Below are 54,934 nucleotides of genomic sequence, written 5' to 3'. Positions count from 1 at the left end.
CTCCGTACGGATGCGGCCGGACGTGGTGCTCGTGGAGGTCAAGACACGCGGCGGGCTGACCGCGACGGAGCGTCGGCTGCACGGGCACGGCCTGCGCGAGGTGGGTTTCAGCAAGTACGCGGCGGCGCTGGCCGCCCTCGAACCGGGGCTGCGGGGGAACCGGTGGCGCCGCGCGATGCGCGCCTGCCTGGAGCCCGCCGCCGGCGCGCCGGAGCGGCCCGAGGCCGGGTGACGGCGCCACGGCGCCACGGCGCCCGAACACGGGCCGAAGCGAAGCGGCAGGCCCAGAACGAACACAGCGAGGTTTCACGTGAAACCCCCACCCGCCGGACCGTCGCGACGGCCGCGCCCGTCACACGGAGTAGCCGACCACCCCCATCATCCCGGCCTCCCCGTGGTACACGTTGTGGCAGTGCGTCATCCATAGCCCGGGGTTGTCGGCGTCGAAGTCGCACGACAGCGTCTGACCGGGCAGCAGGATCACCGTGTCCTTGCGCGGACCGTCCTCCCCCACCTGGAAGTGGTGCCCGTGCAGGTGCATGGGGTGCCACATGTCCGTCGCGTTGGTGAACGTCAGCCGGACCCGCTGGCCCTCCACCACCCGGAAGGCGTTCCCGGTGGGGTCCTCCGGGTCGTGGCGGCGGCCGTTCAGTCCCCAGTCGAAGTCCGCCATCCCGCCGGTCAGCTCGATCCGGTGCTCGACGTCGGGGGCGGCGTCGGGCAGGCGGGCCCCCTCCTCGGCGGTGAGGTCGGTCGCCACGATGACACGCCCCTCCAGCTCCTCGGGGCGCGTGTCGGGCTCCGGAGCCGACCCGCCGCCGGTGCGTACGACGGCGAAGGCGGCCCGCCCCTTGCCCTCGGCCAGCGCCACCAGGGGGAACGCGCCGTCCTCCAGGGTGAGGAGCACGTCGAAGCGCTCACCCATGCCGATCAGCAGCGCGTCGGCCTCCCGGTGGTGGACCGGGTACCCGTCGGTGTGGGTGACGGTCATCGCGTGACCTCCGAGCGCGACCCGGAAGGCGGTGTCGCCGCCCGCGTTGACGAACCGGACGCGCACCCGCGCGCCCGGAGCCGCCGCGAAGGTGCGCGGGTCCCCCGCCGGACGCCCGTTGACCAGGTACTCCGGGTAGTAGACGTCCCCGGCGTCCCCGCCCAGGTAATCGCTGGTGGCACCCATCAGCGTGCGCCCCATGCGCATCGGGCCGTCCCCGTCGCCCGAACCGTGGCCGCCGTGGCCCGAACCCCCGTCCATGCCGCCGCCCATGCCCTGGAGCAGCTCGTCCAGGACGTCGTCCGGGGTGCCGTCGACACCGTCGAGCCAGTCGTCGAGGACGATCACCCACTCCTCGTCGTAGGAGAGGGGTTCGTCGGGGTCCTCGACGACGAACGGCACGTACAGCCCCCGGTCGAGCTGGGTGCCGACGTGCGGGTGGAACCAGTGGGTGCCGGGGTTGGCGGCGACGAAACGGTAGGTGAACCGCTCCCCGGGGGCGACGGCGTCCTGGGTCAGGCCGGGGACGCCGTCCATGTCGTTGCGCAGGGCCGGGCCGTGCCAGTGCACGCTGGTGGGGTCGGGCAGGTCGTTGACGAGCTCGGCGACCACGGTGTCACCCGCGCTGACCCGCAGTTCTTCCCCGGGCACGGACGTGCCGTAGGCCCAGGTGGCGACGGTCGCGCCCGCGAGGTCGAGGGTGGTGGGGGCGGCGGTGAGGGTGACCCGGTGCTCGCGCCCGGTGGCGGAGCGCCCGTCCTCGACGGCGCCGACGCGGGCGTCGTCCGGGGTGATGAGCGAGGCGCGGGAATCCCCGCCCCCGCCCGAACAGGCGCCGAGGAGGACGGCGCCGCCGAGGGCGGTACCCCCTCCGACGAAGGCGCGGCGGCTGATTCCGGGCACGCGGAAGGCGGATGCGGACATGGTGGAACGACCTTTCGGTTGACGGATCCGGAGAACGCCTGGGGGGCAGGCGGCTGCTAGATCCGCAGAACCGAGAGCTCGGCGAGATCGGGGGCGCGGGGCAGTGCGGCCGACCACCGGTCGGCGCGGGGGACCGCGCGGGTGGGCGGCGGAGGCAGCACGGCGTCGGGTACCGGTGCGGGCGCGGGCAGGTCGGGGTCGGGGTGCACGGTCCAGCAGGCGGGCGCGTCGGCCGAGCAGTCGGCCGGGCCCGCGAAAAACGTGTCCACGTGGGCGGGGGCCGCCTGCGCCGCGACCACCGGGACCAGGGCCGTGCCGCCGTGCAGCGGATCGTCGTGGACGACGGCGGGCGCCACGGGCCCGACCGGTACCGCGGGGACGGCCGGAACCGCGTGCGCGACCGGCGCACCGGTACCGTCCGGGCCGGGCGGGTCCCACTCGCCGGCCCCGTGGCGGGCCAGGACCAACACCACCACGACCGCCGCGAGCAGGGCGAACGCCCAGCGCATCGTCGCGCGCACGGTGTCCCCTCCCCCCGGTGGCCGGGCACTGTCGGCCCGCTTTCCCGCGAACATACCACCGAGGGGTATGGGCGCGGTGCCGGGTCGGGGAATGGGAGGGAACACCGTCCCGTGTCCGACCGGGACGGTGTCCCGTACGGGGGATTCCTCAGGGCGTGACGATCGCGAAGTTCGGGTCGGGGGCGTCGAGCACGTCCACGAGCCGCCGGAGCGTGCCGAGGTCGCCGGTGTGGTCGACGTCGCCCAGCTCCTCACCGGAGATCAGGCCCAGCAGCTTCCTCCTGGTGAGGCGGAGGGTCAGGTCGGCGTTCCCGTCGTCCGCGCCGTCGGTCCTCCAGTGCACGAACGCCCCGTTGGACAGCTGGGTGCGGTAGCGCTCCCCGAGGTCGGTGAACTCCCAGTCGACGGTGAGCGGGTTCCGGGCCGCCTTGGGCCCGTCGACGCGGATGCCGATGAGGTCGAAGACCTGGGTGACGGTGAGCGCGGCCGTCATGCCGGCGAAGGCGAGCGCCGTCGGTGTCACGCCCCGGCGCAGCTCCAGGGCGCCCATCAGGTAGCAGTTGCGCCAGGTGGCGTTCTGCGCACCGAAGCCGAGCCGCTCGAAGACGGACGCCAGGAGCTCCCGGGCACCCTCGTGCCCGGGGTCGGCGAACACCGCGTGCCGGAGGAGCTGGGCGGCGAAGCGGTCGTCGCCGTCGTCGGCGTAACCGCGCGCCTTGTCCAGCACGGCGTCGACCCCGCCGATCGTGTCCACGTACCGCTTGGCGGTCTCCTGCGGAGGGTGCTCCCACAGCGATGCGGGGTGCCCGTCGTACCAGCCCAGGTAGCGCTGGTAGACCGCCTTGACGTTGTGGGAGAGCGAGCCGTAGTAGCCGCGGGTGCTCCAGACCCGGTCCAGGTCGGGCGGCAGCGTCAGCTCCTCGGCGATCTCGGCTCCGGTCAGGCCCCGGTTGAGCAGGCGCAGCGTCTGGTCGTGCAGGTAGCAGTACACGTCGCGCTGCCGCGTCAGGTACTCCACGGCCCGGTCCCGGCCCCACGTGGGCCAGTGGTGGGAGGCGAACAGGACGTCGGTGTCGTCGGCGAAGAGCTGGATCGCCTCGTTGAGGTAGCGCGACCACACCCGGGCGTCGCGGACCACGGCCCCGCGCAGGGTGAGGATGTTGTGCATGGTGTGGGTGGCGTTCTCTGCCATGCACAGGGCGCGGCGGTCGGGCAGCAGGAAGTTCATCTCCGAGGGCGCCTCGGTGCCCGGGGTCAGCTGGAACACCAGGCGCACCCCGTCGACGGTCTCCTCCTGACCGGTGCGGGTGACGTCCACCGTCGGCGGGACCAGGGCCGGTTCGCCGTGGGAGGCGCCCTGCCCCAGGCCCATGCCGACCATCCCCCGGGCACCGACGTCCAGGAACGCTCCGGAGTAGTACATGCCGCGCCGCAGCATGGCCGGTCCCGCGTAGACGTTCTCCTGCACGGCGTGCGCGGTGAAGCCCTCCGGGGCGAGGATCGGTACGTCGTCCCGGTCGGGGTCGATCACGCCGAGGACGCCGCCGAAGTGGTCGATGTGGGAGTGCGTGTAGATGACGCCGGTGACCGGTCGCTCGCCCCGGTGCTCGCGGTACAGGCCCAGGGCGGCCGCGGCCGTCTCCCGCGACACCAGCGGGTCGACCACGACGACCCCGCGGTCGCCCTCGACGAGCGTCATGTTCGACAGGTCCAGGCCCCGGACCTGGTAGACGCCGTCGGTGACCTCGTACAGCCCCTGGCGCGCGCAGAGCTGGCTCTGCCGCCACAGGCTCGGGTCGACGGTGTCGGCACACTCCCCGTCGAGGAAGGCGAAGGCGTCGTTGTCCCAGACCACGGCGCCCTCGTCGTCGCGGACGACGCCGGGGGCGAGGGCGGCCACGAACCCGCGGTCGGCGTCCTCGAAGTCGCTTCGGTCCTCGAATCTGAGCTCGGTCACGTTCTCCCCTTCACAGGTCGTCCGGGACCGCGGACACGGGCCCGGCCCCTCCCCATGCTGGTTCGGGGCGGCCCACGGCCTCCTCAGCCGACACCCAAGAGGACGGCAAGACCCGGTCGGGAACGGTACGGGGATTCAGCCCTGGTATGAGGAGTGGAGGGCGCTGAGCAACGCCGACCACTCGGCGATCTGCTGGCTGACACCCGTAGAGTTCGAGAACAAGAAACCGAGCATCGTGGCCTGAGAATCAAGAAACTCGCCTCCACCGAACCCAGTACATGCCAAGGTGGGTCGGTCGGCCATGACAGCCTTCCCAGATCAGATGACTCACCTCCAGGCCACTGTCCTGACCCCTTTCAGACACCCTCCACACCACTACCGTTCAAGGTCAGGGTCCTTCTGCAAACCCCGGTTCGGTCGACCACCGTCGGGGGGTGACTTCCTGGTCTTCGGGGGAGCCAGCTTCTGCTGGGGGCTTTGCGCGGTCTTGGTGTCTTTCATCGCTTCCAGATAGTTCCTGCGTTCTTCTGGAGTGGCGGAGAAGTACTCCTGTGGACTCGATGGTAGTTTGGTGTTGTCCACACCTCGCCGACCCGCCATGAACACCTGCTTTTGTAGCTTCTGGCACCAGGTGTGTTGGGAGAGCTGCTTGGCCTGTCCCTCATACGCCACCGGCGCGATCTGGTCAGCGTCGGCGTACAATGCCAGCATTGTCGGGGCCGTGTGCCCGTTCAACTCACCGCGACGTATAATCTCGCCCGCGTGGCTCCAGTAATCAGAAATCCATTCCCGCGCCTCTTGCTGTGCGAACGGGAGGCCACGGTGCTCTTTCAGAAAATTTGCCGCTTCGGGGGTGCGAATCCATCTTCCGTCGACCCCGCGTTCGTTCACATATAGATCAACACCCGACCTATCCGTGACAACAATGCGGGAAATGTCCGCCGACCCCTCAAGGGCCTCGACAGTTTTTGGGACATTATCATACGCTTCGTCATGGGATTGCAAGGAGGTCCATCGCCCCTCGCCAGAGTACAGGTAGCGCCCAACAGAGTCTAGTCGACTGCGCTTACCGTTGACCGCCAGCGCAGAAACTTCAACCGTGTAGCCCGCACCTTCTCTGTTTGCGAAACTCTTGGCATTGTTTACCACCATCTCGGTGTTCCGAAAGGTGCCCTCAAGGAGGATGCTGTACCCTTTTTTCCTGGCGCAGTCCAGGCTCATGCCGATCCACCGACCCGATGCCTGCGCCGTGACTTCGGGCATGACCCCAGGGTTCTCTTCCATGACTCGGTCAAAGTCAGGGTGGTACTGCCTCAGCTCATCTCCGATGAGATTAATTACGTTCGGATACCGACGAGTCAGCGAACTTGCGGCCTTCGTTTTTCCCGCTGCCGGCTGAGCTCCGACAAGCGCAAGAACGATCCTTTATTTCGCTGGCTCATGGCCAGAGAAAACGTGCCTCGTTACATATTTTTTGAACCTATGTTCCAGTTCTTCTTTTTCAAGGGTGTAGCGGTATTCATTTTCCACTCAAATACCTTTCAATTTCTTGAGCTCACCCTCAAGTTCGCGAATCTGAGCGACCATCTCCTTGCGACTGTCATAGCTAAAGTTTTTTTGTTTTTCCCTGACTCCGAAGGCTTTCTCGAGGAAAGCTTCACTTTCTTCTGCCGAGGGGGCGGTTTCGGACAGATGGATGTATTTTCCACTGAGTCGCGTGGCCGTTTCGTTCAGTACGTCAGCGACGATGCTGATGGGGGTTGCGGGATCCAGCATCCTGTCAGAATAATTGGTCATGAAATTCTCCTTCTTTGAAGCTTGATGAAAAGCGTGCCTAGTGTATCCTTGGCAGAGATCGATTGCTAGGGCGTACTGCACAGAACCCGCTCCTCCGTGATCCCGGCCCGAATGGTGAACCTTCCCGGGGCGTTTGGAGTTTCTCGATCTGCGCTGTGAACTGCGGTTCTAGAGGGTGTCTGAAAACGGCCAGGACGGCGCGGACTGGAGGTGAGTCATCCGATCTGGGAAGGCTGTCATGGCCGGTCGACCCGCCTATCCACGAACCTGTCGGATACCGAGTGGGAGCTGATCGCCCCTCTCGTCCCCGCCCAAGTCCGACGGGCGCCCCGCCCTGCACGAGCGGCACGAGATCGTCAACGCCCTGACCTACTGGGTGCGGGCCGGGTGCGCCTGGCGGCTGCTGCCCCACGACTTCCCGCCCTGGCAGCCGGTCTACCACTATTGGCGGCAGTGGCGCGTTGGGGGCCGCTGGGAGCAGATCCTCCAGCTGCGTGAACGCGAACGTAAAAAGGATCGGACGCCACCCACAACCCAGCGCGGGCGCCATCGACTCCCAGAGCCCGAGGACGACCGATGGCGGGGGCCTGCACGGCTATGACGGCGCCAAGAAGGTCCGCGGTATCAAGCGTCGACCTGCTGGTCGACACCCTCGGCACCGTCCGGGCCCGCGGGCACGGGCCCGGCCCCTCCCCATGCTGGTTCGGGGCGGCCCACGGCCTCCTCAGCCGACACCCAAGAGGACGGCAAGACCCGGTCGGGAACGGTACGGGGATTCAGCCCTGGTGTGAGGAGTGGAGGGCGCTGAGCAACGCCGACCACTCGGATGCGGGCACGTGAAGTCGCCGCACCTGACCGGAGCGGGTTCCGAAACGCCCACCGGGTTCGTGCGTGACGCACAGGTGCGCGCCGGTACCGGTGCCTAACCTCTGAGGGCGTCCGTCAGCGCGGTGGCGCTGGGGTGTCCGCCGAGATCCGCCACGAGGCTGAACAAGCGCGATCGGGTGTTCGCGCGCAGCGACCCGGGCGGGACGGTCTCCAGGACGGACATCCCCAAGGCGGTCGCGCTCTCGGCGTCTTGTCCGGCCGCGTGGGCACGGGCGAGGATCGCCGTGGCCGCCGCCCACCCCGGAGAGCCCACCCGCTTCAACCGGATCGAAGTCTCGGCGTGCCGCTCGGCCTCCGCCGGATCGTGGCCGACGAGGGACTCGGCCAGGTGCTGGTGGAACTCGGCCCGGTCGAACCCGAACCGTCCCGGCTCCTCGCGGTCGGCGGCGTCCATGTGCCGCCGGGCCTGGGTGATGGCTTCGTCGAGCCGAGGTCGGTCGCCGAGGGCCGCCAGCGGACGCAGTCGGCACCAGGCGGTGATCTGGGCGCGCCGGAGTTCGTCGTCGGCGAACTCCGCGGCCTGGTCCGCGAGTTCCAGGGCCTCGGTGTGGCGGTCCTGGGCCATGGTCACCATGGACTGGGCGCCGAGCGCCCACCCGGCCAGTCGGCGTTCGCCGAGGTCTTCTCCCACCCTGGCCGCGGTGCCGAAGTGGATGAGTGAGGCGGGAACGTCGCCGGTGTGGTGGGCGAGGCTGCCCAGGAGGCCGGACAGCCAGCCGACGACGCGGCGCACGTCCGTGGAGGTGGCGCTGCCATCGATGAGCAGGGAGCGGCAGCGGGCGACCTCTGCGGCGAGCACCCGCGGCGGGTAGTCGCTGTAGCGGGCGGCGTAGAACTCCACGGCGCGCTCGGCGAGATCCACCGCACCGGCGCCGGGGCCGTTCAAGGCGATGCTGTCGGCGACCGCGGTGAGGTCTGGGTAGGCATCGGGCTGCATGGGGCCCTCCTGTCGCGGGTGCGGTGTGAGGTGACCGTACCAACCCGAGGGGCCGCCGGGCAGTGCGAAGCCCAGGTGCGTCAGGGGAACACCGTAGATCCTCGTCAGCGCGTGCGCGTACTCCGCGCTGGGGCGCGCGGAGCCGTGTTCCCACCGGCAGAGCATGGCGGTGGTCAGGCCGGGCACGGCCAGCTCGTCGGAGCGGTACAGCTCGCCGACGGCCTCGACGACGTGGGGGCGCGACCACCCGTAGGCGAGACGCCACGCCTCCAAAGGCGAGATGGGCAGGTGCCGGGTGATCTCGGCGGCGATGGCCGCCACGGGCACGCCGCGGCGTTGGAGGTCAGCGCGGATGCGGGAGGCGTCGCGGGCGAGTTGGGCGCGGATCTGGCGGCTGATGGTGACCAATCCGGCTCCCGAGGGTCGGAACGAGGGTCAGGGACCGCACGGTAACCCGGGGTGAGGTGTCCGGGCCATTGCCGCGCGAGGCAATGTTCGCTCACCCATGACGGCATTGATGCGCTCACGTGTGCGGGCGTCTCCTGGAAACAACCCCCGGGACACCGCCCGGGGGTTGGGAAGGAGAACGGCATGACGGCAACGGACGCGGCCCCGACCATGACCCGTGACCCCCGACAGTTCGTCGAGCCCGAGGTGTGGGACCGGCAGATCGCCCTGCTCACCCGGGACCACCCCTGGGACAGCGTGATGGCCAACCGGTGCTTCGGGCAGGCGGTCGCCTACCTGGTCACCGCGATGGAGAAGTGGGGCCAGGGCCTGGAGATCGGGTGCGGTCCGCTCGTGGACATCGCCGTGCACGGGTTCATCCTCGACACCGTGAACTACCGCGAGTTCTGCGCGAGGTGGTTCGAAGGCCGGTTCCTGGAGCACGTCCCCGAGATCGCGTTCAAGTACGACGGGACGGTGGAGCGCACCGCCCGCGTCATCGAGGCCAACGGGTTCGCGGTGGACTGGCCACTGTGGGACCGGGACGCCGCCAAGTGCAGCCCGTGCGCCCCGGGGAGCGACTGTCACTGATGCCCTGAGGTGGCCGGAACCGGGCAGAGGCCGGAGTCTCGCAGGCTCCGGCCTCTTGTGCTTGCACTGTTCCCCTGCCGCACCGGGCGTGACACGACTACCGTGAGACGGGTCCTGACCTCCTGTCACAGAGGACCCTCACATGGCCACGACCACCACCGACCTCGTCGGATACTGGGACCGGTACGGGGCTGGGATGAAGCCCCAGACCTCGGAGGACGCGCTCAAGTCCGCGTTCGGGTGGACCCAGTACGACGACCACGGGCCCGGCGAGGAACTGCTCGGCGATCCCGCCACCACGTTGGAGCTCGGATTCGGTCGAGGCAACGCCGTCGCCGCGCTCGCTACCAAGGGCATCCAGGCCGCGGGAGTGGACCTGTCCCCTGTCCAGGTCGAGCAGGCCCGGAGCCAGTGGGGTCACCTGTCCGCGGCCAAGTTCCACCAGGGCGACGTCGTCGAGATGCTCACCCACACCGAATGCCGATGGGAAGCTATTTACTCGATCTGGGGAGGGCTCTGGTTCACCGACCCGGAGGCACTGCTTCCGTTGGTGCGTGAGCGACTGGAGAAAGGTGGGCGTTTGGTGTTCTCCCACGCCCCTGCGGTCCCCGGCTCCTACGGCGTGCAGGGTATGTACGGCCAGGGGTTCCTCGGGCGGCAGGTGTGGGTGTACCGGTGGGCCTACGAACCGCACGTGTGGGAGGACATCCTGGTCGAACACGGGTTCACGAACGTGCGGGTGTGGGTCGAGCCCGCGCCGGAGCCGGAGCACGTGGGTACGTTGATCGGGACCGCGTCGCGTTAGGTGACGGAGGGCCCCGGTTCATTTCTGGGGCCCTCCGTTTTGATCTGACTACTGGTCGATGCGCAGACCGGTGAGCAGCGCTGCCCACTCGGCGCGCGAAAGCTCCAGGGCGCCCAGGTCCCGGTGCTTGTTGTCACGGATCGAGGCCCCTCCACCAGGGAGGTCAGCGACCTCGACGCAGTCCTGGCCACGGCCGGTGCTGTAGCTGGACTTGCGATAGGTCAGGTGGGAACGCTCAGGCATCGGCTTCTCTGCTTCTAGTCGGTGTGCACCATCCGCTCCAAGAATGCCGCTGACGTGTCGCCGGTCAGTGCGACCTCCTGGACGGCGGAGAACAGCGCCTCGTAGTGCACCAACTCGGGCTCGTCCTCCAGGAACATGCCACTCTGCGACTGTTCCAGGTACACGACTGGCGGATCGTGGGGAAACGTCATCAGCACGAACGCTCCGCTCATCGCGGCATGCGGCCCTGCCAGGTCAGGGACGATGCGGATGTCGATCCCTGGGCGTCGCATGGCGATCAGGTGACGTGCCTGTTCTGCCCGTAGAGGAGCGCGCGGTCCAGGTCCAGGGCCGCTGGGTGGCGCTGCGGATCGCCTGGGAGGAGGGGCTCCGCGCCCGGGGCGAGCCGGTTCCGGGCCCCTTCGAGAACGTCGAGTGGGGCGACTGACGCAAGACCCCCGGTCAGTCCGCCGGGCGCAGGTCCACCCGCCGCAGGAGTTGGGCGTTGAGCGCCACGATGATCGTGGACAGGCTCATCAGCACGGCGCCGACGGCGGGCGCCAGCACGAACCCGATCGGCGCCAGCACCCCGGCGGCCAGCGGCACGGCCACGACGTTGTACCCGGCCGCCCACACCAGGTTCTCCAGCATCTTGCGGTACCCGGCCTCCGACAGCCGCCGGACCGACAGCACCCCGCGCGGATCGTCCGAGGCCAGGACGACCCCGGCGGACTCGATCGCCACGTCGGTGCCGGCGCCGATCGCGATCCCCACGTCCGCCCTGGCCAGCGCGGGAGCGTCGTTGACCCCGTCGCCGACCATCGCCACCCGGTGCCCCCGGTCCTGGAGGTCGCGCACCACGGCGTCCTTCTGGTCGGGCAGGACCTGCGCGAACACCTCGTCGAGCCCGAGCCGTCCGGCGACCGCGTCGGCCACGTTCTGGGCGTCACCCGTCACCATCGCCACCCGCACCCCGGCCGCGCGGAGCTCCCGCACCGCCTCCTCCGACTCCGGGCGCACCTCGTCGGCCAGCGCGACCGCGCCGACGACCCGGCCGTCGGCGACCACGTGCAGCACGGAGTCCCCCCGCTCCCGCCACGGCCGGGTGCGTTCCGCCAGCGCGTCGGGGACGGTCAGCTCCAGCTCCTCCAACAGGGACGGTCCGCCGACGTGGACGGTGCTCCCCCCGACCTCGGCCCGGACCCCGCGTCCGGTGAGGGAGCGGAAGTCGGTCGCGGAGGGGACGTCCCCCTCCTCCTCGGCGGCACGGACGATCGCCCGTGCCAGCGGGTGCTCGGAGTCGGACTCGGTCGCCGCCGCCAGGGAGAGCACCCGCTGGGCGGACTCCCCCGCCACGGCCGCGACATCCTGCACCGCGTGCGTCCCGCTGGTGAGCGTGCCGGTCTTGTCGAACAGGACGGTGTCCACCAACCGGGTGCGTTCCAGGGCCAGACGATCCTTGACCAGGATCCCGCTGCGCGCCGACATGGTGGTGGAGATCGCGATGACCAGTGGGATGGCCAGGCCCAGGGCGTGCGGGCAGGCGATGACGAGCACGGTGACGGTGCGCTCGACCGCCTCGTTGGCCAGTCCGAGGCCGACCCACACGACCGCCGTGACCACCGCGGCCCCGAGCGCGAACCAGAACAGCAGGGCGGCGGCCCGGTCGGCGAGCGTCTGCGCCCGCGAACGTGACGACTGCGCCTCACCGACCAGCCGCTGGATCCCGGCCAGGGTGGTGTCCTCACCGACGGCGTCGATCCGGACGCGCACCGAGGTGTCGGTCACGACGGTCCCGGCGACCACCCGGTCGCCCTCGGACCGCGTGACGGTGCGGGACTCCCCGGTGATCATGGACTCGTCCACGGCGGCGGTGCCCTCGGCCACCGTCCCGTCGGCGGGTACCCGGCCGCCGGAGCGGACCAGGACGGTGTCCCCCTCGCGCAGGTCGGCGGTGGCCACCTCCTCCGTCCGGCCGTCGGCGTCGATCCGCTCGGCCGTGTCGGGCAGGAGCGCGGCCAGGGCCTCCAGCGCTCCGGACGCCTGCCCGAGCGCCCGCATCTCCAGCCAGTGGCCGAGCAGCATGACCACGATGAGCAGGACGAGTTCCCACCAGAAGTCGAGTCCGCGCCCGACGACGCCCAGCATGGCGAGCAGGCTGGACACGAACCCGACGGTGATGGCCGTGGCGACCAGCGTCATCATGCCGGGGCTGCGGTCGCGGAGCTCGGTGACGACACCGGAGAGGAACGGCCACCCGCCGTAGAGGTAGACGACGCTGCCCAGCACCGGCGCGACCCAGCCGAGCCAGTCGGGGACGTGGTAGCCGAACCAGCCGGAGATCATGTGGCTGGTGAGCACCACGGGGAGGCTGAGCAGCAGACTCCACCAGAAGCGGACCCGGAAGACCGCCGCGTGGTCCCCGTGCCCCCCGTGCCCCGACCCGTGTTCACCTGCGGACATGTCGACCTCCCCGGGCCAACCTACGGACCGGGGCCGGTCGGGCCGGGCTCCCACGCCGGGGCAGCCGTCGGACACTCCGACCACCCGCGTTCGCCGGGGCCGCCGTCGTGGAGCCCGGCTACCCCGCGTCGGCCGGGTCGGCGTCCAACAGGCCGTTGAGCACCCCCAGCGCCATCGTCCGCAGTTCCTCCTCCTCCAGCGGCGACGCCGCTCCCACCCCGACCAGCGAGTCGAACAGCACCCCCTCGATCCAGCCGAGGAAGGCGCGGGTGTGCCGTCGCGGAGCGGGGGACCCGAGGGCGCTCATCAGCTCGTCGAGCATGCCGCGGAACCGCTGGCCCAACCGGTCGTAGACCTCCCGCAGCTCCGGGTTGCGCGCCGCCTCCAGCGCCAGCTCGTAGCGGGCCAGTGCCCGCTTCCGGTCCCGTGTGACGGCCGTCCGCAGGAACCAGGCGGCCATCCGCGCCGTCGCCTCCCGGTCCACCTCCGCCAACCGCAGGAGCGGGACCGTGTCCCTCTCCTCCTGGTCGACCAACCAGGTCAGCGCGGTCTCGATCAACCGCAGCCGGGTGCGCGCGTGGTACGAGGTCGACCCCGGCGGCAACCCCGCGGCCTCGTCCACGGCCCGGTGCGTGAGCCCGCGCAGCCCCCGGTCGGCGATCAGCTCCAGCGCGGTGGCGGCGATCAACTCCACGCGCTCGGTCGGGTTCGGCACGCGCCGCTCCCCCTTTCCTCCGTCGTCTCTACACCTGTAGAGTAATGGCTCTACAGGTGTAGAGGACGGGCGAGACGAAGGGAAGCGCCATGAGAAGAGCCGTGGTCATCGGGGGCGGCATCGGCGGCCTGACCGCCGCACGCGCACTGCTGGCACGGGGGTGGGACGTCGAGGTCCTGGAGAGGAACGATCTCGCGCCCGTCGGCGCGGGCCTGGCGGTCGCCCCCAACGCCCTGCGCGCTCTGGACAGCATCGGCCTCGGCGACGCCGTGCGGGGCCGGGCGGCGATCGGATCGGGGGGTATCCGCACCTGGCGCGGCCGGTGGCTCATGCCGACCAACGTCGACGAGGTGCGCGAACGCTTCGGCGACACCATCGCGGTGGTGTCCCGTGCGGAGCTGCTGGACCTGCTGTCCCGGGGGGACGGCGCCCCGGTGGTCCACACGCGCACCCACGCCGCACTCACCGACACGGGCGGGCCCGACCGCCCGGCCCGCCTCACCTCCGACGACGGCCGCGAGTGGACGGCCGACCTGGTCGTGGCCGCCGACGGCATCCGGTCGGCCACCCGCGCGACGCTCTTTCCCGCCCACCCCGGCGCCGTCTACTCCGGCACCACCACCTGGCGCCTGATCACCGAGGGCACCGGCGTCTCGGTGTCCGCCGAGTCGTGGGGACCGGGCGGAGCGGTCGGAGTGATGCCGCTCGCCGACGGCCGCGTGTACCTGTACGCGATGAGCCGGGCGCTGCCGGACACGCACGTTGCCGACGAGCGCGCCGAACTCCTCCGGCGCTTCAGCCACTGGCACGACCCGATCCCGGCCGTCCTCCACCGGGCGGCCCCCGGAGCGGTGCTGCGCAACGACGTCCGGCACCTGGCCACCCCGCCACCCGCCTACCACCGGGGCCGGGTCGCCCTGCTCGGCGACGCCGCGCACGCCATGACCCCGAACCTGGGCCAGGGCGCCTGTCAGGCGATCGAGGACGCCGTCGTCCTGGCCCACGCGGTCGGCGGGGGTACCGCCGTCCCCGACGACCTGACCGCCTACACCTCCGCCCGCCTCCCCCGCGCCTCGGGCATGGTCCGCCGTTCCGCCGCCGTCGGCCGGATGTCGATGATCGGCGACCCGGTGTCCCGGACGCTGCGCGACAACGGGATCGCCCTCACCAGCCGGTTCCTGCCCCGCCTGTTCTTCGGCCCCCTGGAGGAGACCTTCGGTTGGCGGCCCCCGGCCGACGGAGCCCGCCCCGCGCGATCCGGGGGCTGACACCCCGCACACGGCAGACGGCGCCCGTCGGACCCTCTCCGACGGGCGCCGTCCACGATCCGCGGGAGGCGGGGCGCTCACGCACCGGTCTCGATCGGCGCCTTCCTCCCGTACCAGGGCCACCACTCGACCGTGCGGCCGTGCGGGAACATCCGGTCCAGCCGGATGGTCACCCGGAGCGCGAAACCACCCGCGACCATCCCCGCCAGCAGGTCCGTGAACCAGTGGAAGTGCAGGTAGACGGAGACGGTCGACTGCAACAGGGCGATACCGACGATGCAGTAGGCCAGCCGCCGGATGACGTGTGGCCGTGCCGCCGCGAACCGGATGATGAGGAACAGCACCAGCCCGTAGATGAGGATGGCGTTGGCCCCGTGCCCGGAGGGGAAGGCCACGTTGCCCATCCCCTGGAAGAAGTCCGGGTCGAAGTCCTTGGCGTGGCCCCGGTTGAACCCCAGCTTCATCACCGACACCAGGGACATCATGCCCACGACCCCGACCGCGCCCAGCACGATCGGCCGCCAACTGCGGTGCCAGTACGCGAGCTGGATCGCGGTCACGGCGAGCACCGGAAGCGCGACCGCACGCGAGGCGACGGTGTCGGGCCAGTAGATGAGCGGTTCGCGCAGTAAGTCCCAGTAGGGGCGCGGCAACTCGTTGAGGAAGACGTCGACCGGGTGCATCGGCCCCGCGGCCAGCATCGTCATCACGATGAGCGCCACCGCGAGCATGATCGCGATCCGGTCCGAGGCCAGCCCCCACGCGATCTCGCTCACACTCGGCCAGGTGACCGCGCGCACGACCGGCACCCCCGGGGCGGTGCCCGAGGTGCGCACCACCGGTATGGGGCCGCTGTACGGCCCCGGTGCGGGGGACCGCTGCTGCCTGTCATGTGCTTTGGTCACGTGGATGGACCGTGCGTGCCGGGTCCGCGAAGAGTGCGTCATGTGCTCAGTGCTGTCTCTCGGGGGCTCGCCTTGGCGCTCCACGAGCGCGGGGGACGGGCTAGCCGCGGTTGCTGGTACTGATCCTGACGTCCTCAGGGCCGACTCGGGGCTCGTCGCTCAGGACGGGGCATACCCCGCCACCCCGTTCGACGGCCGAACCTTGGAACCGGTTCACGGTGTCGTGTCCGGTCTCGGGCAGGTCCGGCGTCCAAGGAACAAACTGGACGACTGTGGCGCCTGTGGTTGCGCTACGCCTCTCGAACATGGTCATCAGCGCAGGTCAAGGCGCTATCATCGGTTCCTTTGCCCAGGCGCGGGGCGCTCCCCGCCCGGGACGTGTGTGCATGTTGCCGACAGACGAGCCTACCTGGACACTTCCACCCAAGAGTGCCCCGGTCGGCCGACCACACCCCCCTCCACCACGGACTTTGCCCGACGCCCCACCAACGGCCGGGTGTGGTTCACTCCCGAGAGATGCGTTCGTGATGTTTCCGTTAGGCGTTCGATGCCCGTGGTCCGGTTGACCCGTGCCGGTGTGGCACCCTTCAAGGAGCTTGTACGACGTCGAGCGGACGGGCCCGCGTGCACGGAGCGCGCGGACCGAGGAACGGAAGGGTCCTGGATGGTCGACCTCCCGCAGTTGCCGGATGATCCCTCGAAGCTGGCCCGCGAGCCGCTCCGCGAGCAGATCCGGCAGGTACTGGTCGAGGGACTGCTGTCCGGCCGGTGGAAGCCCGGTGAGCGGATCGTGGAGCGCCGGATCGCCACGGAGCTCAAGGTGAGCCAGGCACCGGTCCGCGAGGCCCTGCGCGAACTGGAGACCCTGCGCCTGATCGAGACCGTGCCGAACAAGGGCGCCCGCGTACGCGCGTTCGGGGTTCAGGACATGGCGGAGATCTACCCCGTCCGCGCCGGCCTGGAGCTCGTCGCCGCACGTCTCGCCGCGCCCCGCCTGGCCGCGGACCCCTCACCGCTGGAGCGGGAGGTGGAGGCGCTCAAGCGGGCCACCGCCCAGGGCGACGTCTCCGAGCAGATCCGGCACAGCGTGGAGTTCCACCGCGAGATCGTGCGCGCCGCCGACAACAGTGTGCTCCTGCACACGTGGGAGTCGCTCGGCGTGGAGGTGTGGACCGCCCTGTCCGTGCGCTGGCTGGACATGGAACTGCACGCCAAGGCGGCCGACCACGACCAGATCACGCGCGCCTTCCGTGAGGGCGACCCGGCGGTGGGCGAGATGGTGAGCGACCACGTCCTCAACTACGTGGAGGCGGCCCTCAAGACCCACGGTGACGCCGTGGGGCGCTAGGGGCGTGACGCGCGGACACGTACCCGCCGCGCGTGTCCAGCGGCAGCCACGGAACGCACCCTGACCGCCCCGGGCGAACCTCCAGACCGATCCGGACTGACCTGCCCTTTCGCACCAAAGTTCGGAGATCTACCGTAAAGTCGTATTGATCGATCATCGATCAGTCCGTAGAGTGTGCGCGACGCACGTCACACGCACGTGTCCCACGGGCGCACGGTGTCGTTCATCCGGCCGGTGGACGAACCCGGGTGACCGAGACCGCCGAGCCGACCGTCGGAGGATGCATAGGGCACCCCAGACCGGGAAGCAATGCGGTCGAGGGTCCGGGCGACAACTGCACACGAGACCCCACCATCGCTTCGCGTCCGGGGAGGACGAGCCACGGTCCCCGGGACGCACCCCGCGACAGCCACAAGAGCGCCGCCGCCGAATGAGCCCGGCGGCGGCGCACGCCACGGCCACGCCCGACAGCGGGCCACGGCGGGCCTCGCGCTCCGGCCCACAGGCCCGGGCGACAGGCCTTCTCGTACGTAGAAAGGCACACCATGGCTGACACGGCCAAGCCGAAGGGCGGCGCCGCCAGGTCCTCCGGGTCCCGGCGGCGGGCCCGCAAGGACACCTCCCCGAGCCTCTCCAACGAGAGCCCCGACACCCTCCTCGACTACTACCGGCGCATGGTCTTCGTCCGACGGTTCGAGGAGCGGACCGCCCAGGCGTACACCCAGGCCAGGATCGGCGGTTACTGCCACCTGAACCTGGGCGAGGAGGCCACGGTCGTCGGCCTGATGACCGCCCTGAAGGAGAGCGACTACCTCTTCACGAACTACCGCGACCACGGGTACGCGATCGAGAAGGGGATGGACCCCAAGCGGGTCATGGCCGAGCTCTACGGACGCAGTGACGGCGTCTCCAAGGGCTGGGGCGGGTCCATGCACATGTACGACACCGAGTCCCGCATGCTCGGCGGCTACGGCATCGTCGGCGGTCAGCTGCCGCTGGCCACGGGCGCCGCGCTGGCCGTCTCCTACAGGGGCGGCGACGAGGTCGTCATGTGCCAGATGGGTGACGGCACCACCAACATCGGTGCCTGGCACGAGTCCCTCAACATCGCCAAGCTGTGGAACCTGCCGATCGTCTTCGTGGTGATCAACAACTTCACCGGCATGGGCACCACCGTGGAGATGTCCTCGGCCGAGCCCGAGCTGTACAAGCGCGGCGCCGCCTTCCGCATCGAGGGCGAGCGCGTGGACGGCCGCGACGTCCTCGCCGTGCGCGACACCGCCGCCCGCCTCGTGGAGCGCGCCCGCCAGGAGCAGACGCCGTTCCTCCTGGAGGCGTGGAGCTACCGGCAGAAGGGCCACTCGGTCGTCGACCCGGCCAAGTACCGCACGGACGAGCAGCGCGAGTCGGCGCGGGCCGGGGAGAACGACCCGATCGCCCTGTTCGACGCCAGGCTCACCAAGGCGGGCATCCTCACCGACGAGATCCGCGACGAGATCGCCGCCTCGGTCAAGGCCGAGGTCACCGAGGCCGCCGACTTCGCCGAGAAGAGCCCCAAGCCCGACGTCTCGACGCTCTTCGACTACACGTACGCCACCCCGGTGCCGAACGAGTCGCGGCGCATGCCCGCCGACCCGGTGTTCGCGGAGTAGAGAAGGAACCAGCACATGTCTGTCATCACCTACCGCCAGGCTCTGCGGGACACCCTTCGCGCCGAGATGCTCCGCGACGAGAACGTCCTCGTCATGGGCGAGGAGATCGGTGTCTTCGAGGGGTCCTACAAGATCACCGAGGGTCTGCTCAAGGAGTTCGGCCCCCGCCGGGTCAAGGACACCCCGATCGCCGAGGAGGGCTTCGTCGGCGCCGCCATCGGCGCCGCCATGCTGGGCCTGCGCCCGGTCGTCGAGCTCATGACGATCAACTTCTCGCTGATCGCCATCGACCAGATCATCAACCACGCCGCCAAGATCTACGGCATGTTCGGCGGCCAGACCAGCGTGCCCATGGTCATCCGCACCCCCGGTGGCGGCGGCCAGCAGCTCGGCGCGACGCACTCGCAGAACATCGAGCTGTTCTACTCCTTCATCCCGGGCCTGAAGGTGCTCGCCCCGAGCACCCCCGCGGAGGCCTCCGCCATGCTCCGCGCGGCCGTCCGCGACGACGACCCGGTCCTCTTCCTGGAGAACCTCGGTCTGTACAACTCCAAGGGCGAGGTGCCCGAGGACTACGCCGAGGCCGACAACGACAACGTCGCCACGATCGGCCGCGCCGGGATCACCCGCGAGGGCACCGACATCACGCTCATCGGCTACTCCCGCATGGCCATGGTGGCGGGCCAGGTCGCGGACAAGCTGGCCGAGGAGGACATCAGCGTCGAGGTGGTCGACCTGCGCAGCCTGCGCCCGCTCGACCGCCAGACGTTCGTGGACTCGGTGAAGAAGACCGGTGCCGCGGTGATCTGCGAGGACGACTGGCTGACCTACGGGATCGGCGCGGAGATCGCCGCGTCCATCCAGGAGGGGGCCTTCGACTACCTGGACGCCCCCGTCCGGCGTGTGGCCATGGCCGAGGTGCCCATGCCCTACGCCAAGCCGCTGGAGACGGCGGCCCTGCCCTCCGTCGAGTCGATCAGCACCGCCATCAAGGAGACCCTGAGCGCCGTCGGCAAGCGGGTCGGGTAGAGGAGTTTTCCATGAGCAACATCGAGATGCCACGCCTCTCCGACACCATGGAAGAGGGCGTGATCAGCACCTGGGTCAAGAAGGTCGGTGACAAGGTCGCCGCCGGTGACGTCCTGGTCGAGATCGAGACCGACAAGGCCGTCATGGAGTACGAGGCCTACGAGGACGGCTTCCTCGTGAAGCAGACCGTGGGCGAGGGCGACACCGTGCCGATCGGCGAGGTGATCGGCGTGATCGCCGACAGCCCCGACGCCGTGCCGGAGGAGTCCGCCCCGGCCGCTCCGGCCCCCGCCGCCGGGGAGGAGGCCGAGGAGAAGGAGGCCCCGGCCGCCGCTCCCGCCGCGGAACCGAGCGCCCCCGCCGCCCCGACCGGTGACGGTGAGCGTCCGCGCACCTCGCCCCTGGCCCGCAGGCTGGCGAAGGAGTACGGCCTGGACATCACGAAGATCCAGGGCTCCGGGCCCAAGGGCCGGATCGTACGCGCCGACATCGAGGCCGCCGCAAAGGCCGGAGTCCCCGAGGCCCCGGCCGCCGCTCCCGCTCCCGCCGCCGCCCCGGCCGCCGCGCCGCAGGCACCGGCCTTCGACGACGGCCGCGCCTCGGAGGAGGTCAAGGTCGGCAACGTGCGCAAGGTGATCGCGCGCCGCCTGACCGAGAGCAAGCAGCAGGTGCCGCACTTCTACCTGCGCCGTACGATCGACGCCGAGGCGCTCAAGGCCTTCCGCGCCCAGATCAACGAGCAGCTGTCGAGCACGGGCGTGAAGGTCAGCTTCAACGACCTCATCGTCAAGGCCTGCGCGACCGCGCTCAAGCTGCACCCGGCGGTCAACACCTCGTGGGTGGACGACGGGCTGCTCCAGCACCACCGGGTCAACGTCGGCGTGGCCGTCGCCGTGGACGCGGGCCTGGTCGTGCCGGTCCTGCACGACACGGACAAGGCGACGCTGTCGGAGATCTCCACCCGTACGCGTGAGCTGGCGGGCAAGGCGCGCGACAACAAGCTCAAGCCGCAGGAGATGAGCGGCGGCACGTTCAGCGTGTCCAACCTGGGCATGTTCGGCGTGGACAGCTTCTCCGCCGTCATCAACCCGCCGGAGGCGGCGATCCTCGCGGTCGGTGCGATGCGGCAGGAAGCCGTGGTCGTGGACGGCGAGGTCGCCGTGCGCAACCGCATCTCCCTGGAGCTGTCGGTGGACCACCGCGCGGTGGACGGTGCCGTGGGCGCCGCCTTCCTGAAGGACCTCGCGGAGATCCTGGAAGAGCCCATGCGGATCATCCTGTAGCACTCCAGTCCCACGAACGCCCCGGCCGGATCCTGCACCCCGGCCGGGGCGTTCGTGTGTCCGCCGTCCACAGGCTGTGGACGGCGGACACACCGGCCACCCCCTGTCCACAGCCTGTGGACGGCGGGAGTAGTGTGCGCGCCGGGAGGTACCGACATGAGGTGTTCGAGAACCCGCACCGCCGAGCCCGACGGGGTTCCCGCCAGCGTGACGTGGGGGCTGCTGGGCGCGTGGATCGTCCACGACGCGGAGGAGCTGGTGACGGTCCCCGGCTGGTCGCGCAGGGCCCGCCCCCGCCTGGAACGGAACCTGCCGCGGGTCCCGGGCCGGGTCTGGGACGGCCTCGACGTCTCGCCCCGGCACAACGCGACCGCGATCGCCCTGATGGGGCTGCTCGTCGCCGCGGCCTCCGCCGACGGGGCGAGGACCGGCGGACGGAGCGGCTTCTACCAGGCCGCGCTGGTCGGTTTCGGGCTGCACTCGGCCGTGCACGTCGCCCAGACCGTGGCCACGCGGGGGTACACGCCGGGGGTGGCCACCGCGCCGCTGGTGGTGGCGCCGTTCTCCCTCTGGGCGTGGCGGCGGCTGCGCCGGGCGGGCGTGGCGGGGACGCGTCCGCCGGCCGGAGCCGCGCTGGCCCTCCTCCCGGCCGCGCTGGCCGGGGCGCACGGACTCGCCGCACTCGCCGACCGCCCCCTGCGGCGACGCGCTCAGGCGTGACCGAGCCCCTCCTGGTCCGCGATGTCACTGTGCTGACCGACGCTGGGCGCGGAGTGCCGGGAGCGGCTCTTGGAGATGCCGAGGAACCGGTTCAGGTGCCCCTTGCGGCCCACGACGAACCAGGCCACGGAACCGAGCAGGGGCCACCAGACCTCGAGGATGATCCACAGGAGCTTGCCCCCGGCGGTCGTGTCCTTGTGCATCAGGGTGGAGACGACCGCAGCGACGAGCAGCACCAGCAGGGCCAGGGCGATGGCGAGGACGATCACCCCGGCGATCCCGCTCGCCCAGGTGTAGGCGGTGTCCGTGGCGTCCGCGAGGTACGTGAACATGACTCTCCCAACATGCAGTGGTACCACTAACACGCAGAGTAATCACATCTGTTGTCCGCTCCCTGACATTCCATGGCATTCGGGCGTTTCCCCCGTCGCCCCGCGCGGCTGACGAATCCACGCCCCCGGACGGTCGGAACCGGCTACTTTCGGGTAGCACCCCCCACCTGCGCTTTCCACTGCTTTACTGGGGACATGGGCGAGCTTCGGCGAACTGGCAGGTCCACTCCCTCGACCCGGCCGGACCCGGGTCCCCACCCACACGTCCGACCCGTGGCACCCCCGTGGGACAGCAGAGCGATCCGGATGACGGAGGGCCGCACCACCGGGGTCGGGTGACCGTGGTCAGGCAGCCCCGATACCTCTGGCTGGCCGAACAGCTCCGCGAACCGATCCTGCGCGGCGAGATGCCCCCCGGCACCCGGTTGCCCTCCCGGACACGACTGGCCCGCACCCACCGCGTCAGCGAACAGATCTCCCGTACCGCGCTCCGGCTCCTGGTCACCGAGGGGTTGGTCGAGGCCCGGCCCGGATCCGGGTACTTCGTCCGCGACGTCCCCGAGATGTTCCGGCTGTGCCGCACCGACGCCGACTCCGGTTCCGGGCTGGGGCGGCTCAGCCGGGAGACGCTCGGTACGGAGCAGGAGCGGTGCGAGCCCCCGCTGAGCACCAGGCTCCGCCTGCGCGACGGCGACCCGGTGTACCGCACCACGTCGCGCGGCCTGTCGACACACGTGCCGATCGCCCTGCACCTGTCCTGGGAGCCCGCCGCCCTCACGGCGGGCACGTTGCGCACACCCTTCGACGCCGATCCCGACCTGGGCCTGCTCGACCGGCTCAGCGCCGCGGGGCACCCCGTCGACCGGGTGGTCGAGGAGGTGGGCGTGCGCTCGTTGCTCGACTCGGAGGCCGTCCTCCTCAGCTGCGCGCCGGGGCTGCCCGTGCTGATCATCGAGCGCACGCACTACAGCGGCGGCCGCCCGGTGGAGACCTCCGACCTCATCGGGGCGGCGGAGCAGTGTCGACTTCTCTACAAGTTGTCGCTCGCCCGGCCACGCCGCCCCGGCGACCCCCGCGGCCGGACCTGACGCCGCGCGGACGGCGGTGGCACGGCGGTCGCCCCGCGCGCGGACGGCGGTGGCCCGCTCCCCGGTGCGGGAGCGGGCCACCGCCGTCGTCGGGTCCGGGAGGTCAGCCGGAGAACTCCTTGGCGACGACCTCGGCGATCTGCGCGGTGTTCAGCGCGGCGCCCTTGCGCAGGTTGTCCCCGCACAGGAAGAGGTCGAGCGACTTCGGGTCGTCCAGCGACCGGCGGATGCGGCCGACCCAGGTCGGGTCGGTGCCCACGACGTCGGCCGGGGTCGGGAACTCGCCCTTGGCCGGGTCGTCCTGGACCACGACGCCCTCGGCGGAACCGAGCAGCTCGCGGGCGGCGTCGGCGGTGACCTCCTGGGAGAAGGTCGCGTGCACGGCCAGCGAGTGGGTGGTGATCACCGGCACCCGCACGCAGGTCGCGGAGACGCGCAGGTCGGGCAGGCCCAGGATCTTGCGGGACTCGTTGCGGACCTTGAGCTCCTCGGAGGCCCAGCCGTCCTCCTTGAGCGAACCCGCCCACGGCACGACGTTGTAGGCCAGCGGAGCCGGGAACGGACCGAGCTCGCCGACGGCGGCGCGGACGTCACCGGCCTTCTCGGCGATGCCGCGGTCCGCACTGACCTTGGCCATCTGGTCGCGCAGGGTGTCGATACCCTCCTGGCCCGCGCCGGAGGCGGCCTGGTAGGAGGAGACCACGAGGTCGGTGACGCCGAAGGCGCGGTGCAGCGCGCCGATCGCGACGATCATCGACAGCGTGGTGCAGTTAGGGTTGCTGATGATGCCGCGCGGGCGGTTGCGGACCTGGTCCGCGTTGACCTCGGGCACCACGAGCGGGACGTCGGCGTCCATGCGGAAGGCACCGGAGTTGTCGACGGCGACCGCGCCCCGGGCGGCGGCGACCGGCGCCCACTCCTTGGAGACCTCGTCGGGGACGTCGAACATGGCGACGTCCACGCCGTCGAAGACCTCGGGCGCCAGGGCCTGCACGACGACGTCCTCGCCGCGCACCCGCAGCACCTTGCCCGCGCTGCGCGGGGAGGCGACCAGGCGGATCTCGCCCCAGACGTTCTCCCGCTGGGTGAGGATGTCGAGCATGACGGTGCCGACGGCGCCGGTCGCGCCGACGACGGCCAGGGTGGGAAGACGGTTGCTCATCGGCCGGTACCTCCGTAGACGACAGCCTCGACCTGGTCGGCGTCGAGCTGGAACTCGCTGTGGGCGGCCTGGACGGCCGCGTCGATCTGGGACTCCTCGACGATGACCGAGATGCGGATCTCCGAGGTGGAGATCATCTCGACGTTGGTGCCGGAACCCGCGACCGCGTCGAAGAACCGCGCGGTGACGCCCGGGTAGGAGCGCATACCCGCACCGATCAGCGAGACCTTGCCGATCTTGTCGTCGTAGCGCAGGGACTCGAAGCCGACCTTGTCCTGCACCTTCTTCAGGGAGGAGACCGCGAGCTTGCCCGACTCCTTGGGAACCGTGAAGGAGATGTCGGTGCGGGAGGTGGAGACCGCCGACACGTTCTGCACGATCATGTCGATGTTGATCTCGGCGTCGGCGAGCGCCTTGAAGATCGTGGCGGCCTCACCCACCTTGTCCGGGACTCCGACGACGGTGATCTTGGCTTCGCTCCGGTCGTGGGAGACCCCGGAGATGATCGGCTGTTCCATGCCTTCGCTTTCCTCGACTTCCGAAACGACCCAGGTTCCGGGCTTCTGGCTGAACGACGAGCGGACGTGCAGGGGAATGTTGTAACGCCGCGCGTACTCCACACACCGCAGGTGCAGGATCTTGGTCCCGCAGGCGGCCATCTCCAGCATCTCCTCGTAGGAGACCTGCGGGATGCGCTGGGCGGAGGGGACGATGCGCGGGTCGGCGGTGAAGACCCCGTCCACGTCGCTGTAGATCTCGCAGGCGTCGGCCTCCAGGGCCGCGGCCAGCGCGACCGCCGTGGTGTCGGAGCCGCCGCGCCCCAGGGAGGTGATGTCCTTGGTGTCCTGGGAGACGCCCTGGAACCCGGCGACGATGCAGATCGCGCCCTCGTCCACGGCCTCCTGGATACGACCCGGGGTCACGTCGATGATCTTCGCGTTGCCGTGCAACGACGTGGTGATGACACCGGCCTGTGAACCGGTGAAGGACCGGGCCTCGTACCCCAGGTTCTCGATGGCCATCGCCACGAGGGCCATGGACATGCGCTCACCCGCGGTGACGAGCATGTCGAGCTCGCGCGCCGGCGGCATCGGGGAGACCTGTTCGGCCAGGTCCAGCAGCTCGTCGGTCGTGTCGCCCATGGCAGACACGACGACGACGACGTCATATCCCGCCTTTTTCTGAGCGACGATCCGCTGGGCTACTCGCTTGATGGCTTCCGCGTCAGCCACGGAAGACCCACCGTACTTCTGCACGATTAGGGCCACGATCGATGCTCCTGAGGAGTTGGGATCAAGTCAACAGACAATTGGAGTGTAGCCAGCCACGCCTCTCACACCCCGTCCGACCTGCGACGGGAGCGCGTGGCGACTTGACACACCAGCACTCGGGCCTACCCCGAGAAACGGAGGTTACTCGTGTTTCGGACAGATTACGGCCGAGTGTGAGCTAGAACTCCAGGCTGCGACGGCCCTCGAAGGCACGTCCCAGCGTCACCTCGTCGGCGTACTCCAGGTCACCGCCGACCGGCAGTCCACTGGCCAGACGAGTCACCTTCAGACCCATCGGTTTGACCAACCGCGCCAGGTAGGTCGCGGTGGCCTCCCCTTCCAGGTTGGGGTCGGTCGCCAGGATCAGCTCGGTGACCTGGCCGTCCGCCAGACGGGTCATGAGTTCCTTGACACGCAGGTCGTCGGGTCCGACGCCCTCGATGGGGCTGATCGCGCCGCCCAGCACGTGGTAGCGCCCGCGGAACTCGCGGGTGCGCTCGATGGCGACGACGTCCTTGGACTCCTCGACGACGCAGATGACCGCGGCGTCGCGGCGCGCGTCACGGCAGATACGGCACTGCTCCTCCTCGGCGACGTTGCCGCACACGGAGCAGAAGCGCACCTTCTCCTTCACCTCGACCAACGCGTTGACGAGGCGTCTGACGTCCGCGTTCTCCGCGGACAGCACGTGGAAGGCGATACGCTGCGCACTTTTCGGACCGACGCCGGGCAGCCGCCCGAGCTCGTCGATCAGATTCTGTACCGCGCCTTCGTACATCGCCTACCCACTCGGTCGGACCGAAACCACGGGGCGGTCCGTCACCCCTTCCACCCACCGTATCCGGCGCGGCGGCCTGCCGGGTACACGGCCAGGCCCCCGCACCGTCCGACCGCGGGAGCCTAGAAGCCCGGCAGACCCGGGATCCCACCGCCGGGCATCCCGCCCATGCCCTGGGTGAGCGGCCCCATCTTCTCCTGCTGGAGCCGTTCGACCTGGGCCTCGGCGTCGCGGATGGCGGCGAGCACCAGGTCGGCGACGGTCTGCGCCGTCTCCCCGGCGTCGGCGGGGTCCACGGCCTTGGGGTCGACGGTGATGTCCTCGACCTGCCCGCGCCCGTTCAGCCTGACCTTGACCAGGCCTCCGCCGGAGGTGCCCTCGACCTCGGCCTCGTCGAGCGCCTGCTGGGCCTCGACCAACTGCTGCTGCATCTGCTGGGCCTGCTGGAGCAGGGCCTGCATGTCCATTCCGCCAGGGTTCACGGCCGTCTCCTCGCCGCACTCGTGGTGCTGGGTGTCGCTTGTCGTGTCACTCTCGCTGCGAGACTAACCGCTCCCCTCCGCCGGTACCGCCGGTACCGGCGGAGGCGTCGCGTGGTCGTCGATCACGGTGTCGAGCGTGGCGAGGGTGCGCTGGAGCCGCTCGACGGAGGCCTGGATCCGCTCACGCTCCTCGCGCAGGTTGTCGAGGAGGTCCGGGGCGGGTTCGCCGCGTTCCTGGGCGTAGATGCAGGGCAGCAGATCGTAGATGGTGCCGCTGCTCAGACCCGCCGCGAACAGGCACTGGATGCGCTCGACGCGTTCGAGCGCGAGCGACCCGTACTCGCGGTGCCCGCCCGTGGTCCGCCGGGAGGACAGCAGCCCCTGTTGCTCGTAGTACCGCAGCGACCTCGGGCTGACCCCCGATCGCCGCGCCAGTTCACCGATCCGCACCACGCCTCCTTCATGTGATGTGTGCCACAGAGGGTTGAACCTGACACTGATGTCAAATTCTAGTCTCGTTCCATGCACACGACGACAACGACCGACACCGCCGCCACGCACCCGTCCACGAACGACCACCCGCTGCTCACCCCGCACGCGCTCCCCACGCTCACCCTGCCGAACCGGGTGGTCATGGCCCCGATGACCCGGCTGCGCGCCGACCGGGACGGCGTTCCCCAACCGGTCATGGCCGCCTACTACGCCCAGCGCGCCGGTGCGGGGCTCATCGTCTCCGAGGGCATCGCCCCGAGCCTGACCGGCCAGCAGTACCTCACCCAGCCGGGCCTGTTCACCGAGGAGCAGGTGGTCGGCTGGCGTGCGGTCACCGACGCGGTCCACGCGGGGGCCGACGAGGGCGGCGGCCCCGCCCGTGGCGCCAGGCGCCGCCCCGGGCGGATCTTCGCCCAGATCATGCACGCCGGACGCAACGGACACCCCGCCAACCGCCCGGACGGCGGCACCCCGCTGGCCCCCTCGGCGGTCCCGCGCACCGGCCTGTTCCACACCCTCGGCGGCAAGGTCGCGCCGGTCACGCCGCGGGCGATGACGCTCGACGAGGTGCGCGCCGCCGTCACCGACCACGCCGAGGCCGCCCGCGCCGCGATCCGCGCCGGGTTCGACGGGGTGGAGATCCACGGCGCCAACAGCTACCTGCCGCACCAGTTCCTCGCCGACAACACCAACCTGCGCACCGACCTGTACGGCGGCACCGCCACGGGGCGGATCCGCTTCGCCGTCGAGGTGGTCGAGGCGGTGGCCGACGCGGTCGGCGCCGACCGCGTGGGGTTGCGGATCTCCCCCGGGAACCCGGAGTCCGAGATGGTCGAGCACGACCCGGCCCCCGTCTACCGGGAACTCCTGGCCGCGATCGACCCGCTGGGCCTGGCCTACCTGCACGTCACCGACGACCCCGGCTACCCGGCCCTGGACGACCTCCGCCCCCGCTGGAACTCCACCCTGGTGGGCAACACCGGTGAGCACGAGGAGACCACCCCCGAGAGCGCGGCGCGCCTGGTCCGCGAGGGCCGCGCCGACCTGGTGTCCGTGGGCCGCCCGTACATCTCCAACCCCGACGCGGTCGAGCGGATCGCCGCCGGGGTGCCGTGGGCGCCCATCCGGGAGAAGGAGTTCCACTACACGTCCGGCCCCCGGGGGTATGTCGACTACCCTCCGCACGGCGAGGAGCGGGGCGGTGACCAGGGCACACCCGGAGGCGAAGAGTAGCCTTGGCGTCACTGTCGGTTGAAGGAGTGTCCTGCGGGGCACAAACGTCCCGTTGGTGTCCCGACGGCGCCAACGGCATCACCGACAGTCACGGGGGACGACGTGTTGACCGCCAGGGAGCGCCACGCGGCTCTGATCGAGGCGATGATCGCGGACGGAACACTGACCGATCCCGCCCTCATCGACACCTTCCGTGCCGTCCCCCGGCACCACTACATCCCCGAGTCCGGTGCCCTGACCCACCACGGCACACCGCTCAACGCCGTCAACAACCCCGAACTGTGGCTCGCCGCCGTCTACACCGACGACGCGATCGGCACCCGGATCGAGGAGGTCGGCCTGCCGAGGCAACGGGGTGAGGAGGTACGGGGTCCGCGCCCGTCCCCCCGGAGGGCGACCACCTCCTCCAGCTCCGCGCCGACCGTCCTGGCGCGGATGCTGGAGCTGGCCGACCTCACCAACGGCCAGCGCGTCCTGGAGGTCGGGACCGGGACCGGGTGGAACACCGCGCTGCTCGCCCACCGGCTGGGCGACTCCGCGGTCACCAGCGTGGAGATCGACTCGCACGTGGCGGCCTCCGCGCGCGCGACGCTGCGCGCCGAGGGGTACACCCCGTCCGTCCAGCACGCCGACGGGTACGAGGGCTGGCCGCCCGGCGCCCCCTACGACCGGATCACGTCCACCTGCGGGGTCCGCCGTGTGCCCTCCGCCTGGACGCGGCAGACCCGGGCGGGCGGACTGATCGTCTGCCCGTGGGGGCTGTTGGAGGGCGCCGGGGTGATCACCCGGCTGGAACGCGCCGATGACGGTTCCGCGACGGGGACCTTCCACGGCGGCGTGGGGTTCGTGTCCCTGCGGGTGCCGGGACCCGCCGCGCCACTGGTACGGGACTCGGGACAGCAGCCGGACGAGTACCGGCTCACCCAGACCGACCCCCTGGCTCCGCTCACGGCGTTCGCCTCCGCGTTCGCGCTGTCCGTCCTGGTGCCCGACTGGCGGGTCCGGCGGAGGTGGATCGGTACGGGGTCGGGCGTGTGGGTCAGCGACAGGTCGGGGGAGTCGTGGGTACGCGTCTACCCCTACGGCACGTCGTGGATGATCGAGCAGGGCGGACCGAGGAGCATCTGGGACGAGTTCGAGGACGCGCTGGAGGAGTGGGAACGGCTGGACCGGCCGGAACCGGAGCGCTTCGGACTGTCGGTGGACGGAGCGGGCGGCCACCGGGTGTGGCTGGGCTCCCCCGACGGTCCCGGATGGACGGTGTGACCGGCCGGGTTCCCCTCGGTTCCGGAGCCGTGCGTTCCCGGAGGCCGTCCGCGGCGGGAGCGGAGCGGCGACCCGACGGTCACGCCCCGGTCCCGTCCTCCCCGGTCCCGTCCTCCGCGGTCCTCGCCCTCTCGTTCCTCTCCCGGAGCTTGCGCAGGAGTTCGTTCCTGTTCTGGCGGGCGTCGGCACTGGGTCCGCTCGGACCGCCGTTGCCCCCGCCCCTCAGCGATCCGCGCGAGACCGTGCTGCGCTGGCCGCCCAACCCGAGAAGGTTGTCGTTGTTCTTCGCCATGGGCGTCTCCTCTCCCTCACGGCGGGACGCGGTGCCCCGCCTCCGTGATCGTCCACAGGAGCGTAACCAAAACAAGACGAGACGTCTCGTTCTTTTCCTCCCGTTACCGTGAAGGCATGGACACACCCACGGAAGACCCCCGGGAGAGGCGGGCGCCGGACCCCCAACGCCGCAGCGAACGCGCGCGCCTGGCCATCCTCGACGCCGCGGCCGAACTCGTCGGCGAGGTCGGGTACGCGAAACTGACCATGGAGGCGATCGCCGCCAGGGCGAGGGTCGGCAAACAGACCATCTACCGCTGGTGGCCCTCCAGGGCGGCCGTGGTCCTCGACGTCTTCGAGCGGCGGACCGGAACCCCCGGCGCCCCGCTTCCGGACACGGGCGACCTGGCCACGGACCTGCGAGCGGTCCTGTACGCCACGGTCGACGAGTTCACCGACCCCGGGACCGACGGCATCGCCCGCGCGTTCACCGCCGAGATCCAGCACGACCCCGACCTCGCCGCGACCGTCGCCGAACGGCTGACACGACCCAACAACGAGGCGTTCCGGGAACGGCTGCGCGCGGCACGGGACGCCGGACAGCTCGACCCGGGCCTCGACCTGGACCTCGCCCTGGAACTGCTCGTCGGACCGATCACGCAGCGGTGGCTGATGCGCACCGCGCCACTCACCCACGCCTACGTGGACGAACTCCTGGCCACGGCGCTGCGGGCCCTCGGCCCGCGCTGAGGGAGGGGTTGCCTTCCACCGCGGAGCGGGGGCCGGAACAAGCAGGCCCCGGGCTGTGTTTTCTGGGTCCTGCGCTCGGCTTCGGACCGTGTCCGGGCGCCCGGGGACAGGGATTCCTCCTCCTCGGCCGCGCCTGCCGCTCATTCCCCGCTCCGCGGCTCGCCCCGTCGTGCGCAACCCGGTCGGCGCCCGAACGACCACCCCCTACGGTGACCGTCCCAGAAAACAGGCCCTAGTCGGCCGGGGCCTCGTGCTCGATCTCGTCGATGACGCGGCCGCCGAGCTCGGACTCGATGAGCGAGGCGCCACCCCCGGCCGGGGCCGGCGACGCACCGCCGCCCGGTGCCGGAGCACCGGTCGCGGGCGGCGCGGCCCGCCGTTCGGCGGATGCCGGCTCCCGCCTCGGCTCGGGCTCCGGGTCGGCGGTCGCCGCCTCGGGCGGAGGCGCGGCCGAGGCGTCCTCGAACGGGTCCGGCGGCGGCTCCTGGAGACCGGTGACGATCCGGTCCGGGGGCGGGCCGCCGGGAGCGGCCGGCGCGGGAGCGGGTTCCGCAGCCGCGGGGCTCTCCGCCGGGACGGGCTCGGGGCGGGCGGGTTGCGGCGCGGGCGGGTCCCAGCCGGTGGGCTCGACCGGACGGGGCGCGGGCTCCGGGCGCCGGGCGGACGGGGCCCCCGGCCCCGAACCGGCGGCCGCCACGCGCACCTCGGTGCCGAGCACCTGCTGGACGGCCCCCGCGACCACCTGGTCACTGCCGCTGTTGGCGAACCCCTTGGCCTCGTTCGGGCGGTTGAAGCTCAGGAGGACGGTGTTGCCCTCCACCCCGACCGGGCGGACGTCGCTGCCGGTCAGGACCATCCACGTGAACCGGCGGCGGCCCTTGACCGCCTCCAGGATCTGCCCCCAGGCGCCCTGGACGCGGCCCAGGTCGACCGCTCCGCCGGAGTGCGGCGGGGCGGACGCGGGTCGCGGCGCGGGGTCGGGCGCGGAGCGGCGCGGCGGTTCGGCCCACCCGTCGGGCTCGGGCGCGGCACGGGGTGCGGGCTCGGGCGCGCCGGGCCGTTCCGGGCCCGCGGTCGCCGGAGAATTCCGGGGGGCCGGATCGGGCTGGGGGGCGGGGGCGGGCCGCGCGGGGGCGGCGGGCACCGGTTCCGGAGCGGTCTGCGGCACGGCCGGAGCCGCCTGGGCCGCGGGGGCGGTCTGCGGCACGGCGGCGGCACCCGAGGCGACCCGGCGCTCCATCTGCTCCAGGCGGGCGAGCAGGGCGGAACCGTCCGCCCCGTCGGTTCCCGGCAGCAGGACCCGCGAGCAGATGAGCTCCAGCAGCAGGCGTGGAGCGGTGGCGCCGCGCATGTCGGTCAGCCCCTGGTTGAGGATCTCCGCGGCCCGGGTGAGCTCGCCCGGGCCCAGCCGGGCGGCCTGTTCCCGCATCCGCTCGGCCGCCTCGGGATCAGCGTTGACCAGGCCCTTGTCCAGTGCGTCCGGGACGGCGGCCAGGATGACCAGGTCACGGAAGCGCTCCAGCAGGTCCGTCGTGAAGCGGCGGGGGTCGTGGCCGCCCTCGACCACGCGGTCGATGAGGGAGAAGGCGGCCGCCCCGTCCCGGGCGCCGAGTGCGTCGACCATGTCGCCGAGCAGGCTGGAGTCGGTGTACCCGAGCAGGGACACGGCGCCCTCACGGGTGATGCCCTCCTCACCCGAACCGGCGATGAGCTGGTCGAGCACGGAGAGGCCGTCACGGGCGGAACCGGCACCGGCCCGCACCACCAGCGGCAGCGCCGCCGGGTCGTAGGGGATGCCCTCCTCCTTGAGCAGGTCCTCGAACAGGTCCTTGAGGGTGCTCGGCGGGATGAGGCGGAAGGGGTAGTGGTGGGTCCGCGACCGGATCGTCCCGATGACCTTCTCGGGCTCGGTCGTGGCGAACACGAACTTCAGGTGCGGCGGTGGTTCCTCGACGAGTTTGAGCAGCGCGTTGAAACCCTCGCGGGTCACCATGTGCGCCTCGTCGATGATGTAGATCTTGTAGCGCGAGCCCACCGGCGCGAAGAAGGCCCGTTCGCGCAGGTCACGCGCGTCGTCGACACCGCCGTGGGAGGCGGCGTCGATCTCGATGACGTCGATGCTGCCGCCGCCGTCGGGGGCGAGGGCCACGCAGGAGTCGCACGTGCCGCACGGGTCGGGGGTGGGGCCCTGCGCACAGTTGAGGGAGCGGGCCAGGATACGGGCGCTGGTCGTCTTCCCGCAGCCGCGCGGGCCGCTGAAGAGGTAGGCGTGGTTGATCCGGCCGCTGCGCAGCGCCTGGCGCAGCGGATCGGTCACGTGCTCCTGTCCGCGCACCTCACCGAACGTCGCCGGACGGTACTTGCGGTACAGCGCGATGCTCACGGTGTGATCACTCCCCTGGTCCCTGCCACGGGTCCATTCAACCCGCATGCGGCGACAACTCGGACGGGATCGTGGGAACCGGGGGCTCGTCCGGGCCCGGGAAAGACAAGGACCCCCCGCGCACCCGCCAGAGCCTACTTATCCTTGCTGCCTTCCGGCCCTGGGGAGGTTCATAGGATGACGCCGCACGAGGGGTCTGCCCCGAGTGTATCCGAACCCCCGAGTGCCCCGGCAACCCGTCGCCGAGGTGGTTCCGACAACAGCCGCGGAACGGAACCCTTCCGACCCTCCGGGCGTCTTGATGGGCATGTTCGACCCCACAGCCCCCACCGACCGCTCCGCCGAGCGCCGCGAGCTCATCGTCAGCACCCTGGAGACCGCCTTCTCCGACCTGATGGCCGCCGCCCCGGCGGCGTTCCGGGTCAAGTTCCGCAAGATGGCGGCCAACCCGTTCGCCTTCTACCGGGGCAGCGCCGCCCTCTTCTACGCCGACGTCGCCACCATGGCCGACCCGTGGGCGACCGACCGCACCTCGCGGGTGTGGATCCAGGGCGACCTGCACGCGGAGAACTTCGGCACGTACATGGACTCGACCGGGCGCCTGGTCTTCGACGTCAACGACTTCGACGAGGCCTACCTCGGCCACTTCACCTGGGACGTCCTGCGCCTCGTGGCCAGCATCGGCCTGCTGGGCTGGCAGAAGGCCCTGTCCGACGAGGACATCGGCACGCTGGCGGCGCGCTACGTCCGCGCCTACACCGACCAGGTCCGCGAGTTCGCGACCGAGGGCGGAGACTCCGCGTTCTCCCTCAAACTGGGCAACACCGACGGCACGGTGCACGACGTGCTCCAGGAGGCGCGGCTCAACAGCCGCGCCGCGATGCTGACCGCCATGACCGAGCGCCACGGGTACGAGCGCAGGTTCCGCGAGGGTCCGCGCGTACGCCGCCTGGCCGACGACGAGCGGGACAAGGCCCTCGCCGCGTACCGCGCCTACCTGGACACCATCCCCCGGGACCTGCGGTTCACCTCGCTGAACTACCGGGTCAAGGACATCGTGGGCAGCGGCGGCTTCGGCATCGGCTCGGCCGGGCTGCCCGCCTACACGCTGCTCATCGAGGGGCGGTCGGAGGCGTGGGACAACGACGTCGTCCTGTCCATGAAGCAGGGCAACGTGGCCGCGCCGTCCCGCGTGGTGACCGACCAGCGCATCATGGCGGCCTTCGAGCACCACGGGCACCGCACCGCCGTGTCCCAGCGCGCGCTCCAGGCACACGCCGACCCGCTGCTGGGCCACACCGAGCTCGACGGCGCGGGCTTCGTGGTCAGCGAGATCTCGCCCTACACCAACGACCTCGACTGGGGCGGCCTCACCGAACCCTCGGAGATCGCCCCCGTGCTGGACTACCTGGGCCGCGCGACCGCCAAGGCGCACTGCGTGTCCGACGCCCACGCGGACACCACCCTGGTGGGCGGGGAGACCGAGGAGGCCCTCATGGCGGTGCTCGACGGCCGCGAGGAGGAGTTCACGTCCTGGTGCACGGACTTCGCGCACGCCTACGCCGCACAGGCGCGGGCCGACCACTCGCTGTTCGTCGACGCCTTCCGCAACAACGCCATCAGCGGCGTGCGGTCCAGCCGCGCCTGACGACGGGCGCCCGGGGCCTTTCGGAGCCGTCCCGCGACGGCTCCGAAAGGCCCGGCACCCTACCGGACGACCACGGAGAAACCCGTTCGGACCACACCCTGACAGCATGTAGAGTTGTTCGCGGAGGATTCGCCTAGTGGCCTAGGGCGCACGATTGGAAATCGTGTTGGGAGCAATCCCTCAGGGGTTCAAATCCCCTATCCTCCGCCAGAGAGGCTCTGATCCGCGGTGACGCGGGCCAGAGCCTCTTTTCGTGCCGCTCCCGACGGCCCTCACGCGGGGACCCGGGAGAGGGCAGGCGCGGTGCCCCGCCCACGGCCACCGGAACGGGCTCAGGCGACGCCGAAGTACGTCGAGACCCCGCTGAGCATGAGCTGGACACCGATGGTCGCGACGAAGAGCCCGCCGAACCGCGTCACGATGGCCATGGTCGGCGGAGACATGTTCATCCTGTTGACGAGGAACAGGTGCCCCACGGGGATCAGGGCCACCGAGACGGCCACGGCGATGAGCGCGGCGACGGTGCCCGTCCACCCGCTTCCCGTGGAGGCGATGACGATCACCGTGGTGATGGCGCCCGGGCCCGCCATGAAGGGGATGGCGTAGGGCACGATGATCGAGTCCTCGGCCGACCGCCGTACCGGCTCCTCATGGGCGGAGGCCCCGCCCTGCGCGCGGGAGGCCTGCCCCCCGAAGAGCATCTCGAACCCCATCAGGGCGAGCACCAGCCCGCCCGCGACACCGAACGCACCGAGATTGATACCGACGAGGTCGAGCAGTTCGCGACCGACGAGCGCCGCGCCGCCCAGGGTGACCGCGACGGTCAGCATGATGCGGCGGACGTACTCCCGCCGGCGCTCGGGCTCGTCCTCCGTGAGGACGCGGAAGAAGATGGCGCGGGTGACCGGGTCGAGCAGGACCGCGACGGCGACGATCGCCTGCACCGTCAGTTCGAGTGCGCCCATACTGCCTCCCACCGCTGTGGTTCGGGCCGGTTCCCGGGACCCGGGGGCGCGGGGGCGCGGTGGCGGGACCACCGCCCACGGGGTCGGGCGGACTCCGGTCGCGGCCGGGTGGCTCCACCGTGCCAGGCCCGACGGGTGCGGTCACGCACGACACGCGACGGTGCCGTGGGACCGCCCATCCCAGGACGGCGGCGCGCTCACCCGGCCACGCGTTCGCGGCGCAACGGCTGCCCGGCCAGGGTGGTCCAGACCCGCAGCAGCCACTCCACGGGGCCGTAGGCACAGCGCCGCAGCCACCAGCGGCTCAGCGCGGCCTGCGCGGCGAACAGCACGAGCGCGACCGCCGCGGTCGCCAGCGGTGGGACACGCCCCACCAGGGCGGCTCCGTACCCGGTGAAGAGCAGGGCGCAGACGAGGGACTGGCCGAGGTAGTGGGTGAGCGCCATGCGCCCGGGCGGCGCGAACACCCCGGTCAGCGCCGCGCCGTACCGCCCCGAGAACAGGCGCAGGGCGGTCGCGGCGTAGGCCGCGGCCAGGAGCGGAGCGGTGATGACGTCGATCCCCAGCGCGAGGACCTGGTAGGCGCCGCCCGGGTGGGCGAGGGACGCGTGGGCGTACACGAGGCCGCCCGGCAGACCCACGGTGAAGCCGACCCACTGCAGGCGGACGAGCGTCCGACCGTGCTCGAGGGGCTCCGTCAGGACGCCGCGCCGTCCCGCGGCGAGGCCGAGCAGGAACGCGGCCAGCGCGGAGGGGGCCTGGAAGAAGGCGAGCAGGAACAGGACGTCGGGGAGTTGGCTCAGGTGGGCGGAGACGACCGAACCGGGATCGCCGCGCAGTGCCTCGGTGGCCGCCTCCGCCGCCGGAATCGCTCCGGGGTCCACCGCGGCTCCGCCCTCACCTTGGAGCGTGAGGGCGAGGGAGAGCAGGGCGTACGCGGCTCCGACGACGCCCAGGACCACGACGGCGACGGACGCGGCCGCCGGGGGCCGGAGCCGTCGGGCGGTGAGGAGGACGAGGCCGAGCACGGCGTAGGTGGTGAGGATGTCACCGGGGAAGAGCAGCACCGCGTGCGCGGCTCCGAGGACGAACAGACCGCTCAGGCGGCGGAGGAACCGCGGAACGAAGCCGACCCCGCGCCGCTCGGCGGAGGCCAGTTGCAGCGTGAAGCTGTAGCCGAACAGGAAGGAGAACAGGAGGAAGAACTTGGCCTCGAAGAACACCGCCGTGAACGCGCGGACCGCATGGTCCGACGGTGCGCGGAAGGCGGGGTCCACCACGCCGCCGCCGTGGTGGGCGGAGGCCAGGTAACCGATGTTGACGACGAGGACGCCCAGGAGCGCGAACCCGCGTAGGGCGTCGACATGGAGGAGTCGCCCGGGCGTACGGTCCGTCCGGGGTGCGGTCGCGTCGGTCATGCGGGCGCCTCCCCGCCGGACACACCCTCGAGGAACCGGCGCTGGTCGTCGAGGAATCCGGGGGCGAACAACTGGCGCGGGGCCAGGAGCGCGGTCAGCACGAGGGGAACGGGCTCGCCCTCCAGGTCGTCCCTGAGCAACGCGTGGGTGGCGTCCGGGTAGTGGCGGACGGTCAGGCTGTCCGGCGGCAGCAGCCTTCGGTAGGTGGCCTCCGTGTCCGCGACGTCGACGTTCAGATCGTGTCCGGCGAGGACCAGCAGCGTGGGGGTGCCGCTCATGGAGCGCAGGTCGGCGCTCGCGTCGGAACGGAAGTTCCTGCTCACGAACCTCCACCGCTCGGCGCTCATGGCCTGGGGGCCGCCGACCGCCTGCCGGTACCGCTCGAAGTCCGCTCCCTCCCGGAGCAGGCGCAGGGTCGTCTCCCGGCGGCGCAGCGCCTCCCGTGTCTCCTCCGGTGTCGCGTTCGTCTCCCGCAACTCCGCCATCAGGTTGTAGCGCCCCTGCCGCTGCCAGTCCACGGCCGGGGAGACGGCGATGACGAAGTCGAGGTCCCCCTCCCGAGCCGTGACCTTGGGCAGCACCCATCCGGCCTGGCTGGCCCCCCACAGGCCGATCCGGCTGTCGTCGATGTCCGGGCGCGCACGCCCCCAGGACACGGCGGCGAGGGTCTCCTCCGCGCGGTCGTCCATGCTCTGGTCCAGCCAGTCGCCCCCGGAGTCGCCGACCCCGGGCTTGCTCAACGAGAGCGACGCGTATCCGGCCCGCCCGAACGCCTCCCAGAGCGGCCGGTAGAAGGTGTCGTGCGTGGCGTCGACGGGTCCGTCCCCGTGGACGAAGACGACGAGCCCGAACGGCCCCTCCCCTGATTCGGGCCGGGCGAGCACCCCGTCGAGCTCCTGTCCCCCGTGCCGCACCGTGACGCGCTCCTCCCGCAGAGCGTAGGTGTTCCGCCAGGTCACGACCGCGCCCAGCCCCGTTCCCACGAGCAGCACAAGGGCCACGGCCCACACCGGTAAACGCCGCAGGGGCGACGCGTTGCGTCGTCGCATGCCTCATCTCCAAAACTATCAAAATAAAAACGAACGTTCTCATCATGATAGTATGAGGCTCGGCGGCGCAAGCCCGACCGAAGGACCACACCGAGGCGGAGGGGCGGAGATGGGCGCAGCGGCACGGAGGGGAGAACCGGCCTCCCCCGGCGGCGCACGGGTGTGCCGTGGGGTTCCCGTCGGGGATGAGGAGCGGGTGGCCGCCCTGTACTGGGAGGCGTTCGGACGCAAACTCGGGGCGGCGCTGAACCCACCCGACAGGGCCCGGGCCTTCCTCGCGGACCACCTGAACCACGACCGGGGCATCGTGGCCGTCATCGACGGCGAGACGGTGGGGGCGGTCGGATACCAGCTCGGCGGCCGCGGCCTGGTCGGCGGCGGCGCGGGCGACGTGCTGTCCGCCTACGGGCCGCTGCGCGGCCTGCCTCGGCTGGCCCTCCTCGCACTGGTGGAACGACACCCAGAACCCGGCGAACTGGTGATGGACGGCATCGCCGTCGACCCCCGGCACCGCGGAAGGGGCATCGGTAGCCTGCTCCTGCGCGAGGTCGCGGCCGTGGCGGCCGACCACGCCCGGCACCGCGTCCGGCTCGACGTCGTCGACGTCAACCCGGGCGCCCGAGCCCTGTACGAACGGCACGGCTTCCGCGCCGTCCGCACCGAACGAACCCCGTACCTGCGCCGCGTCATGGGGTTCGGAGCCGTCACCACCATGCACCGGACCGTCGCACCGGCCGGGGACACCGACGACAGGACCACACCGTGAACACCACGACCGGAACGCCGGGGGACGCCGACTGGCCCGCGATCCCGACCCGCCTGCTCGTCCACGCGCTGGTACGCGGGGACGGGACCGTCGACGCGGGCGAGCTCTACGCGGTCGCCGGACTGCTGGGCATGACCGACCAGCAGGTCCGCCTCTGCATCAAACGCCTCGTCGCGGAGGGCCGCTTCACCCACGAGGGCCGCGGACGCAGGGCGCTCCTGCGGGCCGCGCCCGACGCCACCGGCTCCCTCGCCCCCGACGCCGCCCACGTCCGCCACGCCTACCGCCAGGACCACGGGACCGCGCCCTGGGACGGCGTCTGGCACCTCTTCGCCTTCGCCGTCCCCGAGTCCCGGCGGACCGCCCGGGACTCCCTGCGGGACACGCTCCTGCACCTGGGCGCCGCACCCGTCCAGGGCGGCCTGTACGTCAGCGCCAACCCGATCGCCGCCCTGGTCGGGGCACGGGCGGACGAGCTCGGTGTCGGCGACGCGCTCACCCGGCTCACGAGCACCGACCTCCACGTCGGCGGGGTCGGCGACCCGCCGGCCCTGGCCGCCGCCCTGTGGCCGCTCGACGAGATCGCGGACCGGCACTCCCGCCTGTCGGGCCTCGCGCGCGTCTACCTCGACCGGATCGACGCGCCGGAGGAGATCGCCGGCCCCGAGCGGCTGAGCATGGCCGTGCGCCTGGCCGCGGCCTTCACCGAGGCCATGGAACCCGACCCCCTCCTGCCGCCGGAACTGCTCCCCCAGCCCTGGGAGGGAACCGAGTCACGCCGACTCGCCTCGGCGTGCTGGTCGGCGCTCGCCGAGGCCGACGGCGCGGACGGCGCCTCCCCCTCCGGACCGCGCCTGTTCTCCCTGTACGAGGGCGTGACGGACGAGCCCGGGCGGGACCGCGGCGAACACCGTTCCGTCTGACCAGCGCGGCACCCGCGCTCGTTCGGGGGGCTCGCCTCCACTCATTTTGCAACTTGTTGCATAATGAGGTTCGGGTCGGCCGGACACCGGCCCGCGAAGCACCGCGCGAGGAGACCACATGAGCGAGTACCCGCACCTGCTGGAACCACTGGACCTGGGCTTCACCACCCTGCCCAACCGCGTGATCATGGGATCCATGCACGTGGGCCTGGAGGAGGTCGAGGGCGGCTTCGAGCGGATGGCCGCCTTCTACGCCGAGCGCGCCCGCGGCGGTGTCGGCCTGATCGTCACCGGCGGCATCGCGCCCAACGAGGAGGGCGTCACCTTCAAGGGCGCCGCCAAGCTCACCACCGAGGCGGAGGCCGACGAGCACCGGGTGATCACCGACGCCGTCCACCGCGAGGGCGGCCGGATCGCCATGCAGATCCTGCACACCGGCCGCTACGCGTTCAGCGAGGACTCCGTCGCGCCCAGCGCGATCCAGGCACCCATCAGCCCCTTCACCCCGCGCGAGCTGACCGACGAGGACGTCGAGCGCACCATCGACGACTTCGCCCGGGCCGCCGAGCTCGCCCGAAGAGCCGGATACGACGGTGTCGAGGTCATGGGCTCCGAGGGCTACCTCATCAACCAGTTCATCGCGTCCGCCACCAACAGGCGCGAGGACCGCTGGGGCGGCTCCTACGAGAACCGCATGCGCTTTCCCGTGGAGATCGTCCGCCGCGTCCGCGAGCGCGTCGGCCCCGACTTCGTGGTGGTCTACCGCCTGTCCATGCTCGACCTCGTGCCCGGCGGATCCACGTTCGACGAGGTCGTCCGGCTCGCCAAGGCGATCGAGGAGGCCGGGGCGACCATCATCAACACCGGTATCGGCTGGCACGAGGCGCGCATCCCCACCATCGCCACCTCCGTCCCGCGCGGCGCCTACAGCTGGGTGACCCGCAAGCTCATGGGCGAGGTGTCCGTCCCCCTGGTCGCCGTCAACCGGATCAACACCCCCGCCGTCGCCGAGGAGATCCTCTCCGAAGGCCACGCGGACATGGTCTCCCTCGCCCGCCCCCTCCTCGCCGACCCCGACTTCGTCAACAAGGCCGAGGCGGGCGCCCCCGAGGAGATCAACACCTGCATCGGCTGCAACCAGGCCTGCCTGGACCACACCTTCAGCCTCAAGATCACCTCCTGCCTCGTGAACCCCCGTGCCTGCCACGAGACCGAACTGGTCCTCTCCCCCACCCGCACCCGCAAGAACGTGGCCGTGGTCGGCGCTGGGCCCGCCGGGCTCGCCTTCTCCGTCTCCGCCGCCGAGCGCGGGCACACCGTCACCCTCTTCGACGCGGCCAGCGAGATCGGCGGCCAGCTCAACATGGCCCGCCGGGTGCCCGGCAAGGAGGAGTTCGACGAGACCCTCCGCTACTACCGCGTCCAGCTCGACAAGCACGGCGTGGACGTGCGGCTCAGGACCCGGGTCACCGCGGCCGACCTCGACGGCTACGACGAGGTCGTCCTCGCCACCGGTGTCACGCCCCGCGCCCCCGGGATCCCCGGTGTCGACCACCCCAAGGTGGTCAGCTACGTCGACGTCCTCAGGGGCGGGGCCGCCGTCGGCGAGCGCGTCGCGGTCATCGGCGCGGGCGGCATCGGCTTCGACGTCGCGGAGTTCCTCACCGACGGCGGCGAGAAGGCCAGCCTGGACCCCGACGAGTTCTTCCGGCAGTGGGGCGTGGACACCGACCACACCACACCGGGCGGCCTCACCGAGCCGAAGCGGCCCGCCCCGCCGCGCACCGTCCACCTGATCCAGCGCAAGACCAGCAAGGTCGGTGCCGGGCTCGGCAAGACCACCGGCTGGATCCACCGCCTGGAACTGCGCCACCGGGGCGTGGAGATGGTCGCGGGCGCCACCTACGACCGCGTCGACGACGACGGCCTCCACCTGACCGTGGACGGTGAGAGCCGCGTGCTCGACGTGGACACCGTCGTGGTGTGCGCGGGCCAGGACCCGCGCCGCGACCTCGCCGACGAACTGACCGCCGCCGGGCGCGAGGTGCATCTGATCGGCGGAGCCGACGTGGCCGCCGAGCTGGACGCCAAGCGCGCCATCAAGCAGGGCACGGAGCTGGCCGCCGCCCTGTGACCCGAACCTAGAATGCGCTCATGTCCCTGCCCCACGCGATCCTCACCGCCCTGCTGGAGAAGCCGTCCTCCGGGTCGGAGCTGACCCGCCGGTTCGACCGGTCGATCGGCTACTTCTGGTCCGCGACCCACCAGCAGATCTACCGTGAGCTGGGGAAACTGGAGAGGGCGGGGCTCATCCGGGAACTGCCGTCCGAGACCCCCGCCCGGGGCAAGAGGAAGGCCTACGAGGTGCTGCCGACCGGCCGCGCCGAGCTGGAGCGCTGGGTGGGGGAGTCGGAGGACCCCCGACCGCTCCGCGACCCCCTGCCGCTGCGACTGCGCGCGGCGGGGGTCGTGGGGATCGGGGGACTCACCGGGGAGCTGCGCCGCCACCGCGCCCTGCACGCCGCCCAGCTGGAGGAGTACCAGGAGATCGGGAAGCGCGACGCGGCCCGGGAGCGGGGCACGGACCGGGACCGGGTGCAGCGCCTCGTGCTCCGGGCCGGTATCGACATGGAGACCTTCTGGGTCACCTGGCTGGACGAGGCGATCGGCGAGCTGGAGGGGCTCGGGGGGACCGCGGAAGCCCGGAACTGACCTCAGGGACGCGCGTCGCGTGGAGGAAGGCGGCAGGCCGCGGTCGAGCCCGGGAGCCGGTAGCGGTGCTCGGCGACCCACCGGTACACCGCGCGGACCGACGACCGCACACCCGGCAGCGCCGTCACGGCGCCCGCGATCCGCCACGGGCCCCGACAGCTCCGCAACAACTCGGCGAAGGCGTCCGCGCCGCCGTGGACCTCCCCTGACTCCGCCACCCACAGCGCCTCACGCGTCGCGCGCTCGGGTGTGGTGCCGAGGGCCGCCAGGTCCACCGTCTGCCACGGACGGGCGGTGAACCGCACGGGCAGCCGCAGGGCGACCGCCACCGACCGGGCGCAGAAGCCGCAGTCCCCGTCATAGACCAGCAGCGGCCGTTCCGCGCCCATCAGCGCACCGCCCCGGTCTCGCGGAGGCGCGCCGGTCCGATGATCGGCCGGATCCGGTGCCAGTCCCAGCACACGAGGTAGACCACGCCGAGGAGCATCAGGGACGTGATGGTCGGTGTTCCGGCTCCGAAGTCGATGGAGGTGGTCAGTACGACGATCCCGGTGATGACCGGCAGGTACACGACGGCTCCGAGCGCGGCCGTGCGCGGGACGAGCAGCAGCACCGCCGCGGTCATCTGGCAGATCCCGATCACGACGTACAGGGCACCGAAGTCCTGGTGCAGCGAGGTGAACATGACGTAGACGTCACCGAGCGACTCCTCCCGGGTGAACGGCTCGTTCACCACCTTCCGGAAACCGGAGGGGAGGAAGCCGACCGCCAGCAGGATCCGGACGCACCAGGTGTGGTGGTGCAGCCACCGGACCCGCCGCGCGCGAGCGTGTACCGCGTCGAGCCGGGACAACAGTCTGTCCATGGGGGTTCGTTCCTTCCGAACGGCGAGGGGACACGGTCCACGCTTCCCGAGGTGTCGGACGACCGCATCCGCCACGGGACGGAGATCCCGGCATCGACTGACGTCGGTGCCCCATCGCCGAAAGTCGGCGGAGCGCCCCGCCTGCCTGGGAGACCCGGCCCCCGACTTCCCGGGGCGTCCGCGGACCGCCCGCCGGCCCCATCACCGCCCGGTTCCGGAACCGCCGGCCACACCCTCCCCGTACGCACGCCTCGCGAACCGGTACTCCTGTGTGCCGCGAACCAGGTGCCACACGAAGAGGGGAAGGAGACACGCGAAGACCCGCCACCTGGGGTCGTCCAGAGTCCACAACAGCGATCCGGTGAGAAGGCGGGCGACGATGCCGCCTCCGGGAAGAAGCAGGTGGGTCCGGCTCGGTCTCCCGATCGGAGCCCGGTAGACCCCCAGGCCGTGCACAGGCGAACGGGTCCTCCACCAGAGCCGCCTGTCCCTCAGCCACGTCAGCTCCAGTACGGAGAACCCGGCAAGAGCGCCCAGGACCAGCCCCCATCCGAGGTGTCCCGCCCACCAGGCGCAAATCCCGACGACGAACGGGGCGACCCGCAGCAGGTTCCACACGCGCATGCCCCAAGCCTTGGCATCCTGACGCGACTCGACCAGGAAGAAGGAACGAAAAAAGCCGCCCCCGGCGCTGCCGGGGACGGCTGGTGGCGGTGGAGGAGGGATTTGAACCCTCGAAGGGTTGGCCTACCGGGGCGTGGGAGCGGCCAGCGGCGCGGACTCGGAAACTGCCTCTGACCTGGGACGGAACTCCTGACGGTTCCCACGGTTCCCTGTGCCCTCCGGACGCCATGTGCACTGAATGTGCATCGGACACGGGTGTCCGCGGCGCGTTCAGACCCGGGGCTGGTGCTGCTCTCTGATGAGGGTACGGAGCTGGTCGACGGTCAGCCAGGGCTTGGACACGTGGATCATCCGGTGGCAGTTGGCGCACAACAGTGCGAGGTCCTGGAGGCGGGTCCGGCTCTCCCCGATGTGGTGCAGCGGGACGACGTGGTGGACCTCGATGTAGTCGGCTCCGCGGGCACCGTAGGTCCTGGCGAAGTCGAAACCGCACGCCTCGCAGGCGACGGGTAGACCCTGGGCTCGGGTCCGGGCGATCTTCTGTGTGCGGAGCTTGCGGTTGCGTTCGCGGGCGTAGTGCTTACGGACGAGCAGGCGGCCCTCCGGCGCGCTGATCTCCTCGTCCGCTTCTTCCTCCTCGAACACGGGGAGGTCGGCGAGTTCGCCGGAGAGAGTGCCCGTGCGGATGCTCTCGGCCGCAGCGTGCATGCGCTGGGGGTCTTCGAGGAACTCCTCGACGACCCTGCGGTCCAGGGCGCCACCGTTGGTTCTCTTCGTCGTGCGTGACGGGTGCCAGTTGAGGATGTTGGCCATCTTCAGACGGACGCTGGCCGGGCTCCGGAAGTCCGGCGGACGCTCCTCGGGCGGGTGCAGGGGAAGCAGCTGAAGGAGTTCGGACAGCGCGACCACCTCACTCCTGGAGGTGTCCAACGTCTTCCACCCGTGCTTGGCCAGGAGGTCGCATGCCAGTACCAGTTCGTCCCAGGCCCAGTTGGGGTTGCGGCCGGTACGAACGGTGAAGCCGAGTGAGCGCAGTTTTCTACCGACAGTGGCCTCGCCACCGGAGAAGTCCGAGGCGCGGAGGGCGTGACCGCTGACGTGCTTGTGGGCGACCCCGCAGATGGCCTTGGAGTCGTACTCCCTGTCCTCGTGGAGCAGCTTGTAGGAGCGTGCGGGCTCGAACCCGTAGGTGTCGAGGAAGACGTCCTGGCCGAGTTCGTCGTACTCGGCGATCGCCTTGAGAACCGCGTCCCGTGTGATGTCCGCCAGACTCATGACGCAAGCCTAGAAGCGACTGGGGACACGTACGGGCGGACGTGTCGGTTCCCTCCTCCGCCGCGGCCGGAAGCCCCTGAGGTTCGCGCTCGGGTCACCACGGTTTCGGTCCGAGGTGCTCGACAGCGCCGGAACGGGCAACCCGAGACAGACGCATTCCGCTGTCGGGTGCCTCGGGATCCGAACACACCAGCAACCACGGCTGTGCCCCGAGACCATGACTGGCGCTGTCAGATCAGCCCCGGCGCTTCGCCCCCGAATCGGCCGCCGCGTGGCTCGGGACCGGGCGGCAGCCCGCAGCCCGAGCCGGGCGGCGAGCCGCCGCGACGGCGCTCGCGCCGTCGCCTTGATCCCATACAGCTCAATTCGGCAACGCGGTCGTGAGCTTCTCGACGTGGTCCAGAGCGAGCTGCCATGGAAAACCGCTGTACAGAGCGGCCCCAGTACCTGCCTCGTGTGGTTCGAACGCGCCTGGACCGAGGAGGACAGGAACCCCTTCGTCACGTAGCTGTTCCACGCTCCGACGGAACGGGGCACGGGCAGCGTAGGCGGAGTTAACGAAGGGCAGGATTACGGTTGGCACTCCAAGACCTATCGCCTCGTTCACCACATCCAAGACGTAGTTGTCGGCGATACCGTTAGCCAACTTGTTGATGGTGTTGAATGTGGCCGGGGCGATGATGATGGCATCCGCTTTAGGAGAGCGGGGGTCTCCCGGCGCACGGTGCTGGCTCCGCACCGGCCGTCCGGTCTGTTTCTCCAGTGCCTCAACGTCAATGAAATTAATCGCCGCTGGGGTTGCCATCACCTGAACGGTCCAACCCCGTTCTTGTGCCAAGCCAACAAGGATCCCGATGTCCGAGGCCGGTCCAGCAGCGCATACAACCGCGTAGAGAGTGCGGAGTTCGCTCAAGATTTTGGCTCCTACCTCGGTGAGCTGAGATGCACGCCGTCATGATGTCGGACGTGTGGAACTCCCAGGGTGGCTGCGTCCAGAAGTCGCACGGCGTAGACCTCACCCATGTGCTTTTCGACCTCGTCGGGCGTGAGCCATTCGACGGCGGTCGCCTCGGGGGTGACGCGTGCTTCGCCCCCGGACGGCTTGCATCGGAAGACGAGGGCGACGATTCCGCGGGCCATGTTCTTGTAGACGCCCGTGAGTCGTTCCACCTCGACGCGGATACCGGTCTCCTCCAGCACCTCGCGGACAACCCCCTCTTCTGGGGTCTCCTCCAACTCCAGGACTCCGCCTGGTGGCTCCCAGGTGCCGTTGTCCCTGCGCTGGATCGCCAACATGCGTCCGTCCTCACGGATGACGGCCCCTGCGACGGACACGGAATGCAGCGGCGTTGACGGCTTGTCTCCGATGCTGTTACTCATGTACATGAGCATAGGAGGCACAGAAGGACTATGGCGAGCACTGTAGGGGCGAAGTCGGCGAAGCCCCGGTATCTCCAGATCGCGGACGACATCGAAGAGCAGATCAAGGTTGGTCGTCTGGCTCCTGCTGAGGAGATCCCGAGCGAGACCGCCCTGATGGAGCGCTACAGCGTCTCCTCTGGCACGGTCCGCAAGGCGATCGCCCAGCTTCGCGCGACGGGCCTGGTGGAGACCTTCCAGGGCAAGGGCTCCTTCGTGAAGTCCCGGCCTCCCGTCACGCGCAAGTCCTCGGACCGGTTCCGGCGCTCGCACCGCCGTGCGGGCAAGGCGGCCTACATCGCCGAGACCGAACAAGCCGGGGTGAAGCCCACGGTTCAGGTCCTCTCCATCGGACCCGTCGCCGCTCCCGCCGAGATCGCGGAGCGCCTGGCCGTGAACGAGGGCGACAAGGTCCTTGCCCGCCGTCGTCTCTACTTCAGCGACGGCAACCCCACTGAGGAGGCGACGTCCTACCTGCCGTGGGACGTGGCGCGGGACATCCCCGAACTCTTCGAGGAGAACCCCGGCGGCGGTGGCATCTACGCCCGGCTGGAAGAGCACGGGCACGAGTTCGCCGAGTACACCGAGACCGTGCGGGCGCGTCTGGCCACCAAGCAGGAGGCGAGCGCGTTGAGCCTGAGTCCCGGCTCTCCGATCATCCACCTGACGCGGAATGCCGTCACCACGGCTGGGCGTGTGGTGGAGGTGTGCGACACGATCATGGCGGCTGATCAGTTCGTGCTCGACTACCGCATACCTGCCACAGACTGAGGCCCGGAACGTCCGAGGTAGACAGGCTTGTTGGCTCCACAGGGTTGACTCATGTACATGAGTGAGGCAACCTGTACACCACAACTCATATACATGAGCGCATGTGATCGTCTCATGTATATGAGTTGGCAGGGTTCGTTTGAGCGGTGCGCTTGTGGTTCGACAACCCAGCGCACCTCCAGTCCCCCGGGAGCGTGCTTCGTGGATGCCGTCGCCGTCTCAGCTTCGAAGCGGTGCAAGTCCTGTCGCGGGCGCGGACGTAAGACCGTCCGCTCTCGTCGCCTGGTCGTGGTCCGCTCTTCGACTACGCGAGAACCGGCGACGCGTGTCGTGTCCTGCACGGCTTGCCGGGGGACCGGAACGAGTTCTTGAGGCTCACGCGCGAAGGATCACGGCCGGATGGACTCGCGGCCACGATCACGACCGCTCACAGACAGCAGACCCCCGCGACGCGGGCTAGGCATCCGGGGGCGCGGACAACCTGATTGAGGCAGGCTGACGTGAGAGACCTTATCGCCCTGATTCGGGCGCTGGTGACTCTGATCCAACCGAAGCAACGCGGCAGGCACCACCGGACCGGGCCCCGGCCGTTCGAGGCACCCACACCGCCCCGGGCGGAGCTGCTGCCCGCTCCGGAACCCATCGTCATGGACGGTGGAGATCCCCGGGCCTACGTGCTCCCTCGCCCCTACTACACGCACTGGGAACGCGAGCGAACCGCTCGCCGCGAACGGGACCAGCGAGGGATCGAACTGCTGATCCGGATGGCGCGACCCGCTCCCGCCTTCGATGACATGGCTGAGCTGCGTGACCTGGTGCGCACGGCGGTCGCGATGGGTGTGGGGCGGTCATGACCGAGAACCAACCCGTCATGCTCAACGACCGGGACAGCCTCGACGCGTGGGCTCGCGCCCGGGGCGTGCGAGTGCGTGTGGCCTCCGAGGAATGGGACTCAATCACCTACGAGGCCGTAGCGGAGTCCCCGGACGGTAGCCGATTGGTCCGCCAGGTGCGCTTCGAGCTCCCCCCGGTGGAGGCCCTTCGCCGCCTTCGTCGAACGTTCGTGGTCGGCATGTGGCACAACGTGAAGGGCTCGACCTGTAACCACGTTCGGCGGGTCGTCCCCCCGGTGATATCAGCCAGCGGTGAGGACCTGGCCAACAGCGTCGCCCTCGTCGCCCGTGCGCAGGTGGAGGAGGAACGCCGCGACGTCTGTGGCGCCACGGTCACCAACCTCCGCGTGTACACGGTTCAGCGCTGTCTCAACTGGAGGCCCTTCTAGACCCCGCACGCCCCGGACGCCTCTCTGTCATCCACTTCGCGCACCCGGGGCGTGCGGCTCCTCCCTCCACGGCGACGTGTCCCATCACGGACTTACCGCCGTTTCCGCTGGCCTCCTGAGCGACCCCGGGTCCTGACAGGAGCCAGCGGTCAAAGTAGGCTGCTTGTCCACACGAGTACTAGAGTCACCAGGTGATTGACATGGCGAGCTTGGAGTATGCCCCTCCCAAGTATGTGCAGATCGTTCACGCGATCCAGGAGCGCATCGAGGACGGCACATACCCGGTGGGGGACATGCTTCCCTCCGAGTCTCGGATGGTGCGTGAGTTCGGCGCGGGCCGTTCCACAGTGGTCCGGGCTCTTCAGATTCTGAGCATGCAAGGGTGGATCGAACGTGAACACGGGCGCGGGTCGTTCGTTCGCGGGGTTCCTCGATCCACGGCTGAGCGCTCCCATGCGGGAGCAAGCGCGTTCGACTCCTCCGAGGACGCCAAGACCAGCCGGATCATCAAGGCCGGACGTGTCTCCGCTCCGACAGCGATCACGATTGCACTGGGATTGCCGGACGGCTCACCGGCCGTCATGCGTCGGCGCCTGGTCCTCGTTGACGGCGAACCGAGTGAACTCGTCACCCTGTGGTTCCCCCTCGACGTGGCGTCCGGTACGGATGTCGGGGGTGACGACATGATCAGCATCGGCGTCCGTGAGCACCTACAGATGGTCAAACAGCTTCGCCCCGCGACCATCAACGAACGCCTCTCCGCCAGACTGGCCACGGGTGAGGAAACCGAAGCGCTTCGCCTGGACGAGGGGACCCCCGTCCTGGGCATCATCGCGCGTGTCCTCGACGGGTCCGGGGATGTGATCGCCGTGACTGACGTTGTGCTCCCCGGTGACCTGCACGAGCTTGAGGACACCTACCCGGCGACGTAGACACTCGCCCCTCTGACCACTCATCCACTTGTCTGATCAAGTTGAGTTGGCTAGAGTGCAACTTACTTGACCGAACAAGTGGTCAAGCGGATATCTGATGAGGAGACAACCATGGCTATTCAGGGTGCGTTGCCGGTGGAGTTCGGAACCGTGTTTCCGCACGGGGCCTTCGCTCTGGGGGTGGAGGCGATCACGGACTTCGAGACCAAGCGTCCCCAGTTGGACAAGGACTCGGGCCTGCCGTTGTGGGCGGTGGACGTGATCGACGCCGACCCCGAAGCGCGGGGCAAGGCCAAGTCGGTCAAGGTCAAGGTCGCCGCCCAGGTGTGCCCGACGCTGCCGGACGAGGTCCCGGGGCTGCCGTTCCGCCCGATCGAGTTCGAACAGATGGCGGTCATGCCCTACGTGGACGACAACGGTCGCCGCCCCCGGGTGGCGTACTCCCTGCGGGCGCGGGGCGTGAAGGCTCCCGGCGCCGCTGGTGGTCGTCGCTCCCAGACCAAGGACGCCGCCTGAGGCGTGCATGAAGCGGGGCGGCCTGGTGCGCCAACACCTGAGCCGCCCCTGATCCCCTCGGAAGCTTCCCAACTTTCACAAGAGGTGTCTTCAAGTATGTCCGATTACCCCACCGACCTGTCCGGGCTCTCCGGCGCACGGCTGGTCCGGCTCTTCCTCCAAGCGGTGGACACCCCCCGCACCACCCCTGGTGAGTGGGCGGAGTTCTTCGACTTCAAGGCCCGTGTGTTCGCGCTCATCGCGGAGCGGGACGGCAACCCCGACGCGGCCAAGGCCGCCGAGCGTGCTCGCACGAACCGGGACCGGGTCCTCAGCGAAATCACGGACAGGGGTGAGAAGTGATGCCGTCCAAGGTGGGTGCCACTCAGACGTCCCCGACGTTGCCGTCTCCGGCCCAGGGTGTGCGGTGGACAACCCCGATCGTGGAAACCCCGGGGATCGTCGTGCTCTCCTCGTGGATGTGGCGGCTGGTGCGGTTCCTGGTGACGCTGCCGTTCCGGTTCCCCGTCATGGTCGGCTCCCTGGTCTCCTCCGCTGCGGCGTGGTGGTGGTTCGGCTGGTTGGGCCTGGCCGTGCTGTGGGCAACCGCCTCGGTGGCCGCGCTGGTGTGGTGGCGTGTCTGGCCGGACTCGTTCCGGGTCTGCGTCCCCCTGCGCCTGTTGGCGTGGTGGCGGCACGTGGTGGTCTACCGCCGGCACTGGCAACCCGTCCTGGTCATCTCCGGGCTGGCCGAGTCCTACCAGGAACGCCGCTACCTGCCCCGCATCCGCCGTGTCTCCTGCACCTCCTGGGCCGACCGGGTCCGGGTGACCCTCGTGGCCGGGACCTCCCCGGTCGACTTCGAAACCCGAGTGTCTGAGCTGGCGCACGGGTTCGGCGCTCCCTCGTGTCGTGTGGTGGTGGAGGGGCCGCGCAAGATCACCCTGGAGTTCCCCCGACACGACACGTTGGCCGAACCCCTCGACGCCTTCGACGTTCCGGACGAGGTGGACCTGTCCGCGCTGCCGGTCGGTGTCACCGAGGACGGTTCCGAGTGGCTGCTTCGCCTGCACGGGACGCATGTCCTGGTGGCTGGGGTGACCGGTGCGGGGAAGGGGTCGGTGATCTGGTCCGCCATCCGCGCGACCCTGCCCGCTGTCTCCGAGGGGATCGCGCAGGTGTGGGCGATCGACCCCAAACGGATGGAGCTGTCCTACGGGCGGTCGTTGTTCGCCCGGTACGCCGATGACGGCGAATCCGCGGTGGCCGTCCTGGAATCAGCGGTGGCCGACATGCAGGACCGGGCACGACGCTACGCCGGACGCCAACGCTCCCACACCCCCACCACGGCCGACCCGTTCGTTCTGGTGGTCCTCGATGAGGTGGCGTTCCTGACCGCCTACCACCCCGACCGCGACGTCCGCCGCCGCGCGGAGAACGCCATAGCCACCCTCACCTCGCAGGGGCGTTCGGTCGGGTTCGCGGTCCTGGCCGCTCTCCAGGATCCGCGCAAGGAGGTGATGAACCTGCGCAACCTGTTCCCGGACAAGGTCGCTCTCCGTCTGGATGAGGCGTCCCAGGTCGACATGATCCTCGGCGAGGGCGCCCGAGACCGGGGAGCGAACGCGCATCTGATCGACCCTGGCCTTCCCGGGGTGGGCTACGTCCGCATGGAGGGCTCCCCAGCACCGGTCCGGGTCCGGGCGGCGTACGTGTCCGACGACGACATCACCGCCATGACTGAACGCTACGGCGCGGCCTCCTCTTCGGATGGAGGGGCGTCATGATCGCGCAATCTGTGCTTTCGCCATGTGAGCACGAGCATCGCGAACGTGCCCAGACAGCACACGCCAATCCAGACCAACATCGCGGCCTCGTTGCCATAGATGATCAGCAGCATCGAGATCACAAACGGCGCAATGCCGAGGACTCTTACGAACCAGTGGGGTCTAGCCATGAAGAATCCCTAGATCGACTGCGGGTGGGTCTACGGGGTGGATTCCTCCTCTGGACTCTGGGTGGCCTGGTGTTCCAGGTACTCGCGCATCGAGCGCCGGTACTCGCGGGTGTCTCGGATCAGGAACCACAAGAACAGCACCCAGACGAGGGGCAGGACCTTCCACCGGCCGTCCTCGAAGACCCACATGTGCCACCCCAGGAAGGGGATGAAGACCAGGAACCCAATCCAGTGGAAAATCATGCCGGTCCTCGGTCTTTGCGGCTGCATGCGATGGGGGCCTCCCGCTCTGTGATCGTGGGGGTGGGTTGATGCCGACGCCTACCGGTAAGTCGACCCGCGCCGAACGGCTCGCGCAACCCCTGGCCCGCGAGGTCGCCGAACAGGTCGCCGCCGACCACGGGGTGTGCATCCGTCCGGTCTCCCTTCGACGCACCGACATCACCACCGGTGCCACCGAGATCATCGACGTCCCGTGCGGGTCCACCCTCGAATCCCGCTGCCCCGCCTGCGCTCGACGCAAACGGTCCCTGCGCCGGACTCAGTGTGAGGAGGGGTGGCACCTGGCCTCTGAACCCGTGGTGGAGCCCGACCCGCCCTCCGAGACGCAACGCTCCTGGGTGGAACAGCGGGCCGTGGTCACCACCGAACGGGATCGGCTGGCCGCGTCGGGGGATGCCTCGGCTGACGAGGTGGCTCGCCTGGACTCGGTCATCTCGGACCTGGACGAGGAGATCACCGCCTCCGGGCTACGGGGCTCGGTCACCCGCTCGGGCTCCTCGTCGTCGGGGTCGCGTCGGGTCCGCTCCACCAAGCGACGTCAGGACGTGCCCGACCTTCCCAAGCGGCCCATGACCAGGAAGACAGTCGGGCGGGCCTACACGGATCCGAACACGGGTCGGGTGTTCCGTCCGTCGCTGTTCATCACGCTCACGCTCGACTCCTACGGCCGGGTTCGTTCGGACGGGACCCCGGTGGATCCGTCCACGTATGACTATCGGCGGGCTGCCCGGGACGCCCTGCACTTCTCCAAGCTGGTCGATCGGTTCGTGCAGAACCTGCGACGGGTGGCCGGGTTCGATGTGCAGTACTTCGCGGCCGTGGAACCGCAACGGCGGTTGGCTCCGCATCTGCACATGGCCACCAGGGGGACGATTCCCCGGGCCGAGCTGCGCCAGATCGCCGCCGCCACCTACCACCAGGTGTGGTGGCCTCCGGCCGACCAGGTCGTCTACGAGGGTGACCGGCTACCCATCTGGGATGAATCGACAGGTGCCTATGTCGACCCGTCGACCGGCGAACTCCTCCCCACCTGGGAACAGGCGCTGGACGCTCTGGACGAGGATCCCGACGCTGAGCCCCACCACGTGGTGCGGTTCGGCCGACAGGTCGACGCCAAAGGCGTGGTTGCGGGCTCGGCGGACGCTGACCGGTGCGTCCGGTACCTCGCGAAGTACCTCACCAAGGACATCGCCGAGTGCCACGAGGTCGAAACCCTCTCCCAGGAACAGCACGTGGACCGACTCCTGGACGCACTCCGATTCGAACCGTGCTCGCCCCGGTGCGCGAACTGGCTCCGCTACGGCATCCAGCCCCAGGACACCAAGGCGGGGCTCCGTCCCGGGTTCTGCCGGTCCAAGGCGCACCGCCGCGAACACCTGGGCTACGCCGGACGGCGGGTCCTGGTCTCTCGGAAGTGGTCGGGCAAGACCCTCGCCGATCACAAGGCGGACCGGCTGGCCTGGGTCCTGGACGCGCTGGGGATCAACCCGAACAACGAGGGCCAAGAGGACGAGAACGATCCCCGATCACCTGTCCTGGCCTCGGTCAACTCCGGCCGATTCGCCTGGGAACTGGCTAGACCCACCGATCCGGACGTCGCTCCCCGCGAACGCCGACTACTCCGGGCGGTTGGTGAATCCCTCAAACGCCGCGCCCAACTGGAGGCTGCCCGCCAGAACGATCTTTCGGCAACGCACGAGACGAGGGCCGCATGACCCCCACGACAACCACTCAGACCGCCCCACAGCCCCGGCCAGCATCGGCGCTGTGGTCGGTCAAGGACACGGCCGCCTACCTCGGTGTTCCAGCCAAGACGCTCTATGAGTGGCGGTACAAGGGCGACGGCCCGCCTTCTCACCGAGTTGGCCGGTACGTGCGCTACCTCCCGGATGAGGTCCACGCCTGGGTCCGATCCCAGTAACCCCCTACCCCTGGAAGGAAGCTCTCTGATGGCTCGCGCGTGGGTCTACGACCGCACGAAAGACAAGGCGTACAACGAGGCGGTGAAGAAGGCTAAGGCAGCCAAGCGAACACCGCCCGCCCGCTGGATGGTCCGCTACTACGACCCCTCCGGCCGGATCAAGAGCGGCGGAACCTTCAAGAAGAAGCCGGACGCCGAGAAGCGACAGACCGAGATCGAGAACAGCCTCCACGAAGGCTCTTACCGCAACCCCAACGACGGCAAGGCCACCTTCGGGGAACAGGCCGAGAAGTGGCTCATCACCCGCACCGACATCAAGCGGTCCACCTGGTGGAAGTACCGGGGCCTGCTGGACCTGTACCTCCTCCCCCGGTGGGGCGAGATCCCTCTTTCGACAATCCACACCGAGGACATCGCCGTCTGGATCGCGGAGATGCAGAAGCCGCGGGAGGAAGGCGGCTCGAACCTCGGGGCCTCCCAGACCCGGCACGTGCACAGCGTCCTGTCCATGGTCCTGGGCTGGTGCGTCCCCCGCCGCATCCCCTTCAACCCGGCCAAGGGCGTCCCGCTCCCCAAACCGTCCGAGGCCGAACACGTCTACCTCGACCACGTCCAAGTGGAACGGCTCGCGAACGCCGCCGCGTCCCTGCGCACCGC

The 54,934-nt window shown here is 70.3% G+C and carries 58 protein-coding genes, 1 tRNA gene, 1 other RNA gene and 1 pseudogene (2 of these 61 only partly in view); 31 read left to right on the top strand and 30 right to left on the bottom strand.

The features are described 5' to 3' along the window. On the top strand, positions 1–232 hold the end of the coding sequence (locus ACTVAJ_RS17000) for a polyphosphate polymerase domain-containing protein (RefSeq protein WP_470389138.1). 566 nt of this gene lie to the left of the window's left edge; 232 of the gene's 798 nt are visible here — the last part of the coding sequence; its start codon lies beyond the left edge, outside the window; its stop codon occupies positions 230–232. A gap of 120 nt (positions 233–352) precedes the next feature. On the opposite strand, the gene ACTVAJ_RS16995 is transcribed toward ACTVAJ_RS17000, so the two are convergent. The 5 genes from ACTVAJ_RS16995 to ACTVAJ_RS16975 all read right to left on the bottom strand — a co-directional run bounded on the left by ACTVAJ_RS16995 (position 353) and on the right by ACTVAJ_RS16975 (position 6,190). Beyond that, the gene (locus ACTVAJ_RS16995; RefSeq protein ID WP_470389188.1) at positions 353–1,894 is read right to left on the bottom strand and encodes a multicopper oxidase family protein; all 1,542 of its coding nucleotides are present in this window, start codon (positions 1,892–1,894) and stop codon (positions 353–355) included. 77 nt (positions 1,895–1,971) lie between these two features. Continuing rightward, entirely contained in the window at positions 1,972–2,436 is a 465-nt protein-coding gene (locus ACTVAJ_RS16990) for a hypothetical protein (protein ID WP_470389137.1), read from the bottom strand. 148 nt (positions 2,437–2,584) lie between these two features. Then, positions 2,585–4,393, bottom strand: coding sequence for an alkyl/aryl-sulfatase (locus ACTVAJ_RS16985; protein WP_470389136.1), 1,809 nt, complete (start codon positions 4,391–4,393; stop codon positions 2,585–2,587). Positions 4,394–4,768: 375 nt separating this feature from the next. Next, positions 4,769–5,815 (bottom strand): zeta toxin family protein, encoded by a 1,047-nt coding sequence (locus ACTVAJ_RS16980; protein ID WP_470389187.1) that lies wholly within the window; start codon positions 5,813–5,815, stop codon positions 4,769–4,771. A gap of 108 nt (positions 5,816–5,923) precedes the next feature. Continuing rightward, positions 5,924–6,190 (bottom strand): hypothetical protein, encoded by a 267-nt coding sequence (locus tag ACTVAJ_RS16975; protein WP_470389135.1) that lies wholly within the window; start codon positions 6,188–6,190, stop codon positions 5,924–5,926. 316 nt (positions 6,191–6,506) lie between these two features. Here ACTVAJ_RS16975 and ACTVAJ_RS16970 point away from each other — a divergent pair. Next, positions 6,507–6,791, top strand: a pseudogene (locus ACTVAJ_RS16970) (transposase); the annotation flags it as partial. 321 nt (positions 6,792–7,112) lie between these two features. On the opposite strand, the gene ACTVAJ_RS16965 reads toward ACTVAJ_RS16970, so the two are convergent. Next, positions 7,113–8,423 (bottom strand): helix-turn-helix domain-containing protein, encoded by a 1,311-nt coding sequence (locus tag ACTVAJ_RS16965; RefSeq protein WP_470389134.1) that lies wholly within the window; start codon positions 8,421–8,423, stop codon positions 7,113–7,115. Between the two features lie 183 nt (positions 8,424–8,606). On the opposite strand from ACTVAJ_RS16965, the gene ACTVAJ_RS16960 reads away from it, so the two are divergent. Together ACTVAJ_RS16960 and ACTVAJ_RS16955 are read left to right on the top strand one after the other, a co-directional pair. Next, positions 8,607–9,053: a glycine-rich domain-containing protein gene (locus ACTVAJ_RS16960; protein WP_470389133.1), complete on the top strand. Its 447-nt coding sequence runs from the start codon at positions 8,607–8,609 to the stop codon at positions 9,051–9,053. A 142-nt stretch (positions 9,054–9,195) separates the two neighbouring features. Then, entirely contained in the window at positions 9,196–9,858 is a 663-nt protein-coding gene (locus ACTVAJ_RS16955) for a class I SAM-dependent methyltransferase (RefSeq protein WP_470389132.1), read from the top strand. 48 nt (positions 9,859–9,906) lie between these two features. On the opposite strand, the gene ACTVAJ_RS16950 is transcribed toward ACTVAJ_RS16955, so the two are convergent. Further along, positions 9,907–10,101 carry a DUF397 domain-containing protein gene (locus ACTVAJ_RS16950; protein WP_470389131.1) on the bottom strand — a complete coding sequence of 65 codons (195 nt, stop codon included), beginning with the start codon at positions 10,099–10,101 and terminating at the stop codon, positions 9,907–9,909. Between the two features lie 14 nt (positions 10,102–10,115). Then, a complete protein-coding gene (locus ACTVAJ_RS16945) occupies positions 10,116–10,373 on the bottom strand; it encodes a Scr1 family TA system antitoxin-like transcriptional regulator (protein WP_470389130.1) in 258 nt (85 codons plus the stop codon). 14 nt (positions 10,374–10,387) lie between these two features. Here ACTVAJ_RS16945 and ACTVAJ_RS16940 point away from each other — a divergent pair, with 14 nt between their 5' ends. Then, on the top strand, positions 10,388–10,528 hold the full coding sequence (locus tag ACTVAJ_RS16940; RefSeq protein ID WP_470389129.1) for a hypothetical protein: 141 nt from the start codon (positions 10,388–10,390) through the stop codon (positions 10,526–10,528). 14 nt (positions 10,529–10,542) lie between these two features. Here the strand turns inward: ACTVAJ_RS16940 and ACTVAJ_RS16935 are convergent, their stop codons facing one another. Both ACTVAJ_RS16935 and ACTVAJ_RS16930 read right to left on the bottom strand, forming a co-directional pair. After that, positions 10,543–12,543, bottom strand: coding sequence for a heavy metal translocating P-type ATPase (locus ACTVAJ_RS16935; protein WP_470389128.1), 2,001 nt, complete (start codon positions 12,541–12,543; stop codon positions 10,543–10,545). A gap of 118 nt (positions 12,544–12,661) precedes the next feature. Then, a complete protein-coding gene (locus ACTVAJ_RS16930) occupies positions 12,662–13,258 on the bottom strand; it encodes a TetR/AcrR family transcriptional regulator (protein WP_470389127.1) in 597 nt (198 codons plus the stop codon). An 89-nt stretch (positions 13,259–13,347) separates the two neighbouring features. Here ACTVAJ_RS16930 and ACTVAJ_RS16925 point away from each other — a divergent pair, with 89 nt between their 5' ends. Next, entirely contained in the window at positions 13,348–14,526 is a 1,179-nt protein-coding gene (locus ACTVAJ_RS16925) for an FAD-dependent monooxygenase (RefSeq protein WP_470389126.1), read from the top strand. 77 nt (positions 14,527–14,603) lie between these two features. Here the strand turns inward: ACTVAJ_RS16925 and ACTVAJ_RS16920 are convergent, their stop codons facing one another. After that, positions 14,604–15,365, bottom strand: a complete 762-nt coding sequence (locus ACTVAJ_RS16920; protein WP_470389186.1) for a phosphatase PAP2 family protein — start codon at positions 15,363–15,365, stop codon at positions 14,604–14,606. A 730-nt stretch (positions 15,366–16,095) separates the two neighbouring features. On the opposite strand from ACTVAJ_RS16920, the gene ACTVAJ_RS16915 reads away from it, so the two are divergent. The 5 genes from ACTVAJ_RS16915 to ACTVAJ_RS16895 all read left to right on the top strand — a co-directional run bounded on the left by ACTVAJ_RS16915 (position 16,096) and on the right by ACTVAJ_RS16895 (position 21,463). Beyond that, a complete protein-coding gene (locus ACTVAJ_RS16915; protein WP_470389125.1) occupies positions 16,096–16,779 on the top strand; it encodes a GntR family transcriptional regulator in 684 nt (227 codons plus the stop codon). 545 nt (positions 16,780–17,324) lie between these two features. Then, the gene (pdhA, locus tag ACTVAJ_RS16910; RefSeq protein WP_470389124.1) at positions 17,325–18,431 is read left to right on the top strand and encodes a pyruvate dehydrogenase (acetyl-transferring) E1 component subunit alpha; all 1,107 of its coding nucleotides are present in this window, start codon (positions 17,325–17,327) and stop codon (positions 18,429–18,431) included. 15 nt (positions 18,432–18,446) lie between these two features. Continuing rightward, the gene (locus ACTVAJ_RS16905) at positions 18,447–19,460 is read left to right on the top strand and encodes an alpha-ketoacid dehydrogenase subunit beta (RefSeq protein ID WP_470389123.1); all 1,014 of its coding nucleotides are present in this window, start codon (positions 18,447–18,449) and stop codon (positions 19,458–19,460) included. Between the two features lie 11 nt (positions 19,461–19,471). Beyond that, positions 19,472–20,743, top strand: coding sequence for a dihydrolipoamide acetyltransferase family protein (locus tag ACTVAJ_RS16900; RefSeq protein ID WP_470389122.1), 1,272 nt, complete (start codon positions 19,472–19,474; stop codon positions 20,741–20,743). Between the two features lie 156 nt (positions 20,744–20,899). After that, positions 20,900–21,463: an HXXEE domain-containing protein gene (locus ACTVAJ_RS16895; protein WP_470389121.1), complete on the top strand. Its 564-nt coding sequence runs from the start codon at positions 20,900–20,902 to the stop codon at positions 21,461–21,463. Here the strand turns inward: ACTVAJ_RS16895 and ACTVAJ_RS16890 are convergent. Beyond that, positions 21,454–21,795, bottom strand: coding sequence for a PLDc N-terminal domain-containing protein (locus ACTVAJ_RS16890; protein WP_470389120.1), 342 nt, complete (start codon positions 21,793–21,795; stop codon positions 21,454–21,456). The genes ACTVAJ_RS16895 and ACTVAJ_RS16890 overlap by 10 nt on opposite strands. 341 nt (positions 21,796–22,136) lie before the next feature. Between ACTVAJ_RS16890 and ACTVAJ_RS16885 the strand changes: the two genes are divergently transcribed. Next, the gene (locus ACTVAJ_RS16885; protein ID WP_470389185.1) at positions 22,137–22,883 is read left to right on the top strand and encodes a GntR family transcriptional regulator; all 747 of its coding nucleotides are present in this window, start codon (positions 22,137–22,139) and stop codon (positions 22,881–22,883) included. A 103-nt stretch (positions 22,884–22,986) separates the two neighbouring features. Here ACTVAJ_RS16885 and ACTVAJ_RS16880 read toward each other — a convergent pair whose 3' ends face one another. The 5 genes from ACTVAJ_RS16880 to ACTVAJ_RS16860 form a co-directional block, all read right to left on the bottom strand. Next, on the bottom strand, positions 22,987–24,045 hold the full coding sequence (locus ACTVAJ_RS16880; protein WP_470389119.1) for an aspartate-semialdehyde dehydrogenase: 1,059 nt from the start codon (positions 24,043–24,045) through the stop codon (positions 22,987–22,989). After that, positions 24,042–25,313 (bottom strand): aspartate kinase, encoded by a 1,272-nt coding sequence (locus tag ACTVAJ_RS16875; protein WP_470389118.1) that lies wholly within the window; start codon positions 25,311–25,313, stop codon positions 24,042–24,044. Before ACTVAJ_RS16875 ends, ACTVAJ_RS16880 begins: the two co-directional genes overlap by 4 nt. 181 nt (positions 25,314–25,494) lie before the next feature. Continuing rightward, positions 25,495–26,094, bottom strand: a complete 600-nt coding sequence (recR, locus tag ACTVAJ_RS16870; protein ID WP_470389117.1) for a recombination mediator RecR — start codon at positions 26,092–26,094, stop codon at positions 25,495–25,497. Between the two features lie 122 nt (positions 26,095–26,216). Further along, a complete protein-coding gene (locus tag ACTVAJ_RS16865; RefSeq protein WP_470389184.1) occupies positions 26,217–26,561 on the bottom strand; it encodes a YbaB/EbfC family nucleoid-associated protein in 345 nt (114 codons plus the stop codon). 78 nt (positions 26,562–26,639) lie between these two features. Next, positions 26,640–27,026 (bottom strand): MerR family transcriptional regulator, encoded by a 387-nt coding sequence (locus ACTVAJ_RS16860; protein WP_470389116.1) that lies wholly within the window; start codon positions 27,024–27,026, stop codon positions 26,640–26,642. Positions 27,027–27,098: 72 nt separating this feature from the next. Here ACTVAJ_RS16860 and ACTVAJ_RS16855 point away from each other — a divergent pair, with 72 nt between their 5' ends. Next, complete coding sequence (locus tag ACTVAJ_RS16855; RefSeq protein WP_470389115.1) at positions 27,099–28,301, top strand: alkene reductase; 1,203 nt, start codon at positions 27,099–27,101, stop codon at positions 28,299–28,301. 105 nt (positions 28,302–28,406) lie between these two features. Further along, on the top strand, positions 28,407–29,567 hold the full coding sequence (locus ACTVAJ_RS16850; protein ID WP_470389114.1) for a methyltransferase domain-containing protein: 1,161 nt from the start codon (positions 28,407–28,409) through the stop codon (positions 29,565–29,567). 79 nt (positions 29,568–29,646) lie between these two features. Here the strand turns inward: ACTVAJ_RS16850 and ACTVAJ_RS16845 are convergent, their stop codons facing one another. After that, a complete protein-coding gene (locus tag ACTVAJ_RS16845) occupies positions 29,647–29,859 on the bottom strand; it encodes a DUF6243 family protein (RefSeq protein ID WP_470389113.1) in 213 nt (70 codons plus the stop codon). A gap of 116 nt (positions 29,860–29,975) precedes the next feature. Here ACTVAJ_RS16845 and ACTVAJ_RS16840 point away from each other — a divergent pair, with 116 nt between their 5' ends. Next, positions 29,976–30,590: a TetR/AcrR family transcriptional regulator gene (locus ACTVAJ_RS16840; protein WP_470389112.1), complete on the top strand. Its 615-nt coding sequence runs from the start codon at positions 29,976–29,978 to the stop codon at positions 30,588–30,590. A 232-nt stretch (positions 30,591–30,822) separates the two neighbouring features. On the opposite strand, the gene ACTVAJ_RS16835 is transcribed toward ACTVAJ_RS16840, so the two are convergent. Then, positions 30,823–32,973, bottom strand: coding sequence for a DNA polymerase III subunit gamma and tau (locus ACTVAJ_RS16835; protein ID WP_470389111.1), 2,151 nt, complete (start codon positions 32,971–32,973; stop codon positions 30,823–30,825). Positions 32,974–33,077: 104 nt separating this feature from the next. Beyond that, positions 33,078–33,173: signal recognition particle sRNA small type (gene ffs, locus ACTVAJ_RS16830), an RNA gene on the bottom strand. 101 nt (positions 33,174–33,274) lie between these two features. Between ffs and ACTVAJ_RS16825 the strand changes: the two genes are divergently transcribed. Together ACTVAJ_RS16825 and ACTVAJ_RS16820 are read left to right on the top strand one after the other, a co-directional pair. Further along, positions 33,275–34,621 (top strand): DUF2252 domain-containing protein, encoded by a 1,347-nt coding sequence (locus ACTVAJ_RS16825; RefSeq protein WP_470389110.1) that lies wholly within the window; start codon positions 33,275–33,277, stop codon positions 34,619–34,621. 122 nt (positions 34,622–34,743) lie between these two features. Next, positions 34,744–34,831, top strand: a tRNA-Ser gene (locus ACTVAJ_RS16820). Between the two features lie 122 nt (positions 34,832–34,953). Here ACTVAJ_RS16820 and ACTVAJ_RS16815 read toward each other — a convergent pair. The 3 genes from ACTVAJ_RS16815 to ACTVAJ_RS16805 form a co-directional block, all read right to left on the bottom strand. Further along, positions 34,954–35,586 carry a MarC family protein gene (locus ACTVAJ_RS16815; protein ID WP_470389109.1) on the bottom strand — a complete coding sequence of 211 codons (633 nt, stop codon included), beginning with the start codon at positions 35,584–35,586 and terminating at the stop codon, positions 34,954–34,956. Between the two features lie 197 nt (positions 35,587–35,783). After that, complete coding sequence (locus tag ACTVAJ_RS16810; RefSeq protein ID WP_470389108.1) at positions 35,784–37,004, bottom strand: DUF418 domain-containing protein; 1,221 nt, start codon at positions 37,002–37,004, stop codon at positions 35,784–35,786. Beyond that, positions 37,001–38,053, bottom strand: coding sequence for an alpha/beta hydrolase family protein (locus ACTVAJ_RS16805; RefSeq protein ID WP_470389107.1), 1,053 nt, complete (start codon positions 38,051–38,053; stop codon positions 37,001–37,003). The genes ACTVAJ_RS16810 and ACTVAJ_RS16805 overlap by 4 nt, the downstream gene beginning before the upstream one ends. Before the next feature lie 109 nt (positions 38,054–38,162). Between ACTVAJ_RS16805 and ACTVAJ_RS16800 the strand changes: the two genes are divergently transcribed. The 4 genes from ACTVAJ_RS16800 (at position 38,163) to ACTVAJ_RS16785 (ending at position 42,454) form a co-directional block, all read left to right on the top strand. Further along, a complete protein-coding gene (locus tag ACTVAJ_RS16800) occupies positions 38,163–38,819 on the top strand; it encodes a GNAT family N-acetyltransferase (protein ID WP_470389106.1) in 657 nt (218 codons plus the stop codon). Then, positions 38,816–39,742 (top strand): PaaX family transcriptional regulator C-terminal domain-containing protein, encoded by a 927-nt coding sequence (locus ACTVAJ_RS16795; protein WP_470389105.1) that lies wholly within the window; start codon positions 38,816–38,818, stop codon positions 39,740–39,742. Before ACTVAJ_RS16800 ends, ACTVAJ_RS16795 begins: the two co-directional genes overlap by 4 nt. A gap of 118 nt (positions 39,743–39,860) precedes the next feature. Beyond that, positions 39,861–41,876: an NADPH-dependent 2,4-dienoyl-CoA reductase gene (locus tag ACTVAJ_RS16790; RefSeq protein WP_470389104.1), complete on the top strand. Its 2,016-nt coding sequence runs from the start codon at positions 39,861–39,863 to the stop codon at positions 41,874–41,876. A gap of 20 nt (positions 41,877–41,896) precedes the next feature. After that, complete coding sequence (locus ACTVAJ_RS16785; protein WP_470389103.1) at positions 41,897–42,454, top strand: PadR family transcriptional regulator; 558 nt, start codon at positions 41,897–41,899, stop codon at positions 42,452–42,454. Between the two features lie 2 nt (positions 42,455–42,456). On the opposite strand, the gene ACTVAJ_RS16780 is transcribed toward ACTVAJ_RS16785, so the two are convergent. The 6 genes from ACTVAJ_RS16780 to ACTVAJ_RS16755 all read right to left on the bottom strand — a co-directional run bounded on the left by ACTVAJ_RS16780 (position 42,457) and on the right by ACTVAJ_RS16755 (position 46,604). After that, positions 42,457–42,843, bottom strand: coding sequence for a thiol-disulfide oxidoreductase DCC family protein (locus ACTVAJ_RS16780; protein ID WP_470389102.1), 387 nt, complete (start codon positions 42,841–42,843; stop codon positions 42,457–42,459). Then, a complete protein-coding gene (locus tag ACTVAJ_RS16775; protein WP_470389101.1) occupies positions 42,843–43,319 on the bottom strand; it encodes a hypothetical protein in 477 nt (158 codons plus the stop codon). The genes ACTVAJ_RS16780 and ACTVAJ_RS16775 overlap by 1 nt, the downstream gene beginning before the upstream one ends. A gap of 201 nt (positions 43,320–43,520) precedes the next feature. Next, positions 43,521–43,943, bottom strand: a complete 423-nt coding sequence (locus ACTVAJ_RS16770) for a hypothetical protein (protein WP_470389100.1) — start codon at positions 43,941–43,943, stop codon at positions 43,521–43,523. 270 nt (positions 43,944–44,213) lie between these two features. Beyond that, positions 44,214–45,218 (bottom strand): HNH endonuclease, encoded by a 1,005-nt coding sequence (locus ACTVAJ_RS16765; RefSeq protein WP_470389099.1) that lies wholly within the window; start codon positions 45,216–45,218, stop codon positions 44,214–44,216. Between the two features lie 361 nt (positions 45,219–45,579). Continuing rightward, on the bottom strand, positions 45,580–46,131 hold the full coding sequence (locus ACTVAJ_RS16760; RefSeq protein WP_470389098.1) for a flavoprotein: 552 nt from the start codon (positions 46,129–46,131) through the stop codon (positions 45,580–45,582). Positions 46,132–46,142: 11 nt separating this feature from the next. Next, positions 46,143–46,604 carry an NUDIX hydrolase gene (locus tag ACTVAJ_RS16755; RefSeq protein ID WP_470389183.1) on the bottom strand — a complete coding sequence of 154 codons (462 nt, stop codon included), beginning with the start codon at positions 46,602–46,604 and terminating at the stop codon, positions 46,143–46,145. Between the two features lie 24 nt (positions 46,605–46,628). Here ACTVAJ_RS16755 and ACTVAJ_RS16750 point away from each other — a divergent pair, with 24 nt between their 5' ends. From ACTVAJ_RS16750 to ACTVAJ_RS16720, 7 genes are all read left to right on the top strand, one after another. Then, positions 46,629–47,408 carry a GntR family transcriptional regulator gene (locus ACTVAJ_RS16750; RefSeq protein WP_470389097.1) on the top strand — a complete coding sequence of 260 codons (780 nt, stop codon included), beginning with the start codon at positions 46,629–46,631 and terminating at the stop codon, positions 47,406–47,408. Positions 47,409–47,941: 533 nt separating this feature from the next. Next, a complete protein-coding gene (locus tag ACTVAJ_RS16745) occupies positions 47,942–48,262 on the top strand; it encodes a hypothetical protein (protein ID WP_470389096.1) in 321 nt (106 codons plus the stop codon). Continuing rightward, positions 48,259–48,690, top strand: coding sequence for a hypothetical protein (locus tag ACTVAJ_RS16740; protein ID WP_470389095.1), 432 nt, complete (start codon positions 48,259–48,261; stop codon positions 48,688–48,690). The genes ACTVAJ_RS16745 and ACTVAJ_RS16740 overlap by 4 nt, the downstream gene beginning before the upstream one ends. A 200-nt stretch (positions 48,691–48,890) precedes the next feature. Next, positions 48,891–49,622, top strand: a complete 732-nt coding sequence (locus ACTVAJ_RS16735; RefSeq protein WP_470389182.1) for a GntR family transcriptional regulator — start codon at positions 48,891–48,893, stop codon at positions 49,620–49,622. A gap of 111 nt (positions 49,623–49,733) precedes the next feature. Further along, a complete protein-coding gene (locus ACTVAJ_RS16730) occupies positions 49,734–50,138 on the top strand; it encodes a plasmid replication, integration and excision activator (protein ID WP_470389094.1) in 405 nt (134 codons plus the stop codon). A gap of 96 nt (positions 50,139–50,234) precedes the next feature. Next, positions 50,235–50,480 (top strand): hypothetical protein, encoded by a 246-nt coding sequence (locus ACTVAJ_RS16725; RefSeq protein ID WP_470389093.1) that lies wholly within the window; start codon positions 50,235–50,237, stop codon positions 50,478–50,480. Then, positions 50,480–51,904, top strand: coding sequence for a cell division protein FtsK (locus tag ACTVAJ_RS16720; RefSeq protein ID WP_470389092.1), 1,425 nt, complete (start codon positions 50,480–50,482; stop codon positions 51,902–51,904). Before ACTVAJ_RS16725 ends, ACTVAJ_RS16720 begins: the two co-directional genes overlap by 1 nt. Before the next feature lie 200 nt (positions 51,905–52,104). On the opposite strand, the gene ACTVAJ_RS16715 is transcribed toward ACTVAJ_RS16720, so the two are convergent. Beyond that, on the bottom strand, positions 52,105–52,317 hold the full coding sequence (locus ACTVAJ_RS16715) for a hypothetical protein (protein ID WP_470389091.1): 213 nt from the start codon (positions 52,315–52,317) through the stop codon (positions 52,105–52,107). 68 nt (positions 52,318–52,385) lie between these two features. On the opposite strand from ACTVAJ_RS16715, the gene ACTVAJ_RS16710 reads away from it, so the two are divergent. The 3 genes in view from ACTVAJ_RS16710 to ACTVAJ_RS16700 are tightly spaced (at most 28 nt apart) and all read left to right on the top strand, a layout consistent with a single transcriptional unit that may run on beyond the window. After that, positions 52,386–54,071, top strand: a complete 1,686-nt coding sequence (locus tag ACTVAJ_RS16710) for a replication initiator (protein WP_470389090.1) — start codon at positions 52,386–52,388, stop codon at positions 54,069–54,071. Further along, complete coding sequence (locus ACTVAJ_RS16705; RefSeq protein ID WP_470389089.1) at positions 54,068–54,277, top strand: helix-turn-helix transcriptional regulator; 210 nt, start codon at positions 54,068–54,070, stop codon at positions 54,275–54,277. Before ACTVAJ_RS16710 ends, ACTVAJ_RS16705 begins: the two co-directional genes overlap by 4 nt. Positions 54,278–54,305: 28 nt before the next feature. Further along, positions 54,306–54,934: the 5' portion of a tyrosine-type recombinase/integrase gene (locus tag ACTVAJ_RS16700; RefSeq protein ID WP_470389088.1), read on the top strand. It continues 577 nt past the right edge of the window; the window shows 629 of its 1,206 coding nt (coding positions 1–629); it begins with the start codon at positions 54,306–54,308; its stop codon lies beyond the right edge, outside the window.

The sequence above is a fragment of the Nocardiopsis sp. KDC1DS13DA1 genome (genome assembly GCF_055632325.1).
This window is presented reverse-complemented; position numbering and strand designations above follow the sequence as displayed.

Coding starts and splice junctions, on each gene's coding strand:
- ACTVAJ_RS16975 (WP_470389135.1), bottom strand. CDS start 6,190: ATGACCAATTATTCTGACAGGATGCTGGATCCCGCAACCCCCATCAGC.
- ACTVAJ_RS16960 (WP_470389133.1), top strand. CDS start 8,607: ATGACGGCAACGGACGCGGCCCCGACCATGACCCGTGACCCCCGACAG.
- ACTVAJ_RS16955 (WP_470389132.1), top strand. CDS start 9,196: ATGGCCACGACCACCACCGACCTCGTCGGATACTGGGACCGGTACGGG.
- ACTVAJ_RS16950 (WP_470389131.1), bottom strand. CDS start 10,101: ATGCCTGAGCGTTCCCACCTGACCTATCGCAAGTCCAGCTACAGCACC.
- ACTVAJ_RS16945 (WP_470389130.1), bottom strand. CDS start 10,373: ATGCGACGCCCAGGGATCGACATCCGCATCGTCCCTGACCTGGCAGGG.
- ACTVAJ_RS16935 (WP_470389128.1), bottom strand. CDS start 12,543: ATGTCCGCAGGTGAACACGGGTCGGGGCACGGGGGGCACGGGGACCAC.
- ACTVAJ_RS16925 (WP_470389126.1), top strand. CDS start 13,348: ATGAGAAGAGCCGTGGTCATCGGGGGCGGCATCGGCGGCCTGACCGCC.
- ACTVAJ_RS16915 (WP_470389125.1), top strand. CDS start 16,096: ATGGTCGACCTCCCGCAGTTGCCGGATGATCCCTCGAAGCTGGCCCGC.
- pdhA (WP_470389124.1), top strand. CDS start 17,325: ATGGCTGACACGGCCAAGCCGAAGGGCGGCGCCGCCAGGTCCTCCGGG.
- ACTVAJ_RS16905 (WP_470389123.1), top strand. CDS start 18,447: ATGTCTGTCATCACCTACCGCCAGGCTCTGCGGGACACCCTTCGCGCC.
- ACTVAJ_RS16900 (WP_470389122.1), top strand. CDS start 19,472: ATGAGCAACATCGAGATGCCACGCCTCTCCGACACCATGGAAGAGGGC.
- ACTVAJ_RS16895 (WP_470389121.1), top strand. CDS start 20,900: ATGAGGTGTTCGAGAACCCGCACCGCCGAGCCCGACGGGGTTCCCGCC.
- ACTVAJ_RS16890 (WP_470389120.1), bottom strand. CDS start 21,795: ATGTTCACGTACCTCGCGGACGCCACGGACACCGCCTACACCTGGGCG.
- ACTVAJ_RS16880 (WP_470389119.1), bottom strand. CDS start 24,045: ATGAGCAACCGTCTTCCCACCCTGGCCGTCGTCGGCGCGACCGGCGCC.
- recR (WP_470389117.1), bottom strand. CDS start 26,094: ATGTACGAAGGCGCGGTACAGAATCTGATCGACGAGCTCGGGCGGCTG.
- ACTVAJ_RS16865 (WP_470389184.1), bottom strand. CDS start 26,561: ATGGACATGCAGGCCCTGCTCCAGCAGGCCCAGCAGATGCAGCAGCAG.
- ACTVAJ_RS16855 (WP_470389115.1), top strand. CDS start 27,099: ATGCACACGACGACAACGACCGACACCGCCGCCACGCACCCGTCCACG.
- ACTVAJ_RS16845 (WP_470389113.1), bottom strand. CDS start 29,859: ATGGCGAAGAACAACGACAACCTTCTCGGGTTGGGCGGCCAGCGCAGC.
- ACTVAJ_RS16840 (WP_470389112.1), top strand. CDS start 29,976: ATGGACACACCCACGGAAGACCCCCGGGAGAGGCGGGCGCCGGACCCC.
- ACTVAJ_RS16825 (WP_470389110.1), top strand. CDS start 33,275: ATGGGCATGTTCGACCCCACAGCCCCCACCGACCGCTCCGCCGAGCGC.
- ACTVAJ_RS16815 (WP_470389109.1), bottom strand. CDS start 35,586: ATGGGCGCACTCGAACTGACGGTGCAGGCGATCGTCGCCGTCGCGGTC.
- ACTVAJ_RS16810 (WP_470389108.1), bottom strand. CDS start 37,004: ATGACCGACGCGACCGCACCCCGGACGGACCGTACGCCCGGGCGACTC.
- ACTVAJ_RS16805 (WP_470389107.1), bottom strand. CDS start 38,053: ATGCGACGACGCAACGCGTCGCCCCTGCGGCGTTTACCGGTGTGGGCC.
- ACTVAJ_RS16800 (WP_470389106.1), top strand. CDS start 38,163: ATGGGCGCAGCGGCACGGAGGGGAGAACCGGCCTCCCCCGGCGGCGCA.
- ACTVAJ_RS16790 (WP_470389104.1), top strand. CDS start 39,861: ATGAGCGAGTACCCGCACCTGCTGGAACCACTGGACCTGGGCTTCACC.
- ACTVAJ_RS16785 (WP_470389103.1), top strand. CDS start 41,897: ATGTCCCTGCCCCACGCGATCCTCACCGCCCTGCTGGAGAAGCCGTCC.
- ACTVAJ_RS16780 (WP_470389102.1), bottom strand. CDS start 42,843: ATGGGCGCGGAACGGCCGCTGCTGGTCTATGACGGGGACTGCGGCTTC.
- ACTVAJ_RS16775 (WP_470389101.1), bottom strand. CDS start 43,319: ATGGACAGACTGTTGTCCCGGCTCGACGCGGTACACGCTCGCGCGCGG.
- ACTVAJ_RS16770 (WP_470389100.1), bottom strand. CDS start 43,943: ATGCGCGTGTGGAACCTGCTGCGGGTCGCCCCGTTCGTCGTCGGGATT.
- ACTVAJ_RS16765 (WP_470389099.1), bottom strand. CDS start 45,218: ATGAGTCTGGCGGACATCACACGGGACGCGGTTCTCAAGGCGATCGCC.
- ACTVAJ_RS16755 (WP_470389183.1), bottom strand. CDS start 46,604: ATGTACATGAGTAACAGCATCGGAGACAAGCCGTCAACGCCGCTGCAT.
- ACTVAJ_RS16750 (WP_470389097.1), top strand. CDS start 46,629: ATGGCGAGCACTGTAGGGGCGAAGTCGGCGAAGCCCCGGTATCTCCAG.
- ACTVAJ_RS16740 (WP_470389095.1), top strand. CDS start 48,259: ATGACCGAGAACCAACCCGTCATGCTCAACGACCGGGACAGCCTCGAC.
- ACTVAJ_RS16735 (WP_470389182.1), top strand. CDS start 48,891: ATGGCGAGCTTGGAGTATGCCCCTCCCAAGTATGTGCAGATCGTTCAC.
- ACTVAJ_RS16730 (WP_470389094.1), top strand. CDS start 49,734: ATGGCTATTCAGGGTGCGTTGCCGGTGGAGTTCGGAACCGTGTTTCCG.
- ACTVAJ_RS16725 (WP_470389093.1), top strand. CDS start 50,235: ATGTCCGATTACCCCACCGACCTGTCCGGGCTCTCCGGCGCACGGCTG.
- ACTVAJ_RS16720 (WP_470389092.1), top strand. CDS start 50,480: ATGCCGTCCAAGGTGGGTGCCACTCAGACGTCCCCGACGTTGCCGTCT.
- ACTVAJ_RS16715 (WP_470389091.1), bottom strand. CDS start 52,317: ATGATTTTCCACTGGATTGGGTTCCTGGTCTTCATCCCCTTCCTGGGG.
- ACTVAJ_RS16710 (WP_470389090.1), top strand. CDS start 52,386: ATGCCGACGCCTACCGGTAAGTCGACCCGCGCCGAACGGCTCGCGCAA.
- ACTVAJ_RS16705 (WP_470389089.1), top strand. CDS start 54,068: ATGACCCCCACGACAACCACTCAGACCGCCCCACAGCCCCGGCCAGCA.